The 57,671-nt window shown below is 64.9% G+C and carries 47 protein-coding genes (1 of these 47 running past the window's edge); 35 read left to right on the top strand and 12 right to left on the bottom strand.

Annotated features, from left to right (window positions below; genetic code table 11):
• The 5 genes from ACNSTU_RS12345 to ACNSTU_RS12325 form a co-directional block, all read left to right on the top strand.
• Positions 1-142 carry the 3' end of a DUF5943 domain-containing protein gene (locus ACNSTU_RS12345; RefSeq protein WP_290631204.1) on the top strand. The gene continues 380 nt to the left of window position 1, outside the view, so the window shows 142 of its 522 coding nt (coding positions 381-522); its start codon lies beyond the left edge, outside the window; it ends in the stop codon at positions 140-142.
• Between the two features lie 35 nt (positions 143-177).
• A complete protein-coding gene (locus ACNSTU_RS12340) occupies positions 178-1,428 on the top strand; it encodes a sarcosine oxidase subunit beta family protein (RefSeq protein WP_290637315.1) in 1,251 nt (416 codons plus the stop codon).
• A gap of 100 nt (positions 1,429-1,528) precedes the next feature.
• Positions 1,529-1,816 (top strand): sarcosine oxidase subunit delta, encoded by a 288-nt coding sequence (locus ACNSTU_RS12335; protein ID WP_290631208.1) that lies wholly within the window; start codon positions 1,529-1,531, stop codon positions 1,814-1,816.
• Complete coding sequence (locus ACNSTU_RS12330; RefSeq protein ID WP_290637313.1) at positions 1,813-4,776, top strand: sarcosine oxidase subunit alpha family protein; 2,964 nt, start codon at positions 1,813-1,815, stop codon at positions 4,774-4,776. Before ACNSTU_RS12335 ends, ACNSTU_RS12330 begins: the two co-directional genes overlap by 4 nt.
• A 4-nt stretch (positions 4,777-4,780) precedes the next feature.
• A complete protein-coding gene (locus tag ACNSTU_RS12325) occupies positions 4,781-5,395 on the top strand; it encodes a sarcosine oxidase subunit gamma (RefSeq protein ID WP_290631212.1) in 615 nt (204 codons plus the stop codon).
• On the opposite strand, the gene ACNSTU_RS12320 is transcribed toward ACNSTU_RS12325, so the two are convergent.
• Positions 5,367-6,467 carry a GlxA family transcriptional regulator gene (locus ACNSTU_RS12320; RefSeq protein ID WP_290631214.1) on the bottom strand — a complete coding sequence of 367 codons (1,101 nt, stop codon included), beginning with the start codon at positions 6,465-6,467 and terminating at the stop codon, positions 5,367-5,369. The two genes, ACNSTU_RS12325 and ACNSTU_RS12320, sit on opposite strands and share 29 nt — an antisense overlap.
• A 285-nt stretch (positions 6,468-6,752) precedes the next feature.
• Here ACNSTU_RS12320 and ACNSTU_RS12315 point away from each other — a divergent pair, with 285 nt between their 5' ends.
• From ACNSTU_RS12315 to cysQ, 6 genes are all read left to right on the top strand, one after another.
• Entirely contained in the window at positions 6,753-8,489 is a 1,737-nt protein-coding gene (locus tag ACNSTU_RS12315) for a formate--tetrahydrofolate ligase (RefSeq protein WP_290631216.1), read from the top strand.
• 96 nt (positions 8,490-8,585) lie between these two features.
• Positions 8,586-9,593 (top strand): NAD-dependent epimerase, encoded by a 1,008-nt coding sequence (locus tag ACNSTU_RS12310; RefSeq protein WP_290631226.1) that lies wholly within the window; start codon positions 8,586-8,588, stop codon positions 9,591-9,593.
• A 16-nt stretch (positions 9,594-9,609) separates the two neighbouring features.
• Positions 9,610-10,953: a UDP-glucose dehydrogenase family protein gene (locus tag ACNSTU_RS12305; RefSeq protein WP_290631218.1), complete on the top strand. Its 1,344-nt coding sequence runs from the start codon at positions 9,610-9,612 to the stop codon at positions 10,951-10,953.
• Between the two features lie 100 nt (positions 10,954-11,053).
• Positions 11,054-12,820 carry an SLC13 family permease gene (locus ACNSTU_RS12300; protein ID WP_418212424.1) on the top strand — a complete coding sequence of 589 codons (1,767 nt, stop codon included), beginning with the start codon at positions 11,054-11,056 and terminating at the stop codon, positions 12,818-12,820.
• Between the two features lie 86 nt (positions 12,821-12,906).
• Positions 12,907-14,622, top strand: coding sequence for a bifunctional sulfate adenylyltransferase/adenylylsulfate kinase (locus tag ACNSTU_RS12295; protein ID WP_290631227.1), 1,716 nt, complete (start codon positions 12,907-12,909; stop codon positions 14,620-14,622).
• A gap of 113 nt (positions 14,623-14,735) precedes the next feature.
• Complete coding sequence (gene cysQ / locus ACNSTU_RS12290) at positions 14,736-15,500, top strand: 3'(2'),5'-bisphosphate nucleotidase CysQ (protein WP_418212423.1); 765 nt, start codon at positions 14,736-14,738, stop codon at positions 15,498-15,500.
• A 90-nt stretch (positions 15,501-15,590) separates the two neighbouring features.
• On the opposite strand, the gene galU is transcribed toward cysQ, so the two are convergent.
• Together galU and pgi are read right to left on the bottom strand one after the other, a co-directional pair.
• Positions 15,591-16,463: a UTP--glucose-1-phosphate uridylyltransferase GalU gene (galU, locus tag ACNSTU_RS12285; RefSeq protein WP_290631224.1), complete on the bottom strand. Its 873-nt coding sequence runs from the start codon at positions 16,461-16,463 to the stop codon at positions 15,591-15,593.
• Positions 16,464-16,537: 74 nt separating this feature from the next.
• The gene (gene pgi / locus ACNSTU_RS12280; protein ID WP_418212422.1) at positions 16,538-18,202 is read right to left on the bottom strand and encodes a glucose-6-phosphate isomerase; all 1,665 of its coding nucleotides are present in this window, start codon (positions 18,200-18,202) and stop codon (positions 16,538-16,540) included.
• 166 nt (positions 18,203-18,368) lie between these two features.
• On the opposite strand from pgi, the gene ACNSTU_RS12275 reads away from it, so the two are divergent.
• Together ACNSTU_RS12275 and ACNSTU_RS12270 are read left to right on the top strand one after the other, a co-directional pair.
• A complete protein-coding gene (locus ACNSTU_RS12275; RefSeq protein WP_290632230.1) occupies positions 18,369-18,980 on the top strand; it encodes a hypothetical protein in 612 nt (203 codons plus the stop codon).
• 37 nt (positions 18,981-19,017) lie between these two features.
• A complete protein-coding gene (locus ACNSTU_RS12270) occupies positions 19,018-19,746 on the top strand; it encodes a proteasome-type protease (RefSeq protein ID WP_290632228.1) in 729 nt (242 codons plus the stop codon).
• Positions 19,747-19,755: 9 nt separating this feature from the next.
• Here the strand turns inward: ACNSTU_RS12270 and ACNSTU_RS12265 are convergent, their stop codons facing one another.
• On the bottom strand, positions 19,756-20,799 hold the full coding sequence (locus ACNSTU_RS12265; RefSeq protein WP_290638012.1) for a zinc-binding metallopeptidase family protein: 1,044 nt from the start codon (positions 20,797-20,799) through the stop codon (positions 19,756-19,758).
• 364 nt (positions 20,800-21,163) lie between these two features.
• Here ACNSTU_RS12265 and ACNSTU_RS12260 point away from each other — a divergent pair, with 364 nt between their 5' ends.
• Together ACNSTU_RS12260 and ACNSTU_RS12255 are read left to right on the top strand one after the other, a co-directional pair.
• Complete coding sequence (locus tag ACNSTU_RS12260; RefSeq protein WP_290632224.1) at positions 21,164-21,667, top strand: DUF411 domain-containing protein; 504 nt, start codon at positions 21,164-21,166, stop codon at positions 21,665-21,667.
• Positions 21,668-21,765: 98 nt separating this feature from the next.
• Positions 21,766-22,131 (top strand): PilZ domain-containing protein, encoded by a 366-nt coding sequence (locus tag ACNSTU_RS12255; RefSeq protein ID WP_290632222.1) that lies wholly within the window; start codon positions 21,766-21,768, stop codon positions 22,129-22,131.
• Between the two features lie 54 nt (positions 22,132-22,185).
• Here ACNSTU_RS12255 and ACNSTU_RS12250 read toward each other — a convergent pair whose 3' ends face one another.
• The gene (locus ACNSTU_RS12250; RefSeq protein WP_290632220.1) at positions 22,186-23,634 is read right to left on the bottom strand and encodes a glyceraldehyde-3-phosphate dehydrogenase; all 1,449 of its coding nucleotides are present in this window, start codon (positions 23,632-23,634) and stop codon (positions 22,186-22,188) included.
• 131 nt (positions 23,635-23,765) lie between these two features.
• Between ACNSTU_RS12250 and ACNSTU_RS12245 the strand changes: the two genes are divergently transcribed.
• Complete coding sequence (locus tag ACNSTU_RS12245) at positions 23,766-24,263, top strand: SRPBCC domain-containing protein (RefSeq protein ID WP_290632218.1); 498 nt, start codon at positions 23,766-23,768, stop codon at positions 24,261-24,263.
• On the opposite strand, the gene ACNSTU_RS12240 is transcribed toward ACNSTU_RS12245, so the two are convergent.
• A complete protein-coding gene (locus tag ACNSTU_RS12240) occupies positions 24,205-24,795 on the bottom strand; it encodes a methyltransferase domain-containing protein (protein ID WP_290632216.1) in 591 nt (196 codons plus the stop codon). The genes ACNSTU_RS12245 and ACNSTU_RS12240 overlap by 59 nt on opposite strands.
• An 85-nt stretch (positions 24,796-24,880) precedes the next feature.
• Here ACNSTU_RS12240 and ACNSTU_RS12235 point away from each other — a divergent pair, with 85 nt between their 5' ends.
• The 6 genes from ACNSTU_RS12235 (at position 24,881) to ACNSTU_RS12210 (ending at position 31,472) form a co-directional block, all read left to right on the top strand.
• Positions 24,881-26,542, top strand: a complete 1,662-nt coding sequence (locus tag ACNSTU_RS12235; protein WP_290638010.1) for a BCCT family transporter — start codon at positions 24,881-24,883, stop codon at positions 26,540-26,542.
• Positions 26,543-26,784: 242 nt separating this feature from the next.
• Entirely contained in the window at positions 26,785-28,152 is a 1,368-nt protein-coding gene (gene miaB / locus ACNSTU_RS12230; RefSeq protein ID WP_290638007.1) for a tRNA (N6-isopentenyl adenosine(37)-C2)-methylthiotransferase MiaB, read from the top strand.
• Between the two features lie 16 nt (positions 28,153-28,168).
• Entirely contained in the window at positions 28,169-29,164 is a 996-nt protein-coding gene (locus ACNSTU_RS12225) for a PhoH family protein (protein ID WP_290632210.1), read from the top strand.
• The gene (gene ybeY / locus ACNSTU_RS12220; RefSeq protein WP_290632208.1) at positions 29,161-29,628 is read left to right on the top strand and encodes an rRNA maturation RNase YbeY; all 468 of its coding nucleotides are present in this window, start codon (positions 29,161-29,163) and stop codon (positions 29,626-29,628) included. Before ACNSTU_RS12225 ends, ybeY begins: the two co-directional genes overlap by 4 nt.
• Before the next feature lie 26 nt (positions 29,629-29,654).
• Positions 29,655-30,545 (top strand): HlyC/CorC family transporter, encoded by an 891-nt coding sequence (locus ACNSTU_RS12215; protein ID WP_290632206.1) that lies wholly within the window; start codon positions 29,655-29,657, stop codon positions 30,543-30,545.
• 72 nt (positions 30,546-30,617) lie between these two features.
• The gene (locus ACNSTU_RS12210; RefSeq protein WP_290632204.1) at positions 30,618-31,472 is read left to right on the top strand and encodes a methylated-DNA--[protein]-cysteine S-methyltransferase; all 855 of its coding nucleotides are present in this window, start codon (positions 30,618-30,620) and stop codon (positions 31,470-31,472) included.
• A gap of 13 nt (positions 31,473-31,485) precedes the next feature.
• Here ACNSTU_RS12210 and ACNSTU_RS12205 read toward each other — a convergent pair whose 3' ends face one another.
• On the bottom strand, positions 31,486-32,559 hold the full coding sequence (locus ACNSTU_RS12205) for a porin (RefSeq protein ID WP_290632202.1): 1,074 nt from the start codon (positions 32,557-32,559) through the stop codon (positions 31,486-31,488).
• Between the two features lie 209 nt (positions 32,560-32,768).
• Here ACNSTU_RS12205 and ACNSTU_RS12200 point away from each other — a divergent pair, with 209 nt between their 5' ends.
• Positions 32,769-33,500 carry a MipA/OmpV family protein gene (locus tag ACNSTU_RS12200; RefSeq protein WP_290632200.1) on the top strand — a complete coding sequence of 244 codons (732 nt, stop codon included), beginning with the start codon at positions 32,769-32,771 and terminating at the stop codon, positions 33,498-33,500.
• 310 nt (positions 33,501-33,810) lie between these two features.
• Here the strand turns inward: ACNSTU_RS12200 and ACNSTU_RS12195 are convergent, their stop codons facing one another.
• From ACNSTU_RS12195 to ACNSTU_RS12185, 3 genes are all read right to left on the bottom strand, one after another.
• The gene (locus ACNSTU_RS12195; protein WP_290632198.1) at positions 33,811-34,761 is read right to left on the bottom strand and encodes an alpha-L-glutamate ligase-like protein; all 951 of its coding nucleotides are present in this window, start codon (positions 34,759-34,761) and stop codon (positions 33,811-33,813) included.
• A complete protein-coding gene (locus ACNSTU_RS12190; protein ID WP_290632196.1) occupies positions 34,758-36,299 on the bottom strand; it encodes an inactive transglutaminase family protein in 1,542 nt (513 codons plus the stop codon). Before ACNSTU_RS12190 ends, ACNSTU_RS12195 begins: the two co-directional genes overlap by 4 nt.
• A 235-nt stretch (positions 36,300-36,534) precedes the next feature.
• A complete protein-coding gene (locus ACNSTU_RS12185; protein ID WP_290632194.1) occupies positions 36,535-36,687 on the bottom strand; it encodes a hypothetical protein in 153 nt (50 codons plus the stop codon).
• A 212-nt stretch (positions 36,688-36,899) separates the two neighbouring features.
• Between ACNSTU_RS12185 and ACNSTU_RS12180 the strand changes: the two genes are divergently transcribed.
• Positions 36,900-37,379, top strand: a complete 480-nt coding sequence (locus ACNSTU_RS12180) for a TerB family tellurite resistance protein (RefSeq protein WP_290632192.1) — start codon at positions 36,900-36,902, stop codon at positions 37,377-37,379.
• 49 nt (positions 37,380-37,428) lie between these two features.
• Here the strand turns inward: ACNSTU_RS12180 and ACNSTU_RS12175 are convergent, their stop codons facing one another.
• Positions 37,429-37,881: a DsrE family protein gene (locus ACNSTU_RS12175; protein WP_290632190.1), complete on the bottom strand. Its 453-nt coding sequence runs from the start codon at positions 37,879-37,881 to the stop codon at positions 37,429-37,431.
• A gap of 212 nt (positions 37,882-38,093) precedes the next feature.
• On the opposite strand from ACNSTU_RS12175, the gene ACNSTU_RS12170 reads away from it, so the two are divergent.
• From ACNSTU_RS12170 to ACNSTU_RS12140, 7 genes are all read left to right on the top strand, one after another.
• Positions 38,094-39,206, top strand: a complete 1,113-nt coding sequence (locus tag ACNSTU_RS12170) for an efflux RND transporter periplasmic adaptor subunit (protein ID WP_290638005.1) — start codon at positions 38,094-38,096, stop codon at positions 39,204-39,206.
• 30 nt (positions 39,207-39,236) lie between these two features.
• On the top strand, positions 39,237-42,347 hold the full coding sequence (locus ACNSTU_RS12165) for an efflux RND transporter permease subunit (protein WP_290632186.1): 3,111 nt from the start codon (positions 39,237-39,239) through the stop codon (positions 42,345-42,347).
• Between the two features lie 21 nt (positions 42,348-42,368).
• Positions 42,369-43,127 carry an SDR family oxidoreductase gene (locus ACNSTU_RS12160; RefSeq protein ID WP_290632184.1) on the top strand — a complete coding sequence of 253 codons (759 nt, stop codon included), beginning with the start codon at positions 42,369-42,371 and terminating at the stop codon, positions 43,125-43,127.
• A 186-nt stretch (positions 43,128-43,313) separates the two neighbouring features.
• Positions 43,314-43,976 (top strand): nicotinamidase, encoded by a 663-nt coding sequence (locus ACNSTU_RS12155; protein ID WP_418212421.1) that lies wholly within the window; start codon positions 43,314-43,316, stop codon positions 43,974-43,976.
• Between the two features lie 89 nt (positions 43,977-44,065).
• Complete coding sequence (locus ACNSTU_RS12150) at positions 44,066-45,238, top strand: patatin-like phospholipase family protein (RefSeq protein ID WP_418212420.1); 1,173 nt, start codon at positions 44,066-44,068, stop codon at positions 45,236-45,238.
• Positions 45,239-45,447: 209 nt separating this feature from the next.
• Positions 45,448-48,738 (top strand): LAGLIDADG family homing endonuclease, encoded by a 3,291-nt coding sequence (locus tag ACNSTU_RS12145; RefSeq protein WP_418212419.1) that lies wholly within the window; start codon positions 45,448-45,450, stop codon positions 48,736-48,738.
• Positions 48,739-48,758: 20 nt separating this feature from the next.
• The gene (locus ACNSTU_RS12140) at positions 48,759-49,484 is read left to right on the top strand and encodes an NrdJb (protein ID WP_418212418.1); all 726 of its coding nucleotides are present in this window, start codon (positions 48,759-48,761) and stop codon (positions 49,482-49,484) included.
• Between the two features lie 200 nt (positions 49,485-49,684).
• Here ACNSTU_RS12140 and ACNSTU_RS12135 read toward each other — a convergent pair whose 3' ends face one another.
• Complete coding sequence (locus ACNSTU_RS12135) at positions 49,685-50,650, bottom strand: integron integrase (RefSeq protein WP_418212417.1); 966 nt, start codon at positions 50,648-50,650, stop codon at positions 49,685-49,687.
• Between the two features lie 190 nt (positions 50,651-50,840).
• Between ACNSTU_RS12135 and ACNSTU_RS12130 the strand changes: the two genes are divergently transcribed.
• Genes ACNSTU_RS12130 through ACNSTU_RS12115 form a run of 4 tightly spaced genes read left to right on the top strand, consistent with a single transcriptional unit; the run spans position 50,841 to position 57,316 of the window.
• Positions 50,841-52,388, top strand: coding sequence for a type I restriction-modification system subunit M (locus ACNSTU_RS12130; RefSeq protein ID WP_418212416.1), 1,548 nt, complete (start codon positions 50,841-50,843; stop codon positions 52,386-52,388).
• On the top strand, positions 52,385-53,035 hold the full coding sequence (locus ACNSTU_RS12125) for a restriction endonuclease subunit S (protein ID WP_418212415.1): 651 nt from the start codon (positions 52,385-52,387) through the stop codon (positions 53,033-53,035). The genes ACNSTU_RS12130 and ACNSTU_RS12125 overlap by 4 nt, the downstream gene beginning before the upstream one ends.
• Position 53,036: 1 nt before the next feature.
• Positions 53,037-54,215: an AAA family ATPase gene (locus ACNSTU_RS12120; protein WP_418212414.1), complete on the top strand. Its 1,179-nt coding sequence runs from the start codon at positions 53,037-53,039 to the stop codon at positions 54,213-54,215.
• Positions 54,212-57,316: a type I restriction endonuclease subunit R gene (locus ACNSTU_RS12115; RefSeq protein WP_418212413.1), complete on the top strand. Its 3,105-nt coding sequence runs from the start codon at positions 54,212-54,214 to the stop codon at positions 57,314-57,316. Before ACNSTU_RS12120 ends, ACNSTU_RS12115 begins: the two co-directional genes overlap by 4 nt.
• The last annotated feature ends 355 nt before the right edge of the window (positions 57,317-57,671 follow it).

Here is a 57,671-nt window from a genome sequence, read left to right as displayed (position 1 = left end):
GGCCTGGTTCGAGGGCGCCATGGGGTGGGCGTGCGACGATCCCGACCTCATCGCCATCGCCGAGGAACGGTGCTGCGCCGCCAGTGGTGCCGAGGCCTGCGAGTTCGTGGTGCGGCCCGGCGTCGCGTCGGACGACGACTGATCAACCCCGTCTCACCGGCATCCTGGAGTCTGGCCATGCAGCGCTACTCGGCCCTCAATATCGCCCGCCACGCCGCCAGCGGCCACCGTCACTGGGAGCCGGCCTGGCGCCAGGCCGCACCCAGGCGCCGCTACCGGGTGCTGATCGTCGGCGGCGGCGGGCACGGCCTGGCCACGGCCTACTACCTGGCCAAGGAGCACGGCATCACCGATGTCGCCGTGCTGGAGAAGGGCTGGATCGGCGGCGGTAACACCGCGCGCAACACCACCATCGTGCGCTCCAACTACCTGTGGAGCGCCTCTGCCGCGCTGTACGAGAAGTCCATGAAGCTCTGGGAGGGGCTGTCGGCGGATATCAATTTCAACGTCATGTTCAGCCAGCGCGGTGTGCTTAATCTCGGGCACACACTGCAGGACATGCGCGACATCCGGCGACGCGTGAATGCCAACCGCCTGAACGGGATTGATGGCGAGGTGCTGGACCAGGCCGGCGTGAAGGCGCGCGTGCCGTTCATCAACACCAGCTCCGACATCCGCTTTCCGGTGCTGGGCGCGTCGTGGCAGCCGCGGGCGGGCATCGCCCGGCATGATGCCGTCGCCTGGGGGTTCGCCCGCGCGGCGGACAGCCTGGGCGTGGACGTGGTCGAGAACTGCGAGGTCACCGGGATCCGGCGCGAGAACGGCGCTGTGGTGGGCGTGGACACATCCCGCGGTCCCATTGATGCCGATCGCGTCGGCGTCGTGGTGGCGGGCCACGCCGGTGTGCTGGCGGACATGGCCGGGTTCCGGCTGCCCATCGAGAGCCACCCGCTGCAGGCGTTGGTCTCCGAGCCCATCAAACCGATTCTCGACACGGTGGTCATGTCCAACGCCATCCACGTCTACGTCAGCCAGTCCGACAAGGGCGAGCTGGTGATCGGCGCGGGCATTGACGCCTACAACGGCTATGGCCAGCGCGGCAGCTTCCAGACCATCGAGCACTTCCTGGCGGCGTTGGTGGAGCTCTACCCGATCTTCAGCCGCATGCGGCTGCTGCGCCACTGGGGCGGCATCGTTGATACCTGCCCGGACGCCTCGCCCATTATCGGCAAGACGCCGGTGGGCGGGCTGTTCTTCAACTGCGGCTGGGGCACCGGCGGCTTCAAGGCCACGCCCGGATCGGGCTGGGTGTTCGCGCATACGCTGGCCACCGGCGAGCCGCACCCGATCAACGCGCCCTTCGGCCTGGACCGGTTCGAGACCGGGGCGCTGGTGGACGAGCACGGCGCGGCGGCGGTGGCGCATTGATCCGAAATCCGGGCCGGAGCCGTAGGAGCGACGTGAGTCGCGACCTGGCCCTCGATCGCGACTCACGTCGCTCCTACAGGATGTATGTGGAGGAACCGCCATGCTACTGATCCCGTGCCCCTGGTGCGGCCCCCGCGACGAGAGCGAGTTCAGCTACGGCGGCGAGGCCCATATCGCCCGGCCACGTGAGCCCGACGCCCTGTCGGACGCCGAATGGGCCGACTACCAGTTCATGCGCACCAACCCCTGTGGCTGGCACCGGGAGCAGTGGTTACACACCCACGGCTGCCGGCGCTGGTTCAACGTCGAGCGCAATACCGCCACCCATGCCATTCACGCGGCGTACCGCATCGGCGAGGCGCCGCCCCTGCGGGAGCCGGCATCATGACGCAGCCGCGCCGTCTGGCCGAGGGAGGCCTCATTGATCGTGGTGAACCGCTCCGGTTCGTCTTCGACGGCCGTGAGCTGGAAGGCTATGCCGGCGACACCCTGGCATCGGCGCTGCTCGCCAACGGCATCAGTGTGGTCAACCGCAGCATCAAGCTGCACCGGCCCCGCGGTATCGTCGGCCATGGTGCCGAGGAGCCCAACGCCCTGCTGCAGATCGACCGTGGTGCGGTCACGCTGCCCGACCGACGCGCGACCCAGACCGAACTCTACGACGGGCTGGAGGCGCGTCCGGCGGTGGGGCGCCCGGAGCGGGACCCCGGTGCGGCCATGGGGGCGCTGTCGCCGTTCATGCCTGCTGGGTTCTACTACAAGACGTTCATGTCGCCCCAGGGCTGGTGGGAGCGCTACGAACAGGTGATCCGCCCCGCGGCGGGCTTCGGGTATGCCCCGAACGGGCCGGACCCGGACGTGTACGACCGCTGCAACGTCCATTGCGACCTGCTGGTGGCCGGTGGCGGCGCGGCCGGGTTGCAGGCCGCGCTGACGGCCGCCCGCGCCGGCGCCCGGGTCATCGTCGCCGACGAACAGGCGCGTTTCGGCGGCTATCTGCTCGCCAGCCGGGCGTGGATCGGCGACGAGTCCGCGCAGGCGTGGGTCGCCCGCACCGTGGCGGAGCTTGCGGCCATGCCCGAGGTGACGCTGTTGCCGCGCACAGCGGTATTCGGCAATTACGATCACGGGTTCGCCGGGCTGGTGGAACGCCTGAGCGATCACCGACCACCCGGTAAGCGTGCCGGCCCGCGCGAGCGCTACTGGCGGGTGCGTGCCCGCCAGATGGTGCTTGCCGCCGGGGCCATCGAGCGGCCCATCGTGTTCGGCAACAACGACCGTCCCGGCGTCATGACGGCCTCCGCCGTGACCACTTACATCCGCCGTTACGGTGTGTGCCCGGGCCAGCGGGCCGTGGTTTTCACCAACAACGACTCCGCCTACGCCGCCGTGGAGGCCCTGCAGGCGGTGGGGGTGTCGGTGGTGGTCGCCGACGCCCGGGAGGAGTGCAGCGCCGCCGCAGCGGCCGCCCGGGATGCCGGTGTGGACGTGCGTCCGGGCAGCGCCGTGCTGAGTGCGCATGGCCGCAGGCAGGTCACCGCCGCGACCATCGGCGATCTGGCCCGCCAGGGCCAGCAGCGTGTGCCGTGCGACCTGATTGCGGTCTCCGGCGGCTGGAATCCCGCGGTGCACCTGCACTCGCACATCCGCGGCCCCCTGCGTTTCGATCACGATCTGGCGACGCTGCTGCCGGCATCGGGGCCGGACTACGTGCGCTCTGCCGGTGCGGCAGCCGGGGTGTTCACTCTTGCCGAGGTGCTCGCCAACGGCGCCGAGGCGGGGGCGATGGCTGCCGCGGCGCTGGGTTTCGAGCCGGTCATGGCCAGTGTGCCGACGGTCCGCGACGACGACCCGGCCCCGGGGGCGCTGCGCGTCCTCTGGCGCGCCCCTCTGCCGTCCGAGGGCAAGCTGCCGGCATTCGTCGACCTGCAGAACGACGTCAAGACGTCGGACCTGGAGCTGGCCGTGCGTGAAGGCTATCGCTCCATCGAACACGTGAAGCGCTACAGCATCATGGGGTTCGGTACCGATCAGGGGCGCCTCGGAAACATCGTCGGCTCCGGCATCGTCGCGGAGCTCCTGGGCGAGAACGTGGAGACCGTGGGCACCACCACCTTCCGGCCCGCCTGGACACCGGTGAGCTACGGTGCACTCGTGGGCGAGGAACTGGGGGCGCTGTTCCAGCCCGTGCGCACCACGCCCATGCACGACTGGCACGTGGCTCGGGGCGCGCTGTTCGAAGACGTGGGCCAGTGGAAGCGCGCCTGGTACTACCCCCGGGCGGGTGAATCCCTGGACGATGCCGTGCGGCGCGAATGCCTGGCCACGCAGCGTGGCATCGGTGCGCTGGACTACTCCACTCTGGGCAAGATCGACATCCAGGGGCCGGACGCCGTGACCCTGCTCGAGCGCGTCTACACCAACAACTGGCGCAAGCTCGCGGTGGGGCGGTGCCGGTACGGCATCCTCCTGGACGAGAATGGCACGGTCCTCGACGACGGCGTCACCGCCCGGCTCGGCGAGCACCACTACCTGATGTACACCACCACCGGCGGTGCCGCCGCGGTGCTGGCGTGGCTGGAGCGCTGGCTGCAGACGGAGTGGCCGGAGCTGGACGTGTATCTCACCTCGGTGACCGACCAGTGGGCGATCATGTCCCTGGCCGGGCCGTCCAGCCGTGATCTGGTGCAGGACCTCGGCACCGACATCGATCTGGACCCTCAGGCATTCCCGTTCATGGCGGTGCGCGAGGGCCATGTGGCCGGCGTGCCGGCCCGGGTGCAGCGCGCCAGCTTCAGCGGCGAGCTGACGTTCGAGATCAGTGTGCCGGCGGACTACGGGCTGTTCCTCTGGGAGCGCGCATTCGCCCTGGGCGAGCGGTACGGCATCACCCCCTACGGCACCGAGGCCATGCACGTGCTGCGTGCGGAGATGGGGTTCATCATCGTCGGTCAGGACACGGACGGCGCCGTGAGCCCGCTGGATCTTGGCATGCAGGGCCTGATCAGCGACCGCAAGGACTGTCTCGGCAAGCGCTCGCTGAGCCGCCCGGATTTCCGCCGCGATGACCGCCCGCAACTGGTGGGTCTGACGCCGGACGATCCGGAGGTGGTTGTCCCGGAGGGCGCCCAGCTTGTGCATAACCCGGATCAGTCGACGCCGGTGCCGCTGGAAGGGTGGGTGACCTCCAGCTACTACGGTGCCCGTATCGGCCACAGCTTCGCCCTGGCCATGGTCAACGGCGGCCGCGCGCGCCACGGCGAACGGCTCACGGCGTGGGATCTGGACGCCGGCGCCATCGCCGTCACCGTGACCGCTCCGTCCTTCTACCAGCCGCCCCGGGAGTAGCGCCATGAACGACGTACTGGCCCGTCCGCCACTGACCGACGCCAGCCTGCCGGCATTCGCGGGGGTGGCGCTGCGACCGGTCGTGCCCAGGGATATCCTCAACCTGCGTGGCAACGCCGACGAGCCTGCGTTCGTCGATGCGGTGACGTCGGCGCTGGGGTGTCCGCCGCCGGTCACGCCCAACACCTGGGCCGCCGGGGAGGGGTTGCAACTGCTTTGGACCGGGCCGGACGAATGGCTGGCGGTGGTCGAACCCGACGGACCGGCCGGGCGTCTGGAGGCGGTGCGCGGCGCCCTGGGCACGACCCGGGCGGCGGTGACGGCCCTGAGCGCGGGATACGCCACGCTGGAACTCACCGGCGAGCGCAGTCGCGCCGTCCTGGCCCGTGGCACGCCGCTGGATCTCCATGTACGGCAGTTCGGAGCCGGCCAGTGTGCCCAGACCCGTCTCGGTCACGGCTCAGTCGTGCTCTGGGCGCAGGACGGGGTGCCCACGTTCCGGCTGATGATCCGCCGCAGCATGGCCGGTTACCTGCGCGACTGGCTCGCCGCCGTGGCACGGCGGATGGAGTCCCGCGACGGGGCGGCGGCTACTCCACCTCCTCCTCCAGTGGCGTGAACTCCGTATCGGCGGGCAGTGGTTCCGGATTCGACACCAGCGCCGCGGGCTGGTGCGCCTGCAGCGGCGCGGCACCGGCCACAAGCCGCTGGCGCCGCAGCCGCCGCTCTTCCGAGGGGGAGCGGCCCTGGCGTTCGTGGTAGCACTTGGTGAAGTGCGGTGGCGACACGAAACCGCACGCCAGCGCCACGTCGGTAATGGGCATCTCCGTCTGCAGCAGCAGTTGCCGGGCGCGCGCCAGGCGCAGATCCATGTAATAGCGGGTTGGCGGACAGCCCAGGTGGCGCTGGAACAGCCGCTCCAGCTGCCGGCGCGACAGGCGTGCGTGGGCCGCGAGTTCGTCCAGGGTCAGCGGCTCGTGCAGGTTGGCCTCCATGAGGGTGACCACCTCCACCAGCTTCGGCTGACTGGTGCCCAGGCGCACCTTCAGCGGCGTGCGCTGGCGCTCGGTGAAGTCGCGGATGCGCTCGTGCAGGTACTCCTCGGCGATCCGTTCCGCCAGATCCGCGCCATGCTCCCGCGCGATCAGCGTAAGCATCATGTCCAGGGGAGCGACGCCGCCGGAGCAGGTGTAGCGGTCCCGGTCCAGCACAAACAGCTCCGAGCAGAACGCCACCTCCGGGAACAGCAGTGCCTCGTGGATACTGGAAATGTGCTCCCAGTGGAGGGTGCAGCGGTAGCCGTTCAGCACGCCGGCGCGTGCCAGGATGTACCCGCCGGTGCAGATCGAACCCAGCGGCACGTGGCGCCGGGCGAGTCGGCTGAGCCACGCCAGGGTGTCGCGGTCCACGTGCTCCTGCACCTCCACGCCGCTGCAGACCAGCACCATGTCCAGCCCCAGGTCCAGGGCCTCCCGCAGGCCGGCCTCCGGCGCGATCGGCAGACCGTTGCTGGCCTCCACCGGCCCACCGCTGCGGCTGATGATGTGCCAGGAGTACAGCGGCTTCTCGGTGAGCTGGTTGGCCATGCGCAGCGGCTCCAGCGCCGACGAGAACGCCATGTGGGAAAACCCCGGAATCATGAGAAAGCCGATCCGCCGGGGCGTGTCGGTGATGCTGCCGGGATTCGCCATGACCATTACTCCTTCTCCTCACCTGCCGTGATCGGCTTTTCTGTTCGCGTAACTGATTTATCCCGCAGCGACGCGGCGACCGCTTTTCCCGGAACGTCTTCTGCTTTCCGGAAAGCGTCTATTGAGAGAATAAACCGTTTTTTGAATCGTTGTTAAGTCGGCATTCTGAAACGAGTTGTCGTACACAAATCCGTGAATGACGCCCGCAGGACACTGATTCACGATCGCCGCCGCAATAATGCCATCACACGTTGTGACAACACGCCCGCAAGCGCAGGAGGAACCATGGCAACGAGCGTGAAAGAGGTGGAAGCGGCGGTCGCCGATGTCCTGCCCAGCAATCTGGAGATTGCGCGGCACACGCCGCGGCGGCCCATTGGCGAGATCGCGGCGGCCATGGGGCTCGATCCGGATTACGTGGAGCCCTACGGCCACGACGTCGCCAAGATCGACCTGGCCGCCATGCACGCGTTGGCGGACCGCCCGCGGGGCAAGTACGTGGTGGTCTCCGCCATCACGCCGACACCGCTCGGAGAAGGCAAGACCACCACCTCCATCGGGCTCGCCCAGGGGTTCCACCATATCGCCCGCTCGGCTGCCGTGGCGTTGCGCCAGCCGTCCATGGGGCCGACCCTCGGGATCAAGGGTGGAGCCGCCGGCGGCGGCTACAGCCAGGTGATCCCCATGGAGCGGATCAACCTCCACCTCACCGGTGATATCCACGCCGTGTCGTCGGCGCACAACCTGCTCTCGGCGATGATCGACAACCACCTGCACCACCGGCGCGGGGTGGATCTGGATCCGCAGCAGATCAGCTGGAAGCGGACCATGGACATCAACGACCGCGCCCTGCGCAACATCGTCACCGGGCTGGGGTCCAGCGCCGACGGGTTCACCCGCCAGAGCAGTTTCGAGATCACCGCCGCCTCGGAGGTCATGGCCATTCTCGCTCTGGCCCACTCCCTGAGCGACCTGCGCGCGCGCCTCGGGCGCATCGTGGTGGGCTACACCCGCAGCCACCAGCCGGTCACCGCCGAGGACATCGGTGCTGCCGGTGCCATGACGGCGCTGCTCAAGGATGCGCTCAAGCCGAATCTGCTGCAGACGCTGGAGCACACGCCGGCGCTCATGCACGCGGGGCCGTTCGGCAACATTGCCCACGGCAACTCGTCCATCGTCGCCGACCGCATCGCGCTGCGCACCAGCGACTACCTCATCACCGAGGCCGGTTTCGGGGCCGACATGGGGGCGGAGCGCTTCTTCAACATCAAGTGCCGCGCCTCCGGCATGGTCCCGGACGCGGCAGTGATCGTCGCCACCGTGCGCGGGCTGAAGTTCCACTCCGGCCGCTTCCGGGTCGTGCCCGGCCGGCCCCTGCCCGAGGAGATGACGGCGGAGAATCCCGACGACGTCTACTCCGGCGCCGACAACCTGCGCAAGCAGATCGACAACATCCGGGCCCACGGCATCGCCCCGGTGGTGGCCATCAACGCCTTCCCGTCGGATTTCGCCTCGGAGCACGAGGCCATTCGCGACGTCGCCGAGCGCGCCGGTGCCCGGGTGGCGCTGTGCACCCACGTGCGTGACGGTGGCGCCGGTGCCGCGGAGCTGGCGGAGGCCGTGGCGGAAGCCGCCGAGGAGCCGAACCGCTTCGAGTTCCTGTATCCGGACGAGATGCACCTGGATGACAAGATCAAGCGCATTGCCACGCGCATCTACGGGGCGGGCGGCGTGGAGTTCAGCGCCGAGGCGCGCAAGCAGATCGACAGCTACCAGTACCAGGGTTACGGCGATCTGCCGGTGTGCATCGCCAAGACGCACCTCTCCCTGTCGGCGGATCCGGGTCGGCAGGGGGCGCCGACCGGCTGGGTACTGCCGGTGCGCGAGGTGCGGCTGTCCGCCGGGGCCGGGTTCGTCTACGCCCTGTGCGGCGAGATGCGCACCATGCCGGGGCTGGGCATGGATCCGGCGGCGGCCCATATCGACATCGACGAGAACGAGCAGATCGTCGGCCTGTTCTGAGCGGTCGTTCATCGGTGGTCGCGCGGCCACCGGAGCGGTACCATGTCACGACCCACCGCGGGAGCCGCGGTGGGTCGTTTCGTTTGGGGGCGGACAATGAAGATTCTGGTCACCGGTGCGGCCGGTTTCATCGGGTTTCACGTGGCGCAGCGGCTGCTCGCGCGTGGTGACACCGTGGTGGGGCTGGATAATCTCAACGACTACTACGACGTCAGCCTCAAGGAGGCGCGACTGGCGCGCCTGCAGGCCCATGACCGGTTCCGGTTCGTGCGCCTGGACGTGGCCGACGGCCCGGGCATGGACGCACTGTTTCGTCATGGCGGGTTTGAGCGGGTCATCCATCTCGCCGCCCAGGCCGGCGTGCGCTACTCGCTGGAGAATCCGCACGCCTACGTGAACAGCAATGTAGTCGGCTTCATGAACGTGCTCGAGGCCTGTCGCGAGACCGGTGCGGAGCACCTGGTCTACGCGTCCACCAGTTCCGTGTACGGCGCCAACACCGCCATGCCGTTCTCCGTGCACCAGAACGTGGATCACCCCCTGTCCATGTACGCGGCCACCAAGAAGGCCAACGAGCTCATGGCCCACACCTACGCGCACCTGCACGGGCTGCCGGTGACCGGCCTGCGCTTTTTCACCGTCTACGGCCCTTGGGGCCGGCCCGACATGGCGCTGTTCAAGTTCACCAGGGCGATCCTGGCGGGCGAGCCCATCGACGTCTACAACTACGGCGACCATCGCCGCGATTTCACCTACGTGGACGACATTGCCGAGGGCGTGGTGCGCGCCACCGATTACGTGGCAGCTCCGGACCCGCAGTGGTCCGGCGACGCGCCCGACCCGGCGTCCAGCGCGGCGCCCTACCGGCTCTACAACATCGGCAACAACCGGCCGGTGGAGCTCATGCGCTACATCCAGGTGCTCGAGGAGTGCCTGGGCCGTGAAGCCGAGAAGAACCTGCTGCCCATGCAGCAGGGCGATGTGCCCGACACCTGGGCGGATGCCGAGGAACTGGTGCGTGACGTGGGTTATCGGCCCGACACGCCGGTGGAAGAGGGCGTGAAGCGATTCGTGGCCTGGTATCGGGATTACTACAGGGTTTGAGAAAGGGCAGGACTTCATGAAGATCACGATTTTCGGCAGCGGCTATGTGGGACTGGTTACCGGCACCTGCCTCGCGGAAACGGGGAACGACGTCCTCTGCGTGGACGTGAACGCGGATCGGGTGGCGCAGCTCAATCGTGGCGAAGTGCCCATCTACGAGCCGGGGCTGGAGGACATGATCGCGGCCAACTGCGCCGCCGGGCGGCTGCGGTTCACCACCGACGTGGCCGAGGCCGTGGGCCACGGGCTGCTGCAGTTCATCGCCGTGGGCACACCCTCGGACGAAGACGGCTCCGCCGACCTGCAGTACGTGCTGCAGGTGGCCAGGAGCATTGGCGAGCACATGGATGGCTACCGGGTGATCGTGGACAAGTCCACGGTGCCCGTGGGGACCGCCGACCGCGTGCGCGCCACGCTCACCGAACAGCTCGCCGCCCGTGGCTTGGACGTGCCCTACGCGGTGGTCTCCAACCCGGAGTTCCTCAAGGAAGGCGCCGCCATCAACGATTTCATGAAGCCCGACCGCGTGGTGGTGGGCAGCGACGACGGGCGCGCCACTCAGCTCATGCGCGATCTCTACGCGCCCTTCGGCCGCAAGCAGGAGAAAGTGCTGGTCATGGACGTACGCTCGGCGGAGCTCACCAAGTACGCCGCCAACGCCATGCTCGCCACCAAGATCAGCTTCATGAATGAGCTGGCCGGGCTGGCCGAGCGGCTGGGTGCGGACATCGAATCGGTGCGTCACGGTATCGGCTCCGATCCGCGCATCGGTTACCACTTCATCTACCCGGGCTGTGGCTACGGTGGCTCCTGCTTCCCCAAGGACGTCAAGGCGCTGGCCGGTACCGCCCGCGAGGTGGATTACCAGCCCCTGATCCTGGACGCCGTGGAGGCCGTTAACGCGCGCCAGAAAACGGTGCTGTTCCAGCGCCTCTACGAGCATTTCCACGGCCATCTCGAAGGTCGCACCGTCGCGTTGTGGGGGCTGGCGTTCAAGCCCAACACGGACGACATGCGCGAGGCCCCCAGCCGCACGCTCATGGAAGCGTTGTGGCAGGCGGGGGCGCGGGTGCAGGCGTTCGATCCGGAGGCCATGACCGAGACGCGCCATATCTACGGCGAGCGCGATGATCTCGAGTTGTGCAGCGCTGCTTACGAGGCTGTGGAGGGTGCTGATGCGCTGGTGCTGTGCACCGAGTGGCAGCAGTTCCGCAGCCCGGACTTCGATCGCGTCAAGGCCGCGCTGAAACAGCCGGTGCTGGTAGACGGGCGCAACGTGTACGACCCGAAGCGCATGGTGGATGCAGGCTTCACGTACTACGCCATCGGCCGGGGCGAGAGCGTGCGGACGTTCAACTGACGTATTCTTTTTATATCTGACTGTATGACCAATCATTCCTTTGTCTTCTAAAGAAGGGCGGGTACAGTTCAGCGCTTTGCGATCAGAGGAGTAGCCTGCCTTGGGATGGGAGGCCTGGTTGACCGTTGCCGTCGTCGTCGGCGTGCTGGGGACGCTGATCCTCACGCGAATGGCGGCGGATATGGTCTTCCTCGGCGGGGTGACCGTGCTGCTGCTCGCCGGCGTGCTGGATCCCGGGCAGGCGTTCGGCGGGCTGGCCAACCAGGGGCTGATCACCGTTGCCGTGCTCTACGTGGTGGTCTCCGGCCTTCAGGAGACGGGGGGCATACACTGGATCGTGCAGCGCCTGCTCGGCCGGCCTCGCTCGCTGGCCAATGCCCAGGTCAAGCTGATGACGCCGGTGGCGTTCATGAGCGCATTTCTCAACAACACGCCGGTGGTGGCCATGCTCATCCCGGCGGTCAATGAGTGGGCCCGCAAGTTCGGACTGTCCAGCTCCAAGTTGATGATCCCGCTGAGTTATGCCGCCATCCTGGGTGGCACCTGCACGCTGATCGGGACCAGCACCAACCTGGTGGTCAACGGCCTGCTGGAGGACCGCACCGCGCAGGGGCTGCGCATGTTCGACTTGGCCTGGGTCGGCCTGCCGGTGGCGGTGGTTGGCTTGGGCTTCATTCTGCTCACCACCCGCTGGCTGCTGCCGGATCGTCGGCCGCCCATGCAGGAAATGACGGATCCACGAGAATACAGCGTCGAGATGCTGGTGGATGCGGATGGTCCGCTGGTCGGCAGGAGCATCGAGAAGGCCGGTCTGCGCCATCTCTCGGGCATGTTCCTCGCCGAGATCGACCGGAACGGTCAGATCCTGCCTGCGGTGTCACCCCAGGAGACACTCCAGGCCGGTGACCGTCTGGTGTTTGTGGGGGTTGTGGAGTCGGTAGTCGAACTGCAGAAAATCCGGGGCCTCACCCCCGCCACGGATCAGGTCTTCAAGCTGACCGGGCATCGCTCGGAGCGAATACTGATTGAGGCCGTGGTTTCCGGGAGCTGTCCCGTCGTGGGGCGCACTATCCGTGACGGCCAGTTTCGCTCGCGTTATGACGCCGTGGTCATCGCCGTGGCTCGGGACGGGGTTCGCCTGGGTGGCAAGATTGGCGATATCGTCATCCGGCCCGGTGATACGCTGTTGCTGGAGGCGAAGGAGGCCTTCGCCCAACGTCAGCGCAACAGCCGGGACTTCTTCCTGGTGAGTCAAATCGAGGATTCGTCGCCACCGCGGCACGAGCGTGCGCCGGTGGCCATCGGCTTGCTGGCTGTCATGGTGATCAGTGCCGGCCTCGGTGCGCTGAGCATGCTGGAGGCAGCGCTGCTGGCCGCTGCCGGCATGCTGATTACCGGCTGCTGCACAGTGGAGACTGCGCGGCGCAACATCGACTGGTCGGTGCTGCTGGTCATTGCGGCGGCCTTTGGGATCGGGGCGGCCATGGAGCAGACCGGCGTGGCGCTTGTGGTAGCCCACAGCGTCATTCAGGCTGTCGGTGACGCCCCATGGATGAACCTGGTGGCCATCTACCTGCTCACTGCCGGATTCACCGCGGTGATTACCAACAATGCGGCGGCGCTGTTGATGTTTCCCATCGCGCTGGCGCTGGCATCCGATCTGGGTGTGAGCATCATGCCCTACGCGGTCGCCATCATGCTGGCGGCTTCGGCCAGCTTTGCAACGCCCATCGGCTACCAGACCAACCTGATGGTCTACGGCCCTGGCGGCTATCACTTCACCGATTTCATTCGCATTGGCCTGCCGTTGAATCTGGTCACGGCGCTGGTGGCCGTGCTGGTGATCCCGCTGGTCTGGGGGTTCTGAAAGACACATACTGCCTGCGCGTCGCGCGCGGTGGTCCGCTCTCTGTAATTGTTGTGATGAGGTACGATCTGATGACTGATGGACACATGGATCTCACGCCGCCCCACGGCGGCACCCTGAAAGAGCTGCTGGTGGATTCCGACCGTGCGGCCGCACTGCGCGAGGAAGCGCGCGACCTGCCGTCCTGGGATCTCACCGAGCGCCAGGTGTGCGACATCGAGCTGCTGCTCAACGGCGGCTTCTCGCCGCTGGACGGCTTTCTGCGGGAGGCCGATTACAACGCCGTGTGCGCCGACATGCGTCTGGCGGACGGTACCCTCTGGCCGATCCCGATCAACCTGGACGTCAGCGAGGACTTCGCCGGTAGTCTGCAGGCCGGTGCCCGCATCGCCCTGCGCCACCCGGAGGGCATGGTGCTCGCCATCATGACCGTTGAGGACAACTACTGCCCCGACTTTCGCAAGCAGGCGGAGCAGGTCTACGGCGCGGCCGACGAGGCGCATCCGGAGGTCTTCCGGCTGTTCCACCAGACCAACCCCGTCTACCTGGGTGGCCCGCTGGACGGCATCGAGCTGCCACCGCACCACACCTTCAAGCACCTGCGTCACACCCCGCGGGAGCTGCGCGAGTGGTTCGCCAAGATGGGCTGGAACAACGTGGTCGCCTTCCAGACCCGCAATCCCATGCATCGGGCGCACGTGGAACTGGCCAAGCGCGCTTCCCAGAAGGGCGAGGCCAATCTGCTGATCCACCCGGTGGTGGGCATGACCAAGCCGGGTGACGTGGACTACTTCGTGCGGGTGCGCTGCTACCAGGAGGTGGTCAAGCACTTCCCCGAGCAGACCACCCAGCTCAGCCTGCTGCCGCTGGCCATGCGCATGGGCGGCCCGCGCGAGGCTGTGTGGCACGCCATCATCCGCAAGAACCACGGCTGCACGCGGTTCATCGTCGGCCGCGACCACGCCGGTCCCGGCAAGAACAGCGCTGGCGAGGACTTCTATGGCCCCTACGACGCCCAGGAGCTGGTGCGCAAGTATCAGGACGAGCTGGGCATCGTCATGCAGCCGTTCGAGGAAATGGTCTACGTCGAGGACATGGCGCAGTACGTGCCCCGCTCGGAAGTCCCCGAGGGCTCCCGCGTCCTGAATATCTCCGGTACCGAACTGCGCCGGCGCCTGAAAGAAGGCCTGGAGCTGCCCGAGTGGTTCTCCTACCCGGAGGTCATCAAGCGCCTGCGCCAGGCTTTCCCGCCGAAGAAGCAGCAGGGCTTCACGGTGTTCTTTACCGGCCTGTCCGGCTCCGGCAAGTCCACCATCGCCAACGTGGTCATGGCCAAGCTCATGGAGCACGGCACGCGGCCAGTGACCATGCTCGACGGTGACCTGGTGCGCAAGCACCTCTCCAGCGAGCTGGGATTCTCCAAGGAGCACCGGGAGATCAACATCCGTCGGATCGGCTTCGTCGCCAGCGAGATCACCAAGAACGGCGGTGTCGCCATCTGCGCGCCCATCGCTCCCTACCGCGCCACGCGGCGGGAAGTGCGCGAGATGGTGAGCCAGGGTGGCGGCTTCATTGAGGTGTACGTGGCCACACCGCTGGAGGTCTGCGAGGCACGCGATCGCAAGGGGCTGTATGCCAAGGCGCGCGCCGGGCAGATCAAGCAGTTCACCGGTATCGACGACCCGTACGAAGAGCCGGAGAACGCCGAGGTGATCGTGGATACGTCCCGTTACTCGGCCGATGAGCTGGCTCAGCAGGTGATCCTGCACCTGGAGAAGCAGGGCTACATCGACCTGGACTGACCGGCTTCGGTGGGCGCCATTCTGTAGGGTGGACCTTCAGGTCCACCATCGCGGAGACCCCTGGTGGACCTGAAGGTCCACCCTACGGTCCACCATCCGACCATGGAGCGAGCATGACTCAACCCGATTTCGAGACCGTCGTTGCCATCGCCCGCCGTGCGGGGGATGCGATCCTCGCGGTCTACAATGGCCCCGACTTTGACGTGGAAACCAAGGACGACGACTCGCCGCTTACCGCGGCGGATCGGGCCGCCCATGCGATCATCGACCGCGAACTGGGCGCGCTCACGCCGGAGATTCCGGTGCTGTCGGAGGAAGGGGCCGATGTGCCCGCCGCCGAGCGCCAGCAATGGCAGCGGTTCTGGCTGGTGGACCCGCTGGACGGCACCAAGGAGTTCATCAAGCGCAACGGCGAGTTCACCGTGAACATTGCCCTGGTGGAAAACGGCCGTCCCGTGTGGGGCGTCATCCACGCCCCGGCGCTCGATACCACTTACGTGGGCGGCGTCGGCACAGGGGCCTGGAAGCAGGCCGGCGCCGAGGCCGAGCGCGAGCCGCTGGCGGTGCGTGCGCCCGACGGCGGCCATGCGGTGGTGAAAAGCCGCTCCCACCCCAGCGGCGAGCTGGCGGCATTCCTGGAGCGGATCACCGTCGCCGACGAGGTGCCCGTGGGCAGCTCGTTGAAGTTCTGCGTCGTGGCCGAGGGGCGGGCGACACTCTATCCGCGCTTCGGGCCGACCATGGAGTGGGACACCGGCGCCGGCCAGGCCATTGTGGAGGCCGCCGGCGGCCGGGTGGTCATGGCGGAGGACGAGACCACGCCATTGACGTACAACAAGAATGACCTGCGGAACGGGTTTTTCATCGTTTCGGCTTAATGTCCGGAAATCGCGACTGACGTCGCTCCTACGCGCTCGCGAAACCGGATGTAGGAGCGACGTCAGTCGCGACCCCCGAATTCTGCCACCTCACCCCCGGCTCTTCAGATACTCCGCGAACGCCGGTCCGAGATCCGGATGCTGCAGCCCGTATTCAACCGTGGCCTTCAGGTAGCCGAGCTTGCTGCCGCAGTCGTAGCGCTTGCCCGTGAACTCGTGGGCTAGCACGCGCTCGTGGTTCAGCAGCGAGGAAATGGCGTCGGTGAGCTGAATCTCGCCCTTGGCGTCCGGAGCCGTGTCCCGTAGCAGCTCGAAAATCCGAGGGGTGAGCACGTAACGGCCGACCACCGCGAGGTTGGATGGTGCGTCCGCCGGGTCCGGCTTCTCAACGATGGCGTCCACGGCCGAGAGGCCGTCGGAGAAGTCCCGCGCACTGACCACGCCGTAGCTGCCGGTCTCTTCCATGGGGACGCGCTCCACGCCCAGCAGCGAGCACTGGTGGTCGTCGAATTCGCGCACCATCTGCGACATGACCTTCTCGCCCTGGCCGTCGATCAGGTCATCGGCGAGGATGACCGCAAAGGGTTCGTCGCCGACGATGGGCTGGGCGCAGAGCACCGCGTGACCGAGGCCCAGCGCCTCACCCTGGCGGATGTAGATGCAGTTCACGCCCTCCGGTACCGTGCTGCGCACCAGCTCCAGCATCTTGTGCTTCTGCTTGGCCTCCAGTTCCACTTCCAGCTCGTAGGCCTTGTCGAAGTGGTCCTCGATGGCGCGCTTGGTGCGGCCGGTGACGAAAACCAGCGTATCCGCGCCCGCGGCCACCGCCTCTTCCACGGCGTACTGGATCAGCGGCTTGTCCACCACCGGCAGCATCTCTTTCGGGCTTGCCTTGGTAGCCGGCAGAAAGCGGGTGCCAAGGCCGGCCACGGGGAACACGGCCTTGCGAATACGTTGGGTCATGAACGCGTCCTTCCCTTGTTCGGTGTTGAGCAATTGGCTTGGAAAATTAGAGGCTACCGGTCGCGGGTGCAAGCCTAGTTGCGATGCCGGTGCAGGTAGGCCAGAAGGCCGCGGGTGGACGGGTCCGCGTCGTCGGCTTCGCGTTCACCAGTGATGGCCGGCAGCAGCTCCCGGGCCAGCTTCTTGCCCAGTTCCACACCCCACTGATCGAACGGGTTAATGCCCCAGATCACACTCTGCACGAACACCTTGTGCTCATACAGGGCCACCAGTTCCCCTAGGGTGCCCGGGTCCAGGCGGTCGAAGAGAATGGTGTTGCTGGGCTTGTTGCCGGAATGCACCTTGTGCGGGATGGCCCGTTCGATGCGCTCCGGGGGCACGCCTGCCGCTTCCATCTCGCGGCGCGCCTGTTCCGCCGTCTGCCCTTCCATCAGCGCCCGGGTCTGGGCGAAGCAGTTGGCGAGAGCCAGATCGTGGTGTTCCGGGTACTCCGCGGAGCCGTGCACCGGTGCCAGGAAGTCGGCCATGACCGGCCGCGTGCCCTGATGCAGGAGCTGGTAGAAGGAGTGCTGCGCGTTGGGGCCCACTTCGCCCCAGACGATGGCGCCGGTGTCGTAGTCCACCGGCGTGCCGTCGCGGGTGACGCACTTGCCGTTGCTCTCCATCTCCAGCTGCTGGAGATAGGCCGGGAAGCGGTTCAGGCGGTGATCGTAGGGCAGCACCACGTGACCCGGGGCGCCCAGGAAATTGGTGTACCACACGCCGAGCAGCCCCAGCAGCACCGGCATGTTGTGACGCCAGGGTGCGGTGCGGAAGTGCTGGTCCATGGCGTAGAAGCCGTCCAGCATCGCCTCGAAATTCTTCATGCCCACGGCAATGGCCAGCGGCAGGCCCACGGCGGACGGCAGTGAGTAGCGGCCACCCACCCAGTCCCAGATGCGGAAACGGTTCTCCTCGCGGATGCCGTACTCCGCCATGGCGGCGTCGTTGGACGAGACACCCAGGAAGTGCTGGCCGATGGCGTCGCTGTCCGCGACCTGCCGCACGAACCAGTCCCGCGCGGTGCGCGCGTTGGTCATGGTGTCCAGGGTGGTGAACGACTTCGACGAGATGATGAACAGCGTGGTCTTCGGGTTGACCCGCTCCAGCACGTCGGTGACGTGGACGCCGTCGATGCTGCTGACGAAGTGCATGCGAATGGCGTTGGTGCGGTAGGGGGCGAGGGCTTCCGTGGCCATGACGGCGCCCAGATCGGAGCCGCCGACGCCCACGTTGACCACGTCGGTGATCACGCGTCCCGTGCAGCCGCGATACTCGCCCCGGTGCAGGCGGTTGACGAACAGCCGCATGCGCGTGAGTTCCCGGTCCACATCCGGCATGACATCCCGGCCGCCCACATACATGGCGCCGTTGCCGCGGTTGCGCAGGGCCATGTGCATGGCGGCGCGGTTCTCGGTGCTGTTCACGGCTTCGCCGGTGAACAGCTGTTCGATCCAGTCGCCCAGGCCGCGGCGCGCCGCCAGGCTCGCCAGGTGTTCAAGGGTGTCGCCGGTCACGAGGTTCTTGGAGTAATCCAGGAGCAGCCGGTCCGTCTCCATGCTCAGGCGGGTGTACCGCTGCGGATCCGCCTGGAACAGATCGCGGATACGCTCGCCGCGAACATGGCCGGCGTGCTGGCACAGCGTCTGCCACTCGGGGAGGCCGGTCAGGGAGGGCTGCGAGGCTTGGGGGTCCGCCATGGTCTGGGATGCCGCTGGATCGACTGTGTGTTGATTGCCGCCGCGGGTGGCCCCCGGCTGGACTAAGCTAGTGGCGAAAGTGTACATCATGATGGTCCTGAACGATCCCGCAATCGGTGATCCCGGTGCTTGCCATGCCTTCCGCCCTGCCACACAATCCCCGCGCATGATGCTGCGATTAACCCGCCTTCGCTCCGCGTTGCCGCTGGTGCTGTTGCCGGCGCTGTTGTTCGCCTCCGCGTCGTTCCCGGGCGTGCTGGTCGCCGATGAAGTCCCGCGTGTGGAGCTGGATCCGCCGGAGTCGTCCGTGACTAGCCGCTGGGGCGTGGGCGTCGCCCACGGTGTGCAGTGGTATGCCGACGAGGAGGAAGGCAACGGCGAGTCCGGAACGGTGAACGCCGTGCAGATCACGTATCGTGCGTTGCTGGAGACCGAGCGCGAGGGGCGCTGGCTGTTCGAGCTGGGCTTCGAGCATGCGGTCTCCGATGAGCGCCCCGAGATCGCGCCGGGGCAGTTCCGGCGGGTGCGCTCCAACGGCGTGTTCTACCGGTTCAGCCGCTATTTCGGCAGCTCGCCGGTCTACGTTGGCGGGCGCGCCGGCATGAGCCGTGTGCGCGGCCCGGAAGACAAGAGCAATCTGGACCTGGTGCTCGGGCTGCAGGTGGGCGTGTCTGTGACATCCTGGCTGGATGCCGGCGTGGAAGCCGTGGCCGCGGCGCCCGATGCCGACGGCGGACAGCCCGCCGACGTCCGTGGTGTCATCACGGTGGCGTTCTGAGCGCGGGTCGTGTGATCAATTCTGGGAAGGTAACGCCATGACGTACTGTCTTGCGGCATCCGTGGATGCGGGCCTGGTGTTCGCGGCGGACTCGCGTACCAACGCCGGTCTGGATCACATCAACACGTACCCCAAGCTGCATCCCTTTGTCTGGGAAGGGGAGCGGGTGCTGGTTCTGCTCAGTGCGGGCAATCTGGCCACAACCCAGTCGGTGGTGGCGGAGCTGCAGCGGGAGTCGGAATCCGGCGGTCCGCTCTACGAAGCCCGGTATCTGGACGAGGCGGCCGAGTACGTGGGCCGCGTCAGTCAGCGGGTTCAGGCGCGGCACACGCCCGAGGGGCCTGGTGCCAGCAATGTCTCGCTGGAGGCCACATTTATCCTGGGCGGACAGATCGGCGATCAGGAGCCCGGGCTGTTCCTGATCTACCCCCAGGGCAACTACATCACCTGTTCCGATGAACAGCCGTTTCTGCAGATCGGCGAGACCAAGTACGGCAAGCCGATTCTGGACCGCATCATCGAGCCGTCGCTGTCGCTGGAGGATGCCGCGCGCTGCGCACTGGTCTCCATCGACTCCACCATGCGCAGTAACCTCTCCGTGGGGCCACCACTGGACGTGATGATCTACCAGCGCGACTCGCTCGAGCACCCCCGGGCGTTGCGCTACAAGCTGAACTCGCCGTACTTCGCCTCCATCCGCAAGCAGTGGGGTGACGGGCTGCGACGGCTGTTCGACGAGCTGCCGCGGTTCGACTGGGAGAAATAGCCGGGGCAGTCAGTCGTCGATCATGCCGGTGGCGTGGATGACCTGGTGGACGAACTCCAGCTTGCTGCATACCCCGGGGCTGAAAGTGAACGGATAGGTGTCCGGCGCGCCGACGCTGCGGGCGAGGGCGTTCATGATCACCGTGAGCCGCATCCACTCGCCCAGCAGTTGCCGGAAGTCCGTGATGTTGTAGAGAAAGCGGCGGTACTGTTCGTGCTCCGCGACGATCAGCCCCAGGTCGGCGGCGGTCTCCAGGGTGTCCCGCAGGTGCAGGTAGTGGGCCCAGGACTCCGCCCAGTCCTCCCAGGGGTGTGCGCTGGCATAACAGGAAATGAACTCCTCGCGCCAGTCGGGCAACGGCCGCTCATGGTGCGCCAGCAGCGCTTCCCGGTAGTCCGCACGCTCGTCGCCGAAGCGGCGACGGAACTCATCATGCCAGCCGCTCCCGGCAATGAGCCGGTGCCAGTAGTAGTGTCCGCTCTCGTGGCGCAGATGGCCGAGCACGGTGCGGTACGGCTCGCCCATGAGCATGCGGGTGTGCTCGCGGTAATCGTCATCGGCCTCGGCGATGTTCAGGGTGATGACGCCGCCGGCGTGGCCGGTCATGACCAGCGTGTCGGCGCCGGCGCTGGCCATGAACGCGAACGCCATGCCGTCCAGCGGGTCCGCGTGCCGGTCCGCCACCGGCAGCCCCAGGCGCAGCAGGCCGCAGACCAGGTAGCGTTTGGCCCGTTCGATGACGCGCCATCGCCGCGTGTTGCCGTCCACGGCCAGGTCCGGGATGACCGTGGTCAAACGGCATGAGCGGCAGAGGTGGCCCTCGTCTCCCGTCTCGATCATCCAGTTGCAGCAGATGGCTTCCCCGCGATTGGCGCAGTCACGCAGAGGGGGCGCCAGCTCGTTCTCGGCCAGGCGCCACGTCCCGTCGGCGTCCGGCTCCAGCGCTGCCAGCCGGGTGCTGCCCGGAAGAAAACCAAGATGACGCCCACACGCCAGGCAGGAGGTATTGTCGAAGAAAAGCCGATTGCCGCAGATACAGGTCGCGTGTTGCATGCGCTGGCCGTTGTTGCAGAGTGATCCCCGTGCCTGGAGTCTATCGCGAATCGTGCCTCCGCGGGCGAGCCCCGTGTCCAGACCCGGATCGACGCTGTGAGCACCGCCCTGGTGATCATTATTTGTGCACCTGATCACGGTGCCTGACTGCCTGACCCGACTAGACTGTCGCAAATCGGGAACAGACCACGCGACCGACAGGAAGTTGCGGGCTGAATGGGCAGGGGGCACATATAATGGATAGATTGTTGGTGGTCGTGCGCCGGGGGCTGGGGCGGTTGAGCCTCAAGCCGGCGCGTATTCGCGGACGGTCTTTGCGGAATGGAACATCCGGTCTCCTGGAGAGCACTGGTGGAGAGCAATCATGGGTCGAATTGAGAGGGGACACGTTTCCGCTGCGGCGAAACTGGCGTTCGCAGCATTCGCTGCGGGGGCCCTGGCCTGGGCCGTTCTGATCGGCGCCACCGCGGTGGCGGCCGAGCCGGCCGAGCAGATCAAGGTCTACAAGACCCCTGGGTGCGGCTGCTGTACGGCCTGGGAGGACTACCTCCGCGACGAAGGGTTCGAGGTGGTCTCCGAAGACGTCAACCAGCACGAGCTCAACGCCATCAAGCAGGAGCAGGGCTTGGGGCGTGAGCTCGCGTCCTGCCATACTGCATTCATCGGCGACTACGTGATCGAAGGGCACGTGCCGGCCGACGACATCCGGCGCCTCATCGAAGAGCGGCCCGACGTGGACGGTATCGCCGTTCCCGGAATGCCGGTGGGGTCACCCGGCATGGAAATGGGTGACCGGCAGGATGCCTACGACGTGGTGACCTTTGTCGATGGCCGCAAAGTGGATGTTTTCGCGAGTCATCACCAATAAGGGCGCAGGCCGTGTAACGTTTCCTTAACGCTCGTTTCTGCGGTACAACTGCAGTATACGAATACGGGTGAGTTCCAGGGCGACAAGGGGAGGGGTCAATGGCAATCGCTGATGACGTGCGACGGACACCGAGAGAAGTGGTCGATCAGTACATGCGGGTGTTTCGCACGGATACCGGTGAGCTGGTCGGCTACCTCGCCGACATCAGCATCTACGGCCTGATGCTGCAGAGCCATTCGCCGTTGATACTGAGCGACGGCGAAGAGCGGGTCTCCCTCCGTCTGGAGCTGGATACGCCAATTGACCAGGCCGTCGAGCTGACCTTCGAGGCACGCCCGGTGTGGTCGCGCAAGGAGGGGAGCTCCGTCTTTCATCATACCGGCCTCGAATTCGTCGAGCTGCCGGAAGGTGATCAGCGACGTGTGCAGACCCTGATGGAAACATACCGCCTGACCACTGTTTGAAGATCTGAAGGTCTCGGGCGGCGGGTTCGCCGCCCGAGCTATCGCGAACCCGCCCTATGGCAGATTCGGGAAGTGCAGCCCGGCCATCTGCTGCATTACTCGCACGACCTGGCAGCTGTAGCCGAACTCGTTGTCGTACCACACGTAGAGCACGCATTTGTCGCCGTTGACCAGCGTCGAGGTGGAGTCCACCACGCCCGCATGCCGCGAACCCACCAGGTCAGTGGAGACGATTTCCGTCGAGGCCGTGTAGTCGATCTGCTCCTGCATGTTCGAGTGCAGGGCGACCTCCCGCAGATACTCGTTCAGCGTCTCCTTGCTGGTTTCCCGTCCGAGGTTCAGGTTCAGTACCGCCAGTGACACATTGGGGGTCGGTACGCGGATGGCGTTGCCCGTGAGTCGGCCCTTGAGCTCCGGCAGCGCCTTGGCCACGGCCTTGGCGGCGCCGGTCTCCGTGAGCACCATATTCAACGCGGCGCTGCGCCCACGGCGGGAGCCGGGGTGGTAGTTGTCGATGAGGTTCTGGTCGTTGGTGTAGGAGTGCACCGTCTCCACGTGACCGTGCTCAATGCCGAACTCGTCATTGATCGCCTTGAGCACCGGTACGATGGCGTTGGTGGTGCAGCTCGCCGCGGAGACGATTCGGTCGTCGGCCTTGAGGTCCTCGTGGTTCACGCCGTGTACGATGTCCGGCATGTCACCCTTGCCCGGTGCGGTGAGCAGCACCTTGCCGGCGCCCTTGGCCTTCAGGTGCAGGCCAAGGCCTTCGGGATCGCGCCACTTGCCTGTGTTGTCCACGATCAGGGCGTTGTCGATGCCGTACTGGGTGTAGTCGATCTCCTCCGGGGAGTCGGCGTAGATCACCTGGATGAAGTTGCCGTTGACCAGCAGCGCATTGGCATCTTCCAGTACGTTGATGGTGCCGTCGAACGGCCCGTGTACGGAGTCGCGCCGCAGCAGGCTGGCGCGCTTGGCGATATCGTGGCCTTTGCCCTTGCGCACCACGATCGCCCGCAGGCGCAGCTTGTTGCCGCTGCCGGTGCGCTCGATGAGCTGCCGTGCCAGCAGGCGGCCGATACGGCCGAAGCCATAGAGCACGACGTCCTGGGGCTCGGTCAACTGCAGCGAGCCCCGGCCCTCGACAATGCTCTCAAGCTTGCGTTCCAGGTACTGGCGGATCGTCTCGTCCTTGCCGGCCTCGTTGAGATAACCGCTGGTAAGCTTGCCGAGATCCAGGCGTGCAGGCGAGAGTTCCATGCCGGCGAGCTCCTGGAGCATCGGCAGCGTGTTATGGACCGACAGCCCTTCCGGTTCATACTGTTTGACGAAACGGTGCGCCTTGAGGATGTCGATGGGCGTGCAGTTGATCAGCGGGCGTCCGTAGATCCGCAGAACCACCCCGCGGTCCCGGTACAGACGGCCGATCAGCGGCAACATCTCCTCGGCGAGTTCCTGGCGCTGGGTCCAGTCGTTGAGATAGGAATCTTGCTGTTGCTGGTTCATGTGCACTCCATAACCCGTCGGGACAGTGGCGAATGAGGGCCGTAGGCGCTCAACATCGGGTGGGTCTCGCGAGGTGCGCGATTGTATAAAAATCAGATGCTTTAGGGAACCGGAATCGGGAGGTCGCGGGCATGCGGCGCGAAATCGTCACGGAAATCCACATTCAGGCGGCGCCGGAGGCGGTCTGGGAGGTGCTGCTGGATTTTCCGGCGTATCCGCAGTGGAATCCGTTCATTACCCGCATCAGCGGTGCCGCGGAGACGTCGGCGCGGCTGGCGGTCACCATCGAGCCGCCCGGCAAGCGGGCCATGGTGTTCCGGCCGGAGGTGCTGCGCGCCCTCCCGGCGCAGGAGCTGAGCTGGCTGGGGCGGATCGGCATGCCCGGGCTGTTTGACGGCGAACACCGCTTTCTCCTGGAACAGGACGACGAGCACGGGGGCACGCGCCTGATCCAGCGCGAGACGTTCAGCGGCATTCTGCTGCCGTTGCTGTGGTGGTCCATGGCCAAACCCACGCGCGCCGGGTTCGAGGCTATGAACCGCGCGCTGAAAGGGCGGGCGGAAGACACCGCTACCGTCGTTGCAGCCGATACCCCAGCTCGTGAAACCCCGCTTCATGAGGCACGGTGAAGTCGGCCTCCGCCGGCCAGACCCAGTCCGCATCCGTGAACAGCGTCCGCATCTGCTCCGGCGGCGAGTGAAAGGGCGGCCCGTTGCGCCAGGGCGTCTGCGCGAACAGCGCATACAGCGTGCCGCCGGGCCGGACCCACTGGCGGATGCGTTCGGCGTAATCGGATCGCAGGGCCGGATCGAAAGCGCACAGGCAGGTCTGCTCGTAGACCGCGTCGAACGGGCCTTCCGGTGACGTGTAGGTGAATACATCGCCCTCGATCACCTCCGCGTCCAGGCCGCGTTCGGCAAGCCGCGCGCGCAGTGCCGCCAGCGGCTCGGGCACGATGTCCAGGGCCGTGACACGGAACCCGTGTTCGGCGAGGACGTCCACCTCGTAACCGTTGCCGCAGCCGGGCAGCAGAATGCGCCCGGGCGGCATCAGGCCGCCCTCCAGCCAGCGCAGCAGGGCTGGACTGGCGCCGCCCCGGTCCCAGCCGGTCTTGCCTTCCTCCCAGCGTTGCCGCCAGTAAGTGTGCTGTTCAACGGTCATGTTGTGGTCTCCGTGGGTTGACTGCCCGTGAAATCATGCTCATTTTCCCGTGATTTTTCCACACAGGCTGCGGGGTGAGCCGATCATGTACAACCAGGCCGAGCGCGGACCGCTCAAAGGCATGAATCCGCGTCTGACCGTTATCGCCACATTGTTCGTCCTGGCGGCCATGGTCTATGGCGCGTTCTACACTGACACTCTGGGCGAGACACTCGGGGCGATGCGCAGCGTGCTCGATCCGTTCCTCGAATGGTACTACGTGGTGCTGGTTGCGTTTCTGCTGTTGTTCATGGTCTGGCTCGGCATGGGGCGTTACAAGAAAGTGCGGCTCGGGAGCGATGAGGAAGAGCCCGAGTTCACCTTCTTTTCCTGGGTGGCGATGCTGTTCGCCGCGGGGACTGGCGTGGGGATTCTCTTCTGGGCCGTGGCGCAGCCCATCATGCAGTTCCAGGGCAACCCGTTCGTGGATGAGGGCGGTTCGGCGGAGGCGGCGACGGTCTCCCTGCGGCTCACCTACTTTCACTGGGGGCTGAACGGCTGGGCCATCTTCTCCTTTGTCGCGCTGGTGCTCGCCTACTTCGCGTACCGTCGCGACCTGCCGCTGACCATCCGCTCGGCCTTGAACCCGTATCTTGGAGAGCGCCGGCTCGGCCTGCGCGGTGACCTGGTGGATACGCTCGCGGTGTTCGGCACGGTGTTCGGCATCGCCACCACCCTGGGCCTCGGGGTGCAGCAGATGAACGCCGGTCTGGGCGTGGTCTTCGGTGTCGACTCGTCCGTGACCCTCCAGCTCGTGGTGACCGCCGTAATCATGGGCGTTGCCACGGTATCCGTCGTCTCGGGGGTGCAGCGTGGTGTGCGCTGGCTGTCCGAATTCAACTTCTGGCTCAGCATTGCGGTGGTGCTGTTCCTGCTGCTGTTCGGGCCGACCCAGTACCTGATCGGCATCACCATCGAGGCGGCGGGTGATTATCTGCAGAACCTGCTGGCGTTGACCTTCCACACCAACGCCACCCGGGACGACGGCTGGCAGTCCGAGTGGACGGTGTTCTACTGGGGCTGGTGGCTGGCCTGGTCTCCGTTCGTTGGCATGTTCATAGCCCGCGTCTCCCGTGGCCGGACCTTCCGTGAGTTCGTCATGGGCGTGCTGCTGGTGCCCACCGTGATCACCATGGTGTGGCTCGGTCTGCTGGGTGGCACGGCATTGCATCACGAGCTGTTCGGCGGTGGCGGCATCATCGAGGCCGTCAGCGCTGACGAGGCCGTTGCCCTGTTCGCCACCGTTGAGGCGCTGAACCTGGGCATGCTCGGCACCATCGCCTCCGGCGCGCTGCTGGTGCTCATCGCCACCTACCTGATCACCTCCGCCAATGCTGGCACGCTGGTGGTGACCACGATTCTCTCGGGCGGTGATCCGGAGCCGCCGCGCTTTCACCGGATCCTCTGGGGCGTGCTGCTCGGCCTGCTCACGGCCATCCTGCTGCTGGCCGGCGGGCTGGAAGTCCTGCAGGCGGCGGTGATCATGGCCGCGCTGCCGTTTTCCGTGGTGATCATGCTCATGATCGCGGGGTTGCTGCGCGCATTGCACGACGAGCGTTTCGCCGCGCGCCGGGGCCATCGGGTCGAGGCGCCGCGGGAGCCGTGGGCGGATCTGGACGACGCGGGCCGGGCGTGCGCGGTGTCGTTCGACGACCCCGATTGCGAACCGGCACCGACCCCGGGAGGCGGTCAGAAGGACGAGGGGTGACGGCGGATCTCGGGCAGATAGTGGACCTGAAGGTCCACCCTGCCAACGAGGTGCCATGCCGCAGCCTCACGTAGGGTGGACCTTCAGGTCCACCATCCCGATGACAAACTTGCCGTGACGCCCCGGTGCCGGTTACCCTTCGCCGGCTATGCCGTTGAAATGATTCATGGGTCCTCCCGGGGTGCTGGGCAGGGCCTTGTCTAGGTTCTAAACTAGTTGAGCGACAGCGTTATTCGGGGCGCATGAACCAGAAAGTCTACGTCAAGACCCACGGCTGCCAGATGAACGAGTACGACTCCGCCAAGATGGCGGACGTGCTGGTGGACGAGCGGGGTTACGAGCGTGTGAGCGACCCGGCCCAGGCCGACCTCATTCTGCTCAATACCTGCTCCATCCGGGAGAAGGCCCAGGAGAAGGTGTTCTCCCAGCTCGGCCAGTGGAAGCAGCTCAAGGACGCCAACCCCGATCTCATGATCGGCGTCGGCGGCTGCGTCGCCTCCCAGGAGGGGGAAGCGCTCCAGAAGCGCGCTCCCTTCGTGGACCTGGTGTTCGGCCCGCAGACCCTGCACCGGCTGCCGGAGATGGTCGACCGCGCCCGGGGCGAAGGTAAACCGCAGGTGGACATCTCGTTCCCCGAGATCGAGAAGTTCGACCGCCTGCCCGAACCCCGTGCCGAGGGCCCCACGGCGTTCGTCTCCATCATGGAAGGCTGCAGCAAGTACTGCAGCTTCTGCGTGGTGCCGTACACCCGCGGCGAGGAAATCAGCCGCCCCTTCGATGACGTGATCGCCGAAGTGGCCGATCTCGCCGACCAGGGCGTGCGCGAGGTCAATCTGCTGGGGCAGAACGTCAACGCCTACCGCGCGGAAATGGGCGACGGTACCGAGGCCGATCTGGCGCTGCTGATCAACTACGTGGCCGCCATCGACGGCATCGACCGCATCCGCTACACCACCTCGCACCCCATGGAGTTCAGCGACAGCCTCATTGAGGCCTACGCCGAGGTGCCCGAGCTGGTGGATCACCTGCACCTGCCGGTGCAGAGCGGGTCCGACTTCGTGCTCAAGCTCATGAAGCGCAACCACACCATCGACGAGTTCAAGGACAAGGTGCGCCGGCTGCGGGAGATCCGCCCGAACATCAGCATGTCCTCGGACTTCATCATCGGCTTCCCGGGCGAGGATGAAGAGGCCTTCGAGGAGACCATGGATCTGGTCGAGGAGATCGGGTTCGACACCTCGTTCAGCTTCATCTACAGCGCCCGGCCCGGCACGCCGGCGGCCTCGCTGTCGGATGCCACGCCCCACGAGATCAAGAAGCAGCGGCTGCAGCGGCTGCAGGCCACCATTGAGGCCAACGCGCGGCGGATCAGTCAGGCGATGGTCGGCACCGTGCAGACCGTGCTGGTGGAAGGCCGCTCCAAGCGCAACGATAGCGAGATCGCGGGGCGCACGGAGAACAACCGCGTGGTGAATTTCCCCGGTCATCCGCGGCTCATCGGACGCTTCGCCCAGGTGCGCATCACCGAAGCGTTGCCCAATTCCCTGCGCGGTGAGATGGTGGGCTTTCACGATGACGAGCCGGCGATCGGTACCGCCGTAACCGCTTGAGGTCAGTGACAGGATCTTGAAAGGACAACCCGAAGCCCTGGATTTCACCCTCGAGCCGGCAGACAACGACCGGCTTGCCAACCTCTGCGGCCAGTTCGACGAGAACCTGCGTCAGGTCGAGCGCCGCCTGGGCGTCGAGATCAGCAATCGCGCCCACCGATTCCGCGTCATCGGCGAACAGGCCGCCGTGAGTGCGGCCGTGAACGTGCTGCAGGATCTCTATAACGCCTCCGCCGAGGAAGAGCTCTCCCCGGAGAACGTCCACCTGTTTCTGCAGGACTCCGCCGTGGAAGAGCGCGTGCGCGAAGGGCACGAGAAGGCGCGCGAGGAAGAGGTGGTCATCCGTACCCGCAAGGCGGAGATCCGCGGTCGCGGGGCCAATCAGCAGGGCTACCTGCGCAATATTCGCGACAACGACCTGAACTTCGGCGTCGGCCCGGCCGGCACCGGCAAGACCTACCTGGCCGTGGCGGCTGCCGTGGAAGCGCTGGAGAGCGATGCCGTGCGCCGGCTGGTGCTGGTGCGTCCGGCCGTGGAAGCGGGCGAGCGCCTGGGCTTCCTGCCCGGTGACCTGGCCCAGAAGGTGGACCCCTACCTGCGTCCGCTGTACGACGCACTGTTCGAGATGCTCGGTTTCGATCGCGTGGCCAAGCTCATCGAGCGCAACGTCATCGAGATCGCGCCGCTCGCCTACATGCGTGGCCGCACGCTGAACCAGTCGTTCATCATTCTCGACGAGGCGCAGAACACCACCGTGGAGCAGATGAAGATGTTCCTCACCCGCATCGGCTTCGGCTCCACTGCCGTGGTCACGGGTGACGTCACCCAGGTGGACCTGCCCAAGGGCACGGCCTCCGGCCTGCGTGACGCCGTGGAGGTGCTGCGCGACGTGGAGGGCGTGAGCTTTACCTTCTTCACCGCGGCCGACGTGGTGCGCCATCCGCTGGTGCAGCGGATCGTGCAGGCTTACGACCGCATCAGCGAGGCCCGGGAAGGGAATAGCGGCGCATGATCGATGTAGCCTGCCAGGTGGCCTGTGACGGGCCATCGCTGCCGGACGAGTCCGCCGTCACCCGCTGGGTGGAGGCGGCCCTGGCCGGGCGCTGTGACGAGGCCGATGTCGTGGTGCGCATTGCCGGCACGGAGGAAGCCCGCGCGCTCAACCGGGACTACCGCGGCCGTGATTACGCCACCAACGTTCTCTCGTTCCCGTTTGAGGCGCCGCCCGGGTTCGACGCCACGCCCGAGCTGGGTGATCTGGTGATCTGCGCCGACGTGGTGGCGCGCGAGGCGGATGAACAGCACAAACCCGTTCAGGACCACTGGGCGCACCTGGTGATTCACGGCACGTTGCATTTATTGGGCTACGATCATATTGAGGAGGCGGAGGCCGAGGTCATGGAGGGGCTCGAGCGGGAGATCCTGGCAGCCCTGGGTATCCCCGATCCCTACCGGGATGAGACCGCAAGCCTCTGACCCCCATCACAATGGCGCGGGAGCCAATGAGCAACGAGGACCGAAGTAGCAGCAGTGACCACCGCTCCTGGCTGGATCGCATCAGCCAGGCCATCTCGGGCGAGCCGCGGGACCGCGACAGCCTGGTGGAGATTCTCAGGGACGGGCAGCGGCGCGGGCTGCTGGACGCCGATCAGCTCGCCATGATCGAGGGCGCGCTCCACGTCTCCGAGATGCAGGTGCGCGACATCATGATCCCCCGTTCGCAGATGGTCGTGGTTCGGCGTGACGCCACCACCGAGGAACTGCTGCCACCGGTGATCGAGTCCGGCCACTCCCGCTTTCCGGTGATCGGCGAGAGCCGTGACGATGTCATCGGCATACTCATCGCCAAGGATCTGCTGCAGTTCGCCTCCGCCGGCAACGTCTCCACCAGCTTCGACATGCGCGAAGTCATGCGGCCAGCGCTGTTCGTGCCCGAGAGCAAGCGCCTGGACGTGATGCTCAAGGAGTTCCGCGCCAGCCGCAACCATCTGGCGGTGGTGGTGGACGAATACGGTGGCGTTGCCGGCATGGTCACCATCGAGGATGTCCTGGAGCAGATCGTCGGCGAGATCGACGATGAGCATGACGTGGGCGACGACACCTACATCCTCAGTCACCGGGAGGAGGGCAGCGTGATCAAGGCGCTGACGCCGGTGGAGGATTTCAACGAGCATTTCGGCACCAGCCTCAGTGACGACGAGTTCGATACCATCGGGGGGTACGTGGCACATGCGTTCGGCCATGTGCCGGTGCGCGGCGAGTCGGTGAGCCTGGAAGGGCACCGCTTCCAGGTGGTGCGCGCCGACAACCGCCGCATTCACCTGCTGATGGTGCGCCCGGAAGAGCCCGAGGCCCAGGACGAGAAGCCCAGCCGGCGCACCGCCAGTTACTGATCCCCCGGCAAGCCATCGGGTGGAGCAGGAAACGGGTCGCATTCCCCGTGGGTTCATGGTGATACTACGGCCATGAACGCAGCGACCGAGCCCACATCCGGAGACCCACGCGTGGCCGCCGCCATTCACTGGCTCGTGGATCACGTGGACGCGCGCCCCAGCCTGGACGACGTGGCCCGGGCGGCAGGGCTCGCGCCCTCGCATTTCCAGCGGCTGTTCCGCCAGGACGTGGGCATCAGCCCCAAGCGGTTTCTCCAGTACCTGCTGGGCCGTGAGGCCAGTCACCGACTGGCCGCGGGCGAGTCGGTGCTGGACGCCACCTACGGCGCCAGCCTCTCCAGCCCGGGCCGTCTGCACGATCTCACGGTGACCCTGCACGCGATGACCCCTGGCGAGTTGCGGGGCGGCGGGCGCGGTCTGACGCTCCACTGGGGGTGTCACGATTCGCCCTTTGGGCCGGTGGGGCTCGCCATGACAGAGCGGGGCGTCTGCCATCTGGCGTTCGTGGGCGCCCGGCCCGATGCCAGCGTTTACCGTGCCACCCTGCAGGCCGCATGGCCGGGTGCGCGGTTGCTTCAGGACCACGCCCGCACCGCCCAGCCGCTGACCCAGTTCCTCGACGCCGCCCACGGGCACGGGCCTGTGAGCCTGCACGTGCGCGGCAGCAACTTCCAGCTGCAGGTCTGGCAGGCGCTGCTGACCGTGCCTGCCGGCGCGACCACCACCTATCAGGCGCTGGCCGGGGCGGCGGCGCGGCCGGGGGCCGCCCGGGCCGTGGGCATGGCCGTGGGGGCCAACCCGGTGGCCATGGTCATCCCCTGCCACCGGGTGATTCGCACCTCCGGCGCTCTGGGCGGCTACCGCTGGGGTCTCAACCGCAAGCGTCTGCTGCTTGCCGCTGAAGGCAGCCTTGCCCAGGGGGCGTGACCCCATGCCGGCTCTAGAAGTCGAACCGCAGTCCGGTGGTGAAAACGGTCAGGTGGCGGCTTTCGTATCCGCGCCCCCGATCCTGGTACTGCACCCCGGTGTACCAGCGCATGCCCTGACTGAACAGCCGGTTCAGGGCGATGGTGTAGTTGTAGATGTCGAAATCGTCATCGTCGGCATCCATGTAGCCCCAGGCGAGCCAGAGCATGCGCATGCCGTACGTCTGACTCATGCCGACCATGTGGTGCCGGGTGTCGAAGTCGAAGGTCTCGTCGGGCGTGATCGGGTTGAGGGTGAGCGTGCCGCTGTCCCGCTCCACACTGGCGTCGTCGACCTGGTCGCGCACGCGGACCTTCTCGTACTGATAGGCCAGGCTGGCCTCGCCGGTATCGAAGCGGGCGCCCAGCTTCCAGTTGCGGTTCTCGCCGGCCGGCAGGCTGTCGTCGCGGCTGTAGGCGCCGATCAGCTCCCACGGCCCTTCACGGTAGATGCCTCCCACCAGCAGGTCGTCGCCGCTGCGGTCCACGTCGTCGTCGGAGCGGTCGTCGAAGCCGTACTGGACCAGCAGCTCGATGCCCGCAAGCGAGTGGGTGCGGTACTCCACCAGGCTGTTGATGAAGCCGTCATTGCCGTAGGCGCCCCCGGTCATGCCGCCGGCGCGGCGCTGCTGCAGCTCGGTGGCGTTCATGAGATCCCAGTGGATGCCGCCCGCCTGCTTGTAGGCGCCGGGCAGGCGCCCGGCACGCAGCTGGCCCGCCGTGCCCTGAATGCCCACCCAGGCTTCCCGGGCGCGGAACGGGTTGCTGCTGTCGTCATCGTCGTTGCCGAAGGTGTCCGGGTCCAGCCCGACCTCGGCCCGACCAATGGCGGCGGTGGAACCGGCGATGGTCTGCCGGGCCGCGATACCGATGCGGCTCTGGCCCTTGTCGTCGCCGATGGTGCCGCCGTGTCCCTGGCCGGAGCTGTGGAAATAGGTGTAGCCCACCTGCAGGCGGCCATCGATCTCCACTTCGGCCGCAACGGCGGGCCCGGCGGTGGCGAGCCCCGCTGTCAGCGCCAGGCCTCGCGCAATCCCTGTTGAACGCATTCTATCCCCCTGCCCGGACACAACCCGCGCCCGATAATCAGCCCGCATTGTTGCCGAGCGGCGCGCTGCCCGCAACCGGCGGGCGTTTCACGGGGGTAACCCGACCGGTATACTGCTGCGGACTTCACCCGGAACCGGCAAACCCTGGACTGCTGCACATGCCTCATGGCGCCCGTCGTAAAGGAATACTCCGCCCGTCGTGTCAGCCGTTGCTCATTGCCCTGGCAATGCTGCTGCCCGTCGCCGCCCAGGCCGGTGGCCCGCCGGGCGGGTGGTCGGTGGGGGCGGCCGCCGTGGTGTCCGGCAAACCCTACGGCGACGCCGACTACGACCTGATTCCCGTGCCGTTTTTCGGCTACGAGGGTGAGCGTGTGTTCTGGCGCGGCCTCGCGGCCGGCTGGCGTGGCCCATCCAGCGAGCACGTCCAGACCGCCGCGCTGGTGCGCGCCAACATGCAGAGCTTCGACGGCTCCGATGATGCCGTGCTTGAGGGGATGGATGCCCGGCGGCGGACGGCGGAGGGCGGGGTGCAGATCTCCGGCGGCCCGCCATGGCTGCGTCTGCAGGCCAGTGCCTATCAGGAACTTCTCGGGCGGCACGACGGCCAGGTGCTGGAACTGCAGGCCTCGGTGCCGGTTCCGGTGGGTGACTGGGTCGTGATCCCGTCGGTCGGCGGTGACTGGCAGAGCGCCGACATGACGGATTACTACTACGGCGTCCGGGAGAGCGAGCAGGACGAGAGCATCGGCCGGCCCGCCTATTCGCCGGGGGCCGCGTTCAACCGGACCGTGGGCCTTGGCCTGCGCTACCGGGGTCATGACGGCATGGGTGTCATCGTGCAGGTGCGGAGGGAGTTCTTCGGCGGCACGTTGCGGGACAGCCCCATCGTCGAGGGCGGCGGCCGCTGGTCGGGAATTGTCGGGGTCAGTTGGCGCCTGTAGTGCGGGGCCGGGATGAGGTTCGGTGTTGGTGGACCTGAAGGTCCACCCTTCGTGAGGTGTCCCGCGGCAGATGTAGGGTGGACCTTCAGGTCCACCAACCGCGGTACAAAAAAAAGAAGGCAGGGGGGTCAAACCCTGCCTCAACGCGCTCAGACCCCTTGGAGGTGGAGTCATTCGGTCCCTCCGCGGCGGCATTCCGTTGCGCCGGTAGGAGGCGGATTGTTTTACGCAGCTCACCTTGATTGAGAGTGAGATTACAGCGTTACTATCCGGGCGTGCTGAGGCGTGGTTCACAAAATCTGCCGGTTGCTCAGTCCGGCGTCTCGACGAACAGCTCGCGGGCGAGGGCAACGCGCCCGTCGGCGTCGTCGGGGATGGTCTCGAGGGCTTCGATTCTACGCAGCCGCCGCAACAGGCTGGTGCGGTTGGCCAGTTGGATGCTTAGCCCAGGGCGGGCATTGAGCTCCAGCATCAGCGGCCCCTGGATGCGGTCCAGCACGATATCCACACCCAGATAGCCCAGCTGCGCCAGGGAGTGACAGCGGGCCGCGAGAATCAGCAGGTTGTGCCAGTCCGGGATCTGAATGCCGGCGATGGGGGCGCCAGTGTCCGGGTGCTCGCTGATGTCCCGGTCCAGGCACACGGCGGTGGTGGTGCGGCCCGTGCCGATGTCCAGCCCTGCGCCCACCGCGCCCTGGTGGAGGTTGGCCTTGCCGTCGGAGCGCCGCGTGGGCAGGCGGACCATGGCCATGACCGGCACCCCGCGGAAGACTACCGTGCGGATGTCCGGCACGCCGCGGTAGCTGATGTCGTCAAACAGGGGGGCGAACTGGACGCGCTGCTCGATGAGCGCGCAGTCGGGCTGTCCCCCCAGGCTGTGCATGCCGCTGAGGATGTTGGATACGTGGTGGTCCACGTCTCGCTGGTCCATGAGCGTGCCGCTGGCCCGCCGGTAGCGGCCGTGCTGGCTACCGGCCACCACCAGGATGCCGCTGCCGCCGCTGCCGTGGGCCGGCTTGATGACGAAATCATCCCGCCCGGCGAGAATATCCGGGAGCTGCCGAATCTGGCGTTCGATCTCAATGGTGCCGTACAGGGCTGGCACCTGGATGCCGGCCTCCTCCGCGAGCTTCTTGCTGCGCAGTTTGTCGTCCACGAACGGGTAATTGCGCCGGGCGTTGTACGCCATGATGAACTCGGCATTGCGGCGGTTCATGCCGAGGACTTCCGCTTCACGGACGCGGCGCAGAAAACCGATCATGGCCGTGGCTGCTCCCGGAACAGTGCCCGGAATCGCCACAGCTCCGTGAGGCGGAAGCCGGAGTAGCGGCCCATGAGCAGCATGACCGCCAGAATGATCAGCATTGACTCGGGGAACATGAAGGCGATGTGCGCCAGCGGTGGATAGTTCATGACGCCGTAACCGATCACGGCCACGAATAGGCTGCCCAGGCCCTGCTGAATGGCGTCGCGGGCGCCGTTCTCCTCCCACACCAGCGACATGCGCTCGATGGTCATGGCAAGAATGACCATTGGAAAGAGGGCGATGGAGAGTCCGTGCTCGACGCCCAGATGGTGGCTGACCACGCTCATGCCCATCATGAGAATCACCACGGCCACCAGCACCGACGCCACCCGGGGCACCAACAGCAATTGCAATCGCTCCAGGTAGAACCGGAACGCCAGCCCGCAGGCGACGATGCTGGAGAACAGGATGATGCCCCACAGGAGCTGCGTCTCGCGGAACGCCAGCGCGATCAGCACCGGCATGAAGGTGCCGAACGTCTTGATGCCCACCACGTTGCGCATGAGCACCACGATCAGGGCGCCGATGGGCACCAGCACGAGGGTCTGGTAGATGTTCTGGGTGTCCACCGGCAGGCCCAGCAGCGAGAAATCCATCACCCGGGAACCGAGGATGTCCGCCCGCCGCTCGGCCACGTCCACCACGGCGCGCACGGTCCGTGCCGAGGAGAAACCGTACTCGAGGATGCTGGCACCGCTCGCGTTTACGATGGGCGCCTCGCCGCGGTACCACACCAGGTGGTCCTCCTGATAGCCGCGCTGCCCGGTGCGGGGGTCGAAGGGAATCCACTCGGTGCCGTTGTGGACTTCCAGGTAGGGCGTGGTGCCTGCCCGGCGCATGCCTTCGCGGAGCTTCAGTACATGACTGACCCGGGCCGGGATACGGGCCCCCGCCAGGATGTTCGATATGTTCTGGACATGCATCAGTTCATTGTCGATGCCGCCGCGGAGCACCTGGATGTGTTCGTCCGGGCTGTCGGCGTTGTAGCGGTCCAGCAGGCGGCGGGCGAACGAGGCGATGTCGGCGGACTCCTGTCGCACCTCTTCCAGCACCGTGAACGCGGCCGAGCCGTAGGGTTCGCGGTACTCCGGCACCGGCGGGAACGAGGGCTGATCGCCCTCGATGGCGTTACGATCCGCATCCGGGGCGGCGGCAACCTGCAGGCGGTAGTATAGGGTGTGCTGCCCGTTGGCCCGTCGCGTGGTCCACAGCGCCTGGCGGTTGATGCCGTCGCTGTCGCGGGAGAGCCCGAACCGCCCCGAGACAAAGTCCTCGCTAAGGACGTTGAACCCGGGCGGGTTCGTCGGCAGCATGAAGTCCACCTGGCTCGGTCCGGAATCCGCATCGATGCTGATTCGGGACTCCACGGTCCATATTGTGGTTTCTTCGTCCGGTGTGAGTGGTAGCCCGAGGGTGGTGACCTTGTGCCACATCATTGCGGCGCCGACCGCGATCAGCAGGGCGGCGAGGGTTTTGAGGTGCAGATTCTTCAATGCCTCAGCCTTTGCCAGGCAGCCTGTAAGGGGCGCAGGGGGCGTCGCGCCATTCCCCCGGCCGCATGCCATTCACGGGACTGTTGGTCAGGCAACTACCCACCGGTCGCCATAGCAGGAACGATGGCTTTTTGGTAGTTGTCGCTGGAGAGAGTCTGTGGGGGTTGGGGTAGGGCGTCAAAGCGTCGTTTAAAGGCGACGGGCCCGGGCGATCCCGGGCCCGTCCAGGCGGCTATTACCAGTCGTCGTCGTCACCGCCAAAGTCATCCTGCTCTTCCATGTCCTGTTCCATTTCTTCGAACTCGTCCTCGTCGACGGGTTCACAGGCGGTAAGAGCGAACATGCCAGTCATGAGAAGAATGGCAAGAAGAGTCATCAGTCGTTTCATGTTGACCTCCATCAGTCGTTGAACGGTGGGCGGTTGCCCGTCAGGAGGCTTTACAGCAGGAACCATGCCAGCAGGTGTGGTGTCACATTGGCGCGGGTTTACGCCGCTTTTGCGGCCCTGTGTCGCCAGTTTTGTGCCACGCCGTGTGGCAATATGTCACATGTGCCTGGTTGGCAACGGTCAGTCCACCCCCTTCGCCTGGAGGCTATTGCATGCTGGATGCCATCAATCGATTCTTCTCCGATTACCTGGCCGCGCCGGCGGACGGGGCGGGCTCCGTGGAGGATGAGGAGCACCGGCTGCAGCTGGCGACAGCCGCGCTGCTGATTGAGGTGACCCGGGTCGAACGGCGTGATGATCCGGACGAAGCTGCCGCGGCGGAGCGGGCCGTGCGCCAGAAGTTCGGGCTGGACGCGGAGGAAACGGCCACACTACTCCAACTCGCCCGCGAAGAGATCGAGCGCTCCGTGTCCTACTACGAGTTCACCTCGCTGATCCACGATCAGTTCGACGCCCGCAGCAAGGAGCGGATCATTGAGCTCATGTGGCGTGTCGCCGCCGCTGACGGCCATGTGAACAAGCACCAGGAGGCGCTCGTGCGCAAGATCGCGGATCTACTCTACGTACCGCACAAGGCGTATATTGCGGCGAAGCTGCGGGGCTTGTCCGCGGAGGGGATCGAGCTGGCCTGAAGAGGCTGGCTTCGGCTCCGGTGCACCGGAGCCGAAGCGGTTGTGCCGTTCAGTAACTGATGACCCGGGTGTTGCCGTCGGAGATCATCTCCGCCTGCTCTTCCGGGTTGTTCACGGTGACCTCGTCGAGCAGGTCCTCTTCCTCGTACTGGCGATAGCCGCTGTTGGGGAGGAACAGGTGGCAGACCTCGACGGTCGCGCCAAAGCTCATGGCTTCCTGCATCAGCTCCTTGGAGGAGATGTCCCGCGGCGCCAGGGCCGAGGGGATGTTCTCTTCCAGCGCCAGCTCGGCGGCTTCGCCGCAGAGAATGATGTGCACGTGGTGGTCGCGCTGTGCCAGCTCGGAGGCCATGGACATGGCCATACCCTGGACCTGGTCTTCCTCGGTATTGACCAGCATGAGGATGTCTCTGGGTTGGTCGTCTGCCAGGGCCGACCCCGCCAGCAGGCCCAGTGCCGTCAGACCGGCGATAAGGAAATTGCGTACTCGTTGAATCATCATGTCTTAGCCTGGTTGTTCGCTGGTGTCAGGCAGGTCATGCTGCCGTTCGATTATAGGTATGCATTAATAGCCCATCATATCAAAACCATTTCACCGCTTCGCGGTCCGAATGCCTGTCATGATGGCGCCGGTGGAGCGGGCCACCGCAAGCGCTCTTCAGAGCTGGTGAGCCTGTCTGCATCGTTGCGACAGCCACAGACGGAGAAAGTGTCGTGCAGAACCGAATGCGTTGGGTGATCCAGATCGTGGTTGTCGCGTTGATTGCGGGCGCGGCGGCCGGTGGCTGGATCTGGCTGGGACAGGCGGAGGACCAGGACGGCGCGGGTGGCCCTGAGGGCCGCGGACCCGGCGGCCCCATGCCGGTGGAGGTGGCCCGGGCCGAGCGCAGAACGGTTCAGGACACGGTGCAGGCCGTGGGGACAATGCTGGCCCGGGAGTCGGTGGAGATCGTCACCGAGGTTGCCGGCCGGATCGTCGAGGCGCCGGTGCGCGAAGGGCAGCAGGTGGAGGCAGGCGAGACGCTGTTCATCCTCGATCAGGTGCGCGAGCAGGCGGATCTCCGGGAGGCGCGCGCCCAGCGTGACGATGCCCGCAACCGCTATCGGCGCGCCGTGGCGCTGTTCGAAGAGCGTGACGTCCCCGAGGCGGAGGTGGATGAGCGCCGCGCGGCGCTGGAGTCGGCCGAAGCGCGCGTGGAAGTGGCCGAGAGCCGGTTGCGCGATCGCACCATCGAAGCGCCCTTCGACGGCATTGTCGGCCTGCGTGAAGTGAGCCCGGGCGCCTATGTGGAGCCCGGCACCCTGCTGACCACTCTGGACGATCTCAGTGTCGTGCGACTGGATTTCGCCGTGCCGGAGCGCTTTCTGAGCGGCCTGGTGCCGGGGCTGGAAGTGCGGGCCCGCAGTCTCGGCTTCGGAGACGAGGTGTTCGCCGGCGAAGTGACGCGGCTCGCCTCCCGGATCGACCCCATTACCCGCTCCCTGCGCGTGCAGGCGGAATTCGACAACGACGAGCGCCGCCTGCGTGCCGGCATGTTCATGACCGCACGACTGGTGCTTGCCGAGCGCGAGGCGCTCATGGTGCCGGAGGAGTCCGTGCTCAAGGAGGGCACGGGCGCCTACGTGTTCGTGATTGCCGACGACCAGGCCCGGCGTGTCCAGGTCACCACCGGCCGGCGGGAAGCGGGTTACGTGGAGGTCAGCGGTGAACTCGCCGATGAAGACAACGTGGTGATCGCCGGGTTGCAGACCGTGCGTGATGGGGCCGATGTGCGCGTGCTCAACAGTGGCGGGGGGCCGGATCATGGCGATGTGGCAGCGCGCTGATCGGCCCGGCGCTGGCGTGGGGAGCGGCCGATGATCATCTCCGATGTGTCCGTGAAACGGCCGGTGCTGGCCACCGTGGTCAGCCTGCTGATCGTGGTGCTCGGCATCGCCTCCCTGACCCAGCTGCCGGTACGCGAATACCCCAATATCGATCCGCCCATCGTGTCTGTTTCCACCAGTTACGTGGGCGCTGCGCCGCAGGTGATCGACACCGAGATCACCGAGCGCATCGAAGGCGCCATCAGCCGGGTGGACGGTATCCGCTCCATCACCTCCGAGAGCCGTGACGGCAACGGCGAGACCACCATCGAGTTCGAGCTCAGCCGTGACATCGACAATGCCGCCAACGACGTGCGCGACGCCATTGCGCGCATTGCGGACAACCTGCCGGAGGATGCCGACGCGCCGGTGGTCACCAAGACGGAGGCGGACGCGCGGCCGATGATGTGGCTCGCCATGACCTCCGATCGCCTGTCGCCGGTGGAGCTGACCGACATCATCGAGCGCCAGGTGCAGGACCGCATCTCCGTGCTGGAGGGCGTGGCCGACATCCGCATCGGTGGCGAGCGCCGATACGCCATGCGCGTGTGGCTGGACCGCGAGAGCATGGCCGCGCGCAACGTCACCGTGGACGACGTCGAGAACGCCCTGCGCCGAAACAACGTCGAGCTACCGGCCGGGCGGGTGGAATCCGTGCTGCGCGATCTCACCGTGCGCACCGATACCCGCCTGAACGAGCCGGAGCAGTTCGAGCGCATCGTGCTGCGCACCGAGGGCGATGTGCCCATTCGCCTGGGCGAGGTGGCGCGCGTGTCCCGCGGGGTGGAGGACGACACCTCCATTCTGCGCAACAACGGCCGCACCGCCGTGGGGCTGGGTGTGATCCGGCAGTCGCAATCGAACGTGATCAGCGTCTCGGATGCGGTGCAGCGGGAACTGGAGCTGCTGGAGGGCACGCTGCCCGCGGATGTGGAGCTGCAGATCAGTTATGACGAATCGGTGTTCATCCGCGAATCCATCCGCGAGGTGCTCATCACCCTGAGCATCGCGGTGGGTCTGGTGGTGCTGGTGATCTTCGTATTCCTGCGCTCGGTGCGGGCGACGCTGATCCCGGCGGTGACCATCCCGGTGGCCGTGATCGGCGCCTTCTCGGTCATGGCGCCCCTGGGGTTCTCCATCAACGTGCTCACGCTGCTGGCCCTGATTCTCGCCATCGGCCTGGTGGTGGACGACGCCATCGTCATGCTGGAGAACATCCAGCGACGCATCGACAACGGCGAGCCGCCGCTGCTGGCGTCGTTCCGTGGCGCCCGGCAGGTGGGATTTGCCATCGTCGCCACCACGCTCACGCTGATTGCCGTGTTCGTGCCCATTGCCTTCATGGAGGGCAACGTCGGCCGGCTGTTCAGCGAGTTCGGGCTGGTGTTGGCCGCCGCCGTGGCGTTCTCAAGCATCGTTGCGCTCACCCTGGCGCCGGTGCTGTGCTCCAAGTGGCTGCGGCCGCCGGCGGGCGAGGGCCGGCTGCACCGGGCCACGGAGCGCGTGTTCACCGGGCTGACCAACGGCTATCAGGCGCTGCTGTCGCGGGCGCTGAACCTGCCGCTGATCGTGCTGGCGGTGTGCGTGGGTGCTGCGCTCATGGCCTACCAGCTCTTCCAGGTGTTGCCCGAGGAACTGTCGCCGACCGAGGACCGCAGCGTCATCATCATCCCCAGCAGCGCCCCCCAGGGCTCGACGGCCGAATACACCGACCGGCAGGTCCGGCGCATTGAAGAAGTGGTGCAGCCGTACGTGGAGAGCGGCGAGGCGTGGCGGGTGTTCTCCATCATCGGCTTCCGGGGGCGTGTCGACAGCGGCTTCACCATTCTTGGCCTGACGCCGTGGGATCAGCGGGAGCGCGGCCAGCAGACCATCGCCTCCGAGATCATGCCGGAGCTCATGGCCATTCCCGGCATACGCGCCTTCGCGGTGAACCCGCCGGGGCTGGGCCAGAGTGGCTTTCAGCAGCCGGTGCAGTTCGTCATCGGCGGCTCCAGCTACGACGAACTCGGCGAGTGGAGCCAGCGCATCCTCGACCGGGCGCGGGAGAACCCCAACCTCCAGGGGCTGGACGCCGACTACGAGGAGACCCGCCCGCAGCTCAATGTGGGCCTGAACCGCGATCTGGCCGCGGATCTGGACATCCCGGTGGATGAGGTGGGGCGCACCCTGCAGACCATGCTCGCCTCGCGGCAGATCACCACTTATCTGGATCGCGGCCGGGAGTACGACGTGATCGTCCAGGCCGAGGACGCCGACCGCGCCTCGCCCACGGATCTGGAGAACATCTTCGTGCGGGGCGGAGGCGGCAATGGCTCCGATCTGGTGCCGCTGTCCAGCCTGCTCACCATGAACGAGATCGGCTCGCCGCCGGTGCTTACCCGGGTGAACAGGCTGCCGTCCGTGACCATCCAGGCCTCCCTTGCGGAGGGCTACGATCTCGGCAGCGCGCTGGAGTATCTGGACCGCATCGCCGCCGAGGAGCTGCCCGACGAGGCGCAGACCAGCTATCTCGGCCTCTCCCAGGAGTTCATGGAGACCTCCGGGGCCATCTACATCACCTTCGCCCTGGCCATGCTGGTGGTGTTCCTGGTGCTGGCGGCGCAGTTCGAGAGCTTCATCCACCCCGGCATCATCATGGTGTCGGTGCCGCTGGCGGTCACCGGCGCGCTGGCGGCGCTGTTCTTTACCGGCATCACGCTGAACATCTACAGCCAGATCGGCATGATCCTGCTGATCGGCCTGATGGCGAAGAACGGCATTCTCATGGTGGAGTTCGCCAACCAGCTGCGCGATCAGGGGCGCACGGTGCGCCAGGCCATTCTGGAAGGCGCGACCCTGCGGTTCCGGCCCATTCTCATGACCGCCGTCTCCACGGTCTTCGGCGCGCTGCCGCTCGTGCTCTCCACCGGCGCCGGCGCCGAGAGCCGCGGCGCCATCGGCGTGGTCATCATCGGCGGGCTCTCCTTCGCCACGCTGTTGACACTGTTCCTGACGCCGGTGCTATATGACCTGTTCGCGCGCTTTACCCGTTCCACCAACGCCGTCGCCCACGACATCGACGAGCTGGAGGCGGATGAGCGCGCCCGCGAACCGGCCTGACAGAACGAGGAGAAACCAATAATGACGGGCACTGTACTCATCACCGGCGGCACATCCGGCTTCGGCGCGGCCACGGCGCGGCGCTTCCGCGACAACGGCTGGAAGGTGGTCATCACCGGCCGCCGCGGCGACCGACTCGCGGCCATGCAGCAGGAGCTGGGCGGCCCCGAACACCTGCACACCCTGCAGTTCGACATCACCGACCGCCAGGCCACCGAGCAGGCCCTGGCAAGCCTGCCGCCGGCGTTCGCCGAGATCGACGTGCTGGTGAACAACGCCGGGCTCGCCCTGGGCCGCGAGCCCGCCCAGGAATGCAGCATGGACGAGTGGGAGACCATGGTGGAGACCAACATCATGGGCGTGCTGCGCCTCACCCGTGCGCTCCTGCCGGGCATGGTCGAGCGCAACCGCGGCCATGTGATCAACCTCGGCTCCGTGGCCGGCAACTGGCCCTATCCGGGCGGCAACGTGTACTGCGGCACGAAGGCGTTCGTGCAGCAGTTCAGCCGCGCCGTTCGCTCCGATCTTCAGGGCACCCGCGTGCGTGTCACCAACCTGGAGCCGGGCCTGTGCGAGACGGAGTTCTCCACCGTCCGCTTCCGTGGCGACAGCGACAAGGCCGCCAGTCTCTACGAGGGCAACGACCCCATCCAGCCCGAGGACATCGCGGAAGTCATCTGGTGGGTCAGCAGCCTGCCCGCGCGGGTGAACGTGAACACCCTGGAGGTCATGCCCGTCACCCAGAGCTGGAATCCGTTGGCGGTGAAGCCGGTGGAGTGAGGCCGTCTGGCCTGGACCTGCTGTCGCGACTGAAGTCGCTCCTACACGGGGGCACCGACCCGTAGGAGCGACTTCAGTCGCGACCCAACGAATCACCCCCGCAACCGCCACACCCTTGTGAACCCCCCTCCACACCCGGATACTGGACTTTGTACAGACAAGGGCGACCCGAATGGAGGGCGCATCATGTCGGGCAACGAGCTATTCAGCGACCCTGATCACACGGCCCTGCTGCTGGTGGACATCCAGCCGGACTTCATGGCGGGCGGACCGCTCGCCACCGCCAACGGCGACGCCATCCTGCCCGGCGTGCGCAGGCTCATGGAGGCGCGGCCCTGTGGGGTGATGGTCGCCACCCAGGACTGGCACCCACCGGGGCACGTTTCCTTCGCCAGCTCACACGCCGACCGCACCCCGTTCGAGACCATCGAGGTCCACGGCCACGAGCAGGTGCTGTGGCCGGATCACTGCGTGCAGGGCACTGCCGGTGCGGAGCTGGTACCGGGCCTGCCGTGGGATCACGCGGACCTCATCCTTCGCAAGGGCTGCGACCCGCGGGTGGATTCCTACAGCGGCTTCCGCAACAACTGGAACGCCGCCGGCAGGCGGCCGCCCACCGGCCTGGCCGGCTACCTGCGCGAGCGGGGCGTGCACACCGTGCTGGTGTGCGGGCTGGCGCGGGACGTGTGCGTCCAGTGGACCGCCGAGGATGCCGCCGAAGCGGGCTTCCGGGTTGGTTTTCTGTGGGACCTCACACGCCCCGTGACCCACGACAACGACCAGGACTGCCAGCAGGCGTTGCAGGCGGCCAACGTCGACGTGCTGGAAACGACGGACCTGTTCCACTAGGGTGCCGGTTTTCCCGGTTGGAGGGGGGCAGCGGCATGATCTGGCGGGCAAGGGAGGTCTCGGCACGTGGGCCGAAATCAGGGCCTTGCGTGGGTCTGATCCTCTCCGGCGGCGGCGCCCGCGCCGCATACCAGGTAGGCGTGCTGCGCGCCATCGCCCGGATGCTGCCACGCCATGCCGGCAACCCCTTCCCGGTGATCTGCGGCACCTCCGCCGGCGCCCTGAACGCTGCCGCCCTGGCCACCCACGCCACGCGCTTCCGCCAGGGCGTGCGCGGGCTGGAGGAAGTCTGGGGTGGCTTCACCGCCGAGCAGGTCTACCGCACCGACGCGCTCGGCGTCTCGGCCCGTGCGATGAAGTGGCTCTCGGCCCTGTTTCTGGGTGGCGTGGGCGCCCACCGCCCGGTGTCGCTGCTGGACAACCGCCCCCTGCGCGAGTTGCTCGGCAACCTGATGCGCTTCGAGCGCATCGAAGAGGCCATCGCCAGCGGCGACCTGCGTGCGCTCAGCATCACCGCCTCGCGGTACACCGGCGGCGAGTCGGTGTCGTTCTTCCAGGGCGACCGCAGCATCAATGAGTGGGGGCGGGCGCGGCGGGTGGGTGTGCGCACCCAGCTGGGCCTCCAGCACCTGCTTGCCTCCAGCGCCATCCCGGTGGTGTTCCCGGCCGTGCGCATCGGCGACAACTTCTACGGCGACGGCTCCGTGCGCCAGCTCGCGCCCATCAGCCCGGCGCTGCACATGGGTGCCGACCGGGTGCTGGTCATTGGCGTGAGCGGCCGGGTGGGGGCTCTGCCGCCGGGTCGCGTGCCCGAGCGCTACCCCTCGGTGGCGGAGATCCTCGGCCACATGCTCGACTCGGCCTTCATCGACATGCTCGAAGGTGATCTCGAGCGGCTGGAGCGCATCAACCGCACAGTGGACCTCATCCCCGAGAAGGCCCGTCACACCCACGAGTTGCCCCTGCGCCGGGTGGAGGCCCTGAAAATCTCCCCCAGCGAAGAGATCGACGAGATCGCCGCCCGCCACGCCCACGAGCTGCCGCGCTCGCTGCGGTTCTTCCTCAAGGGCAGCGGCGCCACCAGTGGTGGCGGATCCACCGTGGCCAGCTACCTGCTCTTCGAGCAGGGCTTCTGTCAGGCCCTCATCGATCTGGGCTACAAGGACGCCCTCCAGCGCGAAGACGAGATCCTGCGATTCCTCGGCCACGACCCCGCCGTGGTTTACGGGCGCTCCGGCGCCGTCCCCGCCGATCTGTGGTGAATTTTCCCCGTTAATGAACCGGTCGTTCAGAGTCCGTTTTCCCGGTTGTGTCAACCGTTGACTTGCACACTGGATATTCTAAGATGCTCTTCATTCACCCCAATATATAGGGGTTAGCGGGTACAAGTTGTTCATATCTTGTGGAACAGCCTGTGGATAGCTAACGCAAGTCGTTGATGAAAAACCAACAGTCATGGGAGTACTGACGGATGACGAGTGCAGCCGAGGCCCGGGATGTGCCGAAGGACGTAACCGAGATCGAAATCCAGAGTGCGTCCTGGGATATCTGGGATAAAAAGTACCGCCTGAAAGCAAAGGATGGCCGGGTGATCGACGAGACCGTCGATGACACCTACAAGCGGGTGGCGCGCTCCCTGGCTCAGGTTGAAACTACCAAGAAGAAGCGCGAGGAGTGGTACGGCAAGTTTCTCTGGGCCCTGCGCCAGGGCGCGATCCCGGCCGGCCGCATCACCTCCAATGCTGGCGCCGAAGCGCACAAGCCGGCCACCAGCACCATCAACTGCACCGTCTCCGGCACTGTCGGCGACTCCATGGACGACATCCTGCAGAAAGTGCACGAAGCGGGGCTGACGCTGAAGGCCGGCTGCGGCATTGGCTACGAGTTCTCCACCCTGCGGCACAAGGGCGCCTACGTCTCCGGCGCCGGCGCCTACACCAGCGGCGCGCTGTCGTTCATGGATATCTACGACCGCATGTGCTTCACCGTCTCCAGCGCCGGCGGCCGCCGCGGCGCGCAGATGGCCACCTTCGACGTGGGCCACCCGGACGTGCTCGATTTCATCCGCGCCAAGCGCGAAGACGGCCGCCTGCGTCAGTTCAACCTCAGCCTGCTCATCACCGATGAGTTCATCGAGGCCGTGCGCAACGACGCCGACTGGGCGCTCGCCTTCCCGGTGAGCCCGCGCGAAGTGGAAGTGGACAACATCGACCTCAACGACCCGTCCGTCATCCGCTGGCGCTACTGGCCGCGCAAGGAAGGCTACGTCACCAACGAGGAAGGTCTGGTCGCCTGCCGCATCGAGCGCACCGTGAAAGCGAAGCGCCTGTGGGACATGATCATGACCTCCACCTACGACTTCGCCGAGCCGGGCTTCATCCTCATTGACCGCGTCAACGAGATGAACAACAATTGGTTCGACGAAGACATCCGCGCGACCAACCCCTGTGTGACGGCAGATACCTGGGTACAGACAGACGAAGGTCCCCGTCAGGTCAGCGAGCTGATTGGTCGGCCGTTCCAGGCCGTGGTCGACGGCGTCGTCCACGCGAGCGGTGAGGACGGCTTCTTCCGTACCGATACCAAGGCCGTTGTTCGGCTGCAGACTGCCGAAGGCTACAACCTGCGGCTCACGGAAGACCACCGCGTGCGGCGGGTTTCGCGTTTCACGCGCTACTCCACCGAGACCGAGTGGTGCGCAGCGGGTGAACTGCGCGCCGGCGACCGGGTGCTTCTGAACAACCATCGGGACCTTCCCGAGTGGGAGGGTGAGCTTTCCGAGGACGAGGGGTATCTCCTTGGCCTTCTCGTGGGCGACGGCACACTGAAGCAGGACAAGGCCGTGCTCTCCACCTGGGCGCCGGCGGCGGTTGCCAACGGCGATGACGGTGCGCCTTCAGATGGCGTGCGGGCCATCATGGCGCGTGCCGAAGCAGCAGCCCGCGAACTTGGCCACCGTGCTGATTTCCGGGGCTGGCAGGCCGTTGCCGGGCGCAGTGAGTGGCGGCTGTCCACTGCAGCGCTGAAGACGCTTGCCGGCCGGATGGGCATGACGCCCGGAAACAAGGGTGTAACGACGGAAATCGAACGCTCCTCCGCGCGCGGCCATGCCGGCTTCATTCGTGGCCTGTTCGACGCTGACGGATCGGTTCAGGGTTCCCAGACAAAGGGTGTGAGCGTGCGCCTGGCGCAGTCTGACATCGCGCGGCTCGAAGGCGTGCAGCGCATGCTGCTGCGCCTGGGGGTGGCCTCCACCATCTATCGTGATCGTCGTGCCAACGGCGAAGCACAGCTCCCCGATGGCAAAGGCGGTACTGGGACCTACGCCATCCAGGATCAGCACGAGCTGGTGATCAGTGGTGAGGATCTGGCGGTTTTCGCCGAGCGCGTCGGCTTTGGTGACAGCGACAAGCAGAGCCAGCTTGAAGCGTCGCTGGCCGGCTATACCCGTGCCCTTAACCGGACGCGTTTTGTGGCCCGAGTGACCGAAGTGGAAGCAGACGGCGAAGAAGACGTCTACGATGTGCAGGTTCCAGGCATTAATTCATTTGATGCCAATGGGTTGCACGCACACAATTGCGGTGAACAGCCCTTACCGCCCTACGGCGCCTGCCTCCTCGGTTCCGTGAACCTCACCAAGTTCGTGCGCGAGCCGTTCACCGAAAACGCCTACTTCGACTGGGACACCTACCGCGACGTGGTTGCGGTATTCACCCGTATGCTCGACAACGTGGTGGAAGTGAACGGCCTGCCGCTGCCCGAGCAGCAGAAAGAGATCATACGCAAGCGCCGCCACGGCATGGGCTTCCTGGGCCTGGGCTCCACGGTGACCATGCTGCGCATGAAGTACGGCGATGCCGACTCCGTGGCCTTCACCGAAGAGGCGTCCAAGCAGATGGCCCTGCAGGGCTGGCGCACCGCCGTGGATCTGGCCGACGAGAAGGGCGCGGCGCCGATCATGGACGAAGACTTCACCGTCACCCACGAGATGCTCGCCAAGCGCCCGCGCATGGCCGAGGACGGCTACAAGGCCGGTGACAGCGTGAAGGGCCGCGTGCTCATGGCCCGCTACAGCCACTACATGGAAAAGGTCGCCGACGCCGACCCGGAGACCGTGGACGCCATCGCCGAGAAGGGCGCGCGCTTCACGCACCACAGCTCCATCGCGCCCACGGGCACCATTTCGCTGTCGCTGGCCAACAATGCCAGCAACGGCATCGAGCCCAGCTTCGCGCACCACTACTACCGCAACGTGATCCGCGAAGGCCGCAAGTCGAAAGAGAAGGTGGACGTGTTCAGCTTCGAGCTGCTGGCCTACCGCTCCTTCATCGACGCCTCCGGCCTGCCCCAGGCGGCGGATGCCCACAGTTCCGGCCTGCCGGAGTACTTCATCACCGCCGATGAAGTCACGCCCAAGCAGCACGTGGACATCCAGGGCGCGGCCCAGAAGTGGGTGGACTCCTCCATCTCCAAGACGGCCAACGTGCCCACGGACTACCCCTACGAGGACTTCAAGGATATCTACATGTATGCCCATCAGCAGGGGCTCAAGGGCTGCACCACCTTCCGTTTCAACCCGGAAGCGTTCCAGGGCGTGCTGGTGAAGGAAGAGGATCTGGCCAACACCACCTACCGCTTCGAGCTGGAAGACGGCAGCGTGGTCGAGGCCCAGGGTGGCGACGAGATCGAGTACGACGGCGAAATGCACACCGCCGCCAACCTCTTCGACGCCCTGAAAGAAGGCTACTACGGCAAGTTCTGAGCCCACGGAGGAATCGCACCATGGCTATCAAGATCGACAGCAAAATCGTGGGCTACGAAGTCGCCAAGCCGGACGACGGCGAAGCCAAGCCCACCAACGCCCCGGCAGCAACAACCGAGGCTGCCAACGCCCCCGACATCGAGCACATGCACGAGTCGGTGCAGCGCCCCAACGAGCTGGAAGGCAGCACCTACAAGATCAAGACGCCGCTCTCCGAGCACGCGCTGTACGTGACCATCAACGACATCGTGCTCAACCCCGGTACGGATCATGAGCTCCGGCGGCCGTTCGAGATCTTCATCAACTCCAAGAACATGGACCACTTCCAGTGGATCGTCGCCCTCACGCGCATCGTCTCCTCGGTGTTCCGCAAGGGCGGCGACTGCACCTTCCTGGTGGAAGAGCTGCGCTCCGTGTTCGACCCGCGCGGCGGCTACTTCAAGAAGGGCGGTCGGTTCATGCCCTCGCTGGTGGCCGAGCTTGGTGACGTCATCGAGACGCACCTGAAGAAGATTGGCATGATCGAGTCCGAAGAGCTGGATGACCACCAGAAGGCGTTCCTGGAGAAGAAAAAGGCCGAAGCCGCCGGCCACAACCCGGCCATGGACGCCGCCGCGGCCGAAGCCCCGGGCGAGGGCGATTTCCCGGAGAACGCCCAGCTCTGCAAGAAGTGCAACGTCAAAGCCGCGATCCAGATGGACGGCTGCATGACCTGCCTCAACTGCGGGGACAGCAAGTGCGGCTGAGCTAAGCCGCACCCTGGCAGGAAACGACAAACCCCGGTCGCCGTAAGGTGCCGGGGTTTTGTTTTGGGGCATACGCCATGGCACACCCGGACCAACCGTTTGGCACACCGCCCGATTTCCGCTACTGTCGTGGAAAAACGACAAGCGGAAACCGCGCCATGGACCCAGGCCGTCACAGCATTGATCACAGAGCACTGCCGTCAGGCCACGTCCAGCGGGCTCCGCACCCCTTTCCCGCCACGGTTCAGCACATGCGTGTAGATCATCGTGGTCCGCACATCACTGTGGCCGAGCAGTTCCTGCACCGTCCGGATGTCGTACCCGGATTCCAGCAGGTGCGTGGCGAACGAGTGCCGGAAGGTGTGGCAGGAGGCCGGTTTCGTGATTCCCGCCTTACGCACCGCTGCTTTCACCGCCCGCTGCAGCCGCTTTTCGTCCACATGGTGTCGACGCGTCTTCCCGGAACGCGGATCAACAGACAGCCTCGATGCGGGGAACACGTACTGCCACCCCGTCTCCTGCGGTGCCGCCGGATACTTCCGCGCAAGGGCGTTGGGCAAGTACACACTGCCATAGCCGGAGGCCAGATCCTGCCGGTGGATCTCCACCGTCCGCCGGACCTGCTCCGCGAGGCCTTCAGCAAGCGAGTCCGGCAGCATGGTTACCCGATCCTTGCCGCCCTTACCGTCGCGCACCATGATTTCCAGGCGGTTGAACTCCACGTCCTTGATGCGGAGTCGGACGCACTCCATCAGGCGCAGACCGGCGCCGTAAAGCAGCTTCGCCATCAGCGCATTGGTTCCGTCCAGGTGCGCCATCACCGTTCGCACCTCGTCTCGCGTGAGGACAGTGGGCAGCCTCTCCGGTTTCTTCGCCCGCTCCACACTGGAAACAGCATCAAGCTGCTGGCCGAGCACATCCCGATAAAGGAAAAGCAGCGCGCTGAACGCCTGGTTCTGCGTCGATGCGGCGACGTTGCCCTTGGTCGCCAAGTGCGTGAGAAAAGCCTCGACCTCGGACGCCCCCATCGTGTTCGGATGGCGTTTTCCGTGGAAAAGAATAAAGCGGCGAATCCAGTGAACGTAGGCCCGTTCCGTGCGGATGCTGTAGTGCTTGAATCGAATGCGCTCCCGGACCTGGTCCAGCAGCTTCGGCGCCTGATCCATGGCGTCTATGCTCCCTGCGGTTGTCGGAGTGTAACCCCAGAAGAAGCTACCTGCGACGCGGTTCGAAGGCAAGAGAACGAGTGTTACACACCAGAATCAGCGTGTTTTAACACGCCATTATTGGTGTCTACTTTTAGTTATGCCCGCACCGACCTAACCCACAACCTTGCTCATAAAATAAGGCAACACCATGACCAGCATCCAGCAATTCGATGAACTCAAGCGCCGCATCTGGCAGATCGCCAACGACGTGCGCGGCACGGTGGACGGCTGGGATTTCAAGCAGTATGTGCTTGGCGCGCTGTTCTACCGCTTTATCAGCGAAAACTTCGCCCGCTACATCGAGGGCGGGGATGAAAGCGTCAACTACGCGTGCCTGAGCGATGACGTCATCACCGATGACATCAAGGATGATGCCGTCAAGACCAAGGGTTATTTCATCTACCCCAGCCAGTTGTTCAGCAACGTGGTGGCGGGCGCGAATCAAAACGACAACCTCAATACCGATCTCAAGGCTATCTTCACTGCCATTGAAGGCTCGGCGCTGGGTTACGACTCCGAGGAAGACATCAAGGGCCTGTTCGACGACTTCGACACCACCAGCAACCGTCTGGGCAAGACCGTCAAGGACAAGAACAGCCGCCTGGCTGCGGTGCTCAAGGGCGTGAATGAGCTGAAATTCGGCCACTTCGAGGACAGCGGGATCGATGTCTTCGGCGATGCCTACGAATACCTGATCGGCAACTACGCCGCCAATGCCGGCAAATCCGGCGGCGAGTTCTTCACTCCGCAGCACGTTTCCAAACTCATTGCTCAGCTCGCCATTCACGGCCAGGCCAGCGTCAACAAGATCTACGACCCCGCCGCCGGGTCCGGCTCGCTGCTGCTGCAGGCCAAGAAGCACATGGATGACCACCTGATCGAAGACGGCTTCTTCGGCCAGGAGATCAACCACACCACCTACAACCTGGCGCGGATGAACATGTTCCTGCACAACGTGAACTACGACAAGTTCAACATCCAGCTGGGCAACACCCTCACCGAGCCGCACTTTCGCGACGACAAGCCCTTTGATGCCATCGTCTCCAACCCGCCGTATTCGGTGAAATGGATCGGCAGCGACGACCCCACCCTGATCAACGACGAGCGCTTTGCGCCGGCCAGCGTGCTGGCACCCAAATCCAAGGCCGATTTCGGCTTTGTCATGCACTGCCTCAACTACCTGTCCGCCAAGGGCCGGGCGGCCATCGTCTGCTTTCCCGGCATCTTCTACCGCGGCGGTGCGGAGAAAAAGATCCGCCAATACTTGGTGGAAAACAACTTCGTCGAAACCGTCATCGCCCTGGCGCCCAACTTGTTCTACGGCACCACCATCGCGGTGAACATTCTGGTGCTGTCGAAGCACAAGGCGGATACAAGTGTGCAGTTTATCGATGCCTCCGGTGAGGACTTCTTCAATAAGGGCACCAACACCAACTTCATGACCGACGAACACGTCGCCGAGATCGTGCGGCTGTTTGACGAGAAGGAGGATGTCGCCCATGTCGCCCACTCCGTGCGCATGGAGGTGATCGCCGAGAATGATTTCAACCTCTCCGTGAGTTCCTATGTGGACGCGAAGGACACGCGGAAAGTGATTGATATCGATGAGCTGAATCGGGAGATTGCAGCCACCGTGAGCAAGATTGATGGGCTGCGCAAAGACATTGATGCAATTGTGAGGGAGATTGAAGTGTGAGCGATTCACAGAGCACAGCGCACAGTGCACAGTTGCCGGCGTTTTTGGAGAAGTTGCTGGATGGTGCGGGCGTGGAGTGGGTGCTGCTAGGCAACGAGAAATTTATCGAAGTTGCCAATCGGGGCCGACGGCCGGTTAAGGCATCGTTGAGGATTCCCGGCGATACACCGTATTACGGCGCCAATAACGTACAAGATTATGTTGAGGGCCACACCCATGAAGGCGAGTTCGTTCTAATCGCCGAAGACGGTTCCGCAAGCTTGGAGAGATACTCAATCCAATACGCTGTCGGAAAGTTTTGGGCCAATAATCATGTTCACGTGATCGGAGGGAAGGAACGCGTAAACACCCGCTTTCTATTTCATTTTTTGTCCGTAGTCAACTTCATCCCGTACTTGTCGGGAGGCGGACGAGCAAAGCTCACCAAAGGGAAGCTGCTTGAAATCCCAATCCCCATCCCCTGCCCAGACAACCCGGAAAAATCGTTGGCCATCCAGGCGGAGATCGTGCGCATCCTGGACTGCTTCACCGAGCTGACCGCCGAGCTGACCGCCGAGCTGACTGCCCGCCAAAAGCAATACGAGTATTACCGCGATTTGCTGCTGAGCTTCCCCAAGCCTGAAGCCCAACCAGAGGTGGTGTCCTGAGATGAGCCAGAGCTTGAATGAAATCGCCGAGCAACTTCGCGACAGCGACAAGAAAGTACACTTGATCTACGCCTTCAATGGCAGCGGCAAGACGCGTCTGTCGCGTGCGTTCAAGGAATTGATCTCTCCCAAAAATCTTGATGAGGCTGACGGTGAGGAGGAAGAGAAATCGAAAGTCCTGTACTACAACGCCTTCACCGAAGATCTTTTTTACTGGGACAACGATCTATTAGCTGATACTGATCGCAGGCTAGTCATTCGACCGAACGGCTACACTGACTGGGCGCTTAAGGATCAGGGGCAAGAGCCAAATGCGACCAGGCACTTCCAACGCTATACGAGTAGCAGGCTGCTGCCGGAGTTCGACCCCGATTTTAAAGAAGTTCGCTTTAACTTCGATGGCGGGGACGAAGGTGTCGAGCACAATATAAAGATCTCCAAGGGAGAAGAGAGCAACTTCATTTGGAGCATTTTTTTCAGTCTGATTGAACAAGTCGTTTCCACGCTGGGCGAGGAGGAGCAGGATTCAGCAGGACCGTTTTCCCATCTGGACTATGTATTCGTAGACGATCCAGTCAGCTCATTGGATGATAATCACCTTATTCAGCTAGCTGTAGACCTGGCAACGCTGGTCAAGAGCAATAGTTCTGAGTTGCGATTCATCATTTCGACTCACAACCCATTATTCTTCAATGTGTTGTCAAACGAACTGCGGAACAATGGGAGCAACGGTAGTAGCTGGCGGCCCAAATATCATGCGAAGTGGCTGCTCGAAAAGACAGAGCTCGAAACGTTTGAACTTCGAGAACAAAGTTCCGACGCCCCATTCTCTTACCATTTGTTCCTAATGCAGGAGGTCAGGCAGGCTATTGAGTCCGGCGAAGTCAGAAAGTACCACTTCGGGTTCATGCGAAACATACTCGAAAAGACCGCGACGTTTCTTGGGCTCAAGCGGTGGGAAGAGCTTCTGCCAAAGACAAGCGAGGGAAAGACTGACCCCTACGCACAGCGGCTCGCGAACTACGGGGCGCATTCGAAGCACTCAGGTGAAGAGATCGAGTCGATTCCTCCAGAAATCAAGAACATGCTTAAAACCATCTACGAACATTTTGTTGCCAGCGGCCTTAAGTTTGAAGAGACGGAAGAAGCGCCAGTTGCAGAGGCAGAAACCACTCCATGACAGATTGCAGAACAATCGCTGAAACCAGAAACTTCATCGTCCTCGACCGCTATAAACGTGACTACGAGGTGCGGGAGGACTACCAGAGCGAAGACGCGCTGGAGCGGGAGTTCATCCGCGATCTGCAGAACCAGGGCTACGCCTACGCAGCCGACATACGCTCACCGGAGGCAATGCTGGCCAATGTGCGGGTGCAGCTGGAGGCCCTGAACGATGTGCGCTTCTCGGATCACGAGTGGCAACGCTTTGTCGAGCAATACCTGGACCCGGCCAGTGAGAGCAGCACCGACAAGGCCCGCAAGGTTCACGAGGATTACATCCACGATTTTGTGTTTGATGACGGCCACATCGAGAACATCTACCTGCTGGACAAGCACCATGTGCTGAATAATCGGCTGCAGGTGATCAAGCAGTTTGAGCAGACCGGCAGTCAGGCTAACCGCTATGATGTGACCATTCTGGTCAATGGCCTGCCGCTGGTGCAGGTGGAGCTGAAGAAGCGCGGCGTCGCGATTCGCGAAGCCTTCAACCAGGTGCACCGCTACAGCAAGGAGAGCTTCAACTCCGAAAACTCGTTGTACAAGTTCCTGCAGTTGTTCGTGATCTCTAACGGCACGGATACCCGCTACTTCGCCAACACCACTGCGCGCAACAAGAACAGCTTCGACTTCACCATGCACTGGGCGCAGGCGGACAACGCGCTGATCAAGGATCTGAAGGACTTCACCGCCACCTTCTTCCAGAAGCACACGCTGCTGGAAGTGCTGCTGAAGTATTCGGTGTTTGACGTAGGCAACACCTTGCTGGTGATGCGCCCGTACCAGATCGCGGCCACCGAACGCATTTTGTGGAAGATCAAGAGCGCCTTTGAGGCCAAGCAGTGGAGTTCCATCGAAGGCGGCGGCTTCATCTGGCACACCACCGGCTCGGGCAAGACGCTGACCAGCTTCAAGGCCGCCCGGTTGGCGACCGAGCTGGAATTCATCGACAAGGTGTTCTTCGTCGTCGACCGCAAGGACCTCGATTACCAGACGATGAAGGAGTACCAGCGCTTCTCGCCGGATAGCGTCAACGGCTCCGACAGCACGGCGGGCCTCAAGCGCAATCTGGACAAGGACGACAACAAGATCATCGTCACCACCATCCAGAAGCTAAACAACCTGATGCGCAGCGGGGACGAACTGCCCGTCTACCGCCAGCAGGTGGTGTTCATCTTCGATGAGTGCCACCGCAGCCAGTTTGGCGAGGCGCAGAAGAACCTGCAGAAGAAGTTCAAGCGCTATTACCAGTTCGGCTTTACCGGCACGCCGATCTTTCCGCAAAACGCGCTGGGCGCGGAGACCACCGGCAGCGTGTTCGGGCGTGAGCTGCATTCCTATGTAATCACTGACGCTATCCGCGATGAGAAGGTGCTCAAGTTCAAGGTGGACTACAACGATGTGCGGCCGCAGTTTAAAGCCATCGAGACTGAGCAGGATGAGCAGAAGCTCACTGCTGCCGAGAACAAGCAAGCGCTGCTGCATCCGGATCGCATTCGCGAGATCACGGATTACATTCTCAGGAACTTTCGCCTGAAAACGCATCGCGCCCATATGGGCAGCAATGGCTTCAACGCCATGTTTGCGGTGAGCAGCGTGGATGCCGCCAAGGCTTACTACGAAGCCTTTGGCGAGGCGCAAGCCGACGTCGAGGAAAACAAGCGCCTGAACATCGCCACCATCTTCTCGTTCGCCGCCAATGAAGCGCAGGACGCAATCGGCGACATCGCCGATGAGAGCTTTGAGGTGACGGCGATGAACAGCAGCGCCAAAGAGTTTCTGAACAAGGCCATTGACGACTACAACGCCGCGTTCAGGACCAACTTCGGGGTGGACAGCAAGGGCTTCCAGAACTACTACCGTGATCTGGCGCAGCGGGTCAAGAAGCAGGAGGTGGACCTGCTGATCGTCGTGGGTATGTTCCTGACCGGATTTGATGCCCCCAGCCTCAACACGCTGTTCGTGGACAAGAACCTGCGCTACCACGGGCTGCTGCAGGCGTATTCGCGCACCAATCGCATTTATGACGCCACCAAGACCTTCGGAAACATCGTGACCTTCCGTGATCTGGAGCAGAGCACGATTGATGCGATCACACTGTTCGGCGATGCCAATACACGCGACGTGGTGTTGGAGAAAAGCTACAGGGAATACATGGAGGGCTTCACCGACATCGCCACCGGCAAGGCCAGCCGTGGCTATGTGGAGGTGGTGCAGGAGCTGAAAAACCGTTTCCCCGATCCCAACAATATCGTCAAGGAGCAGGACAAGAAAGACTTCGTCAAGCTGTTTGGCGAGTATCTGCGGGTAGAGAATGTGCTGCGCAACTACGACGAATTCACCGGCCTGCAAGCGTTGCAGGCGGTGGACCTGGAAGATGCAGGCGCGGTTGAGGCCTTCAAGGCCAAGCACTATCTCAATGACACTGACCTGGAGGCCATGCAAAAGATTGACGTACTGCCTGAGCGTCTGATTCAGGACTATCGCTCGACCTACAACGACACCCGCGACTGGCTGCGGCGGCAAAAGGCAGGGGAGCAAAAAGACGAATCGACGCTGGACTGGGATGATGTTGTTTTTGAAGTGGATTTGCTGAAATCCCAAGAGATCAACCTAGATTACATCCTGGAGCTGATCTTCGAACACAACAAGAAGAACAAGAACAAGGATGACCTCATCGGCGAGGTGCGCCGGCTGATCCGCGCCAGCGTAGGCAACCGGGCAAAAGAAAGCCTGATCGTGGACTTCATCAACCAGACCGACCTCGACGTCATCGGCGACAAGGCTAGCATCATCGATGCCTTCTTTACCTTCGCCCAGGCTGAGCAAAAGCGAGAAGCCGAGTCATTGATTGAGTCTGAGGGTCTTAGTGAGGAAGCCGCGCGGCGCTACATCAAGGCCTCACTGAAGCGAGAATACGCTACCGAAAACGGCACTGCGCTGAATTCCACGCTACCGAAAATGAGCCCGCTCAACCCGCAGTACAAAACGAAAAAGCAGACGGTATTCGAGAAGATTTCTGCGTTTGTCGAGAAGTTCAAAGGCGTTGGTGGGCAGATCTAATCAAGGTGCCATAGTGGAAGGCGGGCATAACAAATCGTTGCAGCGGACGTTTGACCCGCCAGCCGCTTTTGCTGTCGCAAAAGCAACTGCCGCCTAAACGCCGCTGAACTCAAGCGTTGGGCAAAATTGGAAGGCTTATGAACCCCGAATGGTTCGGCGACTCTTACGACATCGTCAAAAGGTTCCTTTCTGCCGAGTTGCGGCGTGTCGGGTTTCGGGTATATGCAGAGGGTTCTACCCCGATTTTACGGACGCTTCTAAAAAGCCCGATACTGGGCAAAAGGAGTGTTCATGTCGAAGAGAAGACGATACAGCGAAGAGTTCAAGCGCGGCGCGGTCGAGCAGGCGCGGCAGC

The sequence above is a fragment of the Aquisalimonas sp. APHAB1-3 genome, from assembly GCF_048323695.1.
In the GTDB taxonomy this organism is placed as follows: Bacteria; Pseudomonadota; Gammaproteobacteria; order Nitrococcales; family Aquisalimonadaceae; genus Aquisalimonas.
This window is presented reverse-complemented; position numbering and strand designations above follow the sequence as displayed.

Excerpts from the sequence above, each read along its gene's own strand:
- ACNSTU_RS12210 (WP_290632204.1), top strand. The coding sequence starts at position 30,618 with ATGAACGCAGCGACCGAGCCCACATCCGGAGACCCACGCGTGGCCGCC.
- ACNSTU_RS12315 (WP_290631216.1), top strand. The coding sequence starts at position 6,753 with ATGGCAACGAGCGTGAAAGAGGTGGAAGCGGCGGTCGCCGATGTCCTG.
- ACNSTU_RS12265 (WP_290638012.1), bottom strand. The coding sequence starts at position 20,799 with ATGCAACACGCGACCTGTATCTGCGGCAATCGGCTTTTCTTCGACAAT.
- ACNSTU_RS12335 (WP_290631208.1), top strand. The coding sequence starts at position 1,529 with ATGCTACTGATCCCGTGCCCCTGGTGCGGCCCCCGCGACGAGAGCGAG.
- ACNSTU_RS12325 (WP_290631212.1), top strand. The coding sequence starts at position 4,781 with ATGAACGACGTACTGGCCCGTCCGCCACTGACCGACGCCAGCCTGCCG.
- ACNSTU_RS12195 (WP_290632198.1), bottom strand. The coding sequence starts at position 34,761 with ATGATCGGTTTTCTGCGCCGCGTCCGTGAAGCGGAAGTCCTCGGCATG.
- ACNSTU_RS12185 (WP_290632194.1), bottom strand. The coding sequence starts at position 36,687 with ATGAAACGACTGATGACTCTTCTTGCCATTCTTCTCATGACTGGCATG.
- ACNSTU_RS12130 (WP_418212416.1), top strand. The coding sequence starts at position 50,841 with ATGACCAGCATCCAGCAATTCGATGAACTCAAGCGCCGCATCTGGCAG.
- galU (WP_290631224.1), bottom strand. The coding sequence starts at position 16,463 with ATGACCCAACGTATTCGCAAGGCCGTGTTCCCCGTGGCCGGCCTTGGC.
- ACNSTU_RS12245 (WP_290632218.1), top strand. The coding sequence starts at position 23,766 with ATGCGGCGCGAAATCGTCACGGAAATCCACATTCAGGCGGCGCCGGAG.
- ybeY (WP_290632208.1), top strand. The coding sequence starts at position 29,161 with ATGATCGATGTAGCCTGCCAGGTGGCCTGTGACGGGCCATCGCTGCCG.
- miaB (WP_290638007.1), top strand. The coding sequence starts at position 26,785 with ATGAACCAGAAAGTCTACGTCAAGACCCACGGCTGCCAGATGAACGAG.
- ACNSTU_RS12115 (WP_418212413.1), top strand. The coding sequence starts at position 54,212 with ATGACAGATTGCAGAACAATCGCTGAAACCAGAAACTTCATCGTCCTC.
- ACNSTU_RS12240 (WP_290632216.1), bottom strand. The coding sequence starts at position 24,795 with ATGACCGTTGAACAGCACACTTACTGGCGGCAACGCTGGGAGGAAGGC.
- ACNSTU_RS12310 (WP_290631226.1), top strand. The coding sequence starts at position 8,586 with ATGAAGATTCTGGTCACCGGTGCGGCCGGTTTCATCGGGTTTCACGTG.
- ACNSTU_RS12305 (WP_290631218.1), top strand. The coding sequence starts at position 9,610 with ATGAAGATCACGATTTTCGGCAGCGGCTATGTGGGACTGGTTACCGGC.
- ACNSTU_RS12135 (WP_418212417.1), bottom strand. The coding sequence starts at position 50,650 with ATGGATCAGGCGCCGAAGCTGCTGGACCAGGTCCGGGAGCGCATTCGA.
- ACNSTU_RS12165 (WP_290632186.1), top strand. The coding sequence starts at position 39,237 with ATGATCATCTCCGATGTGTCCGTGAAACGGCCGGTGCTGGCCACCGTG.
- ACNSTU_RS12255 (WP_290632222.1), top strand. The coding sequence starts at position 21,766 with ATGGCAATCGCTGATGACGTGCGACGGACACCGAGAGAAGTGGTCGAT.
- ACNSTU_RS12260 (WP_290632224.1), top strand. The coding sequence starts at position 21,164 with ATGGGTCGAATTGAGAGGGGACACGTTTCCGCTGCGGCGAAACTGGCG.
- ACNSTU_RS12145 (WP_418212419.1), top strand. The coding sequence starts at position 45,448 with ATGACGAGTGCAGCCGAGGCCCGGGATGTGCCGAAGGACGTAACCGAG.
- ACNSTU_RS12180 (WP_290632192.1), top strand. The coding sequence starts at position 36,900 with ATGCTGGATGCCATCAATCGATTCTTCTCCGATTACCTGGCCGCGCCG.
- ACNSTU_RS12120 (WP_418212414.1), top strand. The coding sequence starts at position 53,037 with ATGAGCCAGAGCTTGAATGAAATCGCCGAGCAACTTCGCGACAGCGAC.
- ACNSTU_RS12235 (WP_290638010.1), top strand. The coding sequence starts at position 24,881 with ATGTACAACCAGGCCGAGCGCGGACCGCTCAAAGGCATGAATCCGCGT.
- ACNSTU_RS12160 (WP_290632184.1), top strand. The coding sequence starts at position 42,369 with ATGACGGGCACTGTACTCATCACCGGCGGCACATCCGGCTTCGGCGCG.
- ACNSTU_RS12275 (WP_290632230.1), top strand. The coding sequence starts at position 18,369 with ATGATGCTGCGATTAACCCGCCTTCGCTCCGCGTTGCCGCTGGTGCTG.
- ACNSTU_RS12155 (WP_418212421.1), top strand. The coding sequence starts at position 43,314 with ATGTCGGGCAACGAGCTATTCAGCGACCCTGATCACACGGCCCTGCTG.
- ACNSTU_RS12140 (WP_418212418.1), top strand. The coding sequence starts at position 48,759 with ATGGCTATCAAGATCGACAGCAAAATCGTGGGCTACGAAGTCGCCAAG.
- ACNSTU_RS12205 (WP_290632202.1), bottom strand. The coding sequence starts at position 32,559 with ATGCGTTCAACAGGGATTGCGCGAGGCCTGGCGCTGACAGCGGGGCTC.
- ACNSTU_RS12250 (WP_290632220.1), bottom strand. The coding sequence starts at position 23,634 with ATGAACCAGCAACAGCAAGATTCCTATCTCAACGACTGGACCCAGCGC.
- ACNSTU_RS12215 (WP_290632206.1), top strand. The coding sequence starts at position 29,655 with ATGAGCAACGAGGACCGAAGTAGCAGCAGTGACCACCGCTCCTGGCTG.
- cysQ (WP_418212423.1), top strand. The coding sequence starts at position 14,736 with ATGACTCAACCCGATTTCGAGACCGTCGTTGCCATCGCCCGCCGTGCG.
- ACNSTU_RS12340 (WP_290637315.1), top strand. The coding sequence starts at position 178 with ATGCAGCGCTACTCGGCCCTCAATATCGCCCGCCACGCCGCCAGCGGC.
- ACNSTU_RS12270 (WP_290632228.1), top strand. The coding sequence starts at position 19,018 with ATGACGTACTGTCTTGCGGCATCCGTGGATGCGGGCCTGGTGTTCGCG.
- pgi (WP_418212422.1), bottom strand. The coding sequence starts at position 18,202 with ATGGCGGACCCCCAAGCCTCGCAGCCCTCCCTGACCGGCCTCCCCGAG.
- ACNSTU_RS12175 (WP_290632190.1), bottom strand. The coding sequence starts at position 37,881 with ATGATGATTCAACGAGTACGCAATTTCCTTATCGCCGGTCTGACGGCA.
- ACNSTU_RS12295 (WP_290631227.1), top strand. The coding sequence starts at position 12,907 with ATGGATCTCACGCCGCCCCACGGCGGCACCCTGAAAGAGCTGCTGGTG.
- ACNSTU_RS12330 (WP_290637313.1), top strand. The coding sequence starts at position 1,813 with ATGACGCAGCCGCGCCGTCTGGCCGAGGGAGGCCTCATTGATCGTGGT.
- ACNSTU_RS12320 (WP_290631214.1), bottom strand. The coding sequence starts at position 6,467 with ATGGCGAATCCCGGCAGCATCACCGACACGCCCCGGCGGATCGGCTTT.